Annotated in this window: 49 protein-coding genes (1 of these 49 running past the window's edge); 13 read left to right on the top strand and 36 right to left on the bottom strand. The window is 66.9% G+C overall.

Annotated features, from left to right (window positions below; genetic code table 11):
• Positions 1-76: 76 nt before the first annotated feature.
• The 16 genes from J0I99_RS06015 to J0I99_RS05940 form a co-directional block, all read right to left on the bottom strand.
• Complete coding sequence (locus J0I99_RS06015) at positions 77-1,135, bottom strand: LLM class flavin-dependent oxidoreductase (protein ID WP_291396546.1); 1,059 nt, start codon at positions 1,133-1,135, stop codon at positions 77-79.
• On the bottom strand, positions 1,132-2,205 hold the full coding sequence (locus tag J0I99_RS06010; RefSeq protein WP_291390910.1) for an NAD(P)-dependent oxidoreductase: 1,074 nt from the start codon (positions 2,203-2,205) through the stop codon (positions 1,132-1,134). Before J0I99_RS06010 ends, J0I99_RS06015 begins: the two co-directional genes overlap by 4 nt.
• The gene (locus tag J0I99_RS06005; protein WP_291390911.1) at positions 2,205-3,593 is read right to left on the bottom strand and encodes an NAD-dependent succinate-semialdehyde dehydrogenase; all 1,389 of its coding nucleotides are present in this window, start codon (positions 3,591-3,593) and stop codon (positions 2,205-2,207) included. Before J0I99_RS06005 ends, J0I99_RS06010 begins: the two co-directional genes overlap by 1 nt.
• Positions 3,593-4,447, bottom strand: a complete 855-nt coding sequence (locus J0I99_RS06000) for an amidohydrolase (RefSeq protein WP_291396545.1) — start codon at positions 4,445-4,447, stop codon at positions 3,593-3,595. Before J0I99_RS06000 ends, J0I99_RS06005 begins: the two co-directional genes overlap by 1 nt.
• A 1-nt stretch (position 4,448) precedes the next feature.
• Positions 4,449-5,573, bottom strand: a complete 1,125-nt coding sequence (locus J0I99_RS05995) for a mandelate racemase/muconate lactonizing enzyme family protein (RefSeq protein WP_291390914.1) — start codon at positions 5,571-5,573, stop codon at positions 4,449-4,451.
• Entirely contained in the window at positions 5,570-6,103 is a 534-nt protein-coding gene (locus tag J0I99_RS05990; RefSeq protein WP_291396543.1) for a VOC family protein, read from the bottom strand. The genes J0I99_RS05995 and J0I99_RS05990 overlap by 4 nt, the downstream gene beginning before the upstream one ends.
• A gap of 11 nt (positions 6,104-6,114) precedes the next feature.
• Positions 6,115-7,371, bottom strand: coding sequence for a Gfo/Idh/MocA family oxidoreductase (locus tag J0I99_RS05985; protein WP_291396541.1), 1,257 nt, complete (start codon positions 7,369-7,371; stop codon positions 6,115-6,117).
• Between the two features lie 10 nt (positions 7,372-7,381).
• Positions 7,382-8,215, bottom strand: coding sequence for a carbohydrate ABC transporter permease (locus tag J0I99_RS05980; RefSeq protein ID WP_291396539.1), 834 nt, complete (start codon positions 8,213-8,215; stop codon positions 7,382-7,384).
• Positions 8,212-9,159, bottom strand: a complete 948-nt coding sequence (locus tag J0I99_RS05975; protein ID WP_291396537.1) for a carbohydrate ABC transporter permease — start codon at positions 9,157-9,159, stop codon at positions 8,212-8,214. The genes J0I99_RS05980 and J0I99_RS05975 overlap by 4 nt, the downstream gene beginning before the upstream one ends.
• A 108-nt stretch (positions 9,160-9,267) precedes the next feature.
• Entirely contained in the window at positions 9,268-10,617 is a 1,350-nt protein-coding gene (locus J0I99_RS05970) for an extracellular solute-binding protein (RefSeq protein WP_291396535.1), read from the bottom strand.
• 395 nt (positions 10,618-11,012) lie between these two features.
• Positions 11,013-14,192 (bottom strand): TIM-barrel domain-containing protein, encoded by a 3,180-nt coding sequence (locus J0I99_RS05965; RefSeq protein WP_291396534.1) that lies wholly within the window; start codon positions 14,190-14,192, stop codon positions 11,013-11,015.
• A 294-nt stretch (positions 14,193-14,486) separates the two neighbouring features.
• Positions 14,487-15,719, bottom strand: a complete 1,233-nt coding sequence (locus J0I99_RS05960) for a sugar ABC transporter substrate-binding protein (RefSeq protein WP_291396533.1) — start codon at positions 15,717-15,719, stop codon at positions 14,487-14,489.
• A gap of 45 nt (positions 15,720-15,764) precedes the next feature.
• The gene (locus J0I99_RS05955) at positions 15,765-16,523 is read right to left on the bottom strand and encodes a carbohydrate ABC transporter permease (RefSeq protein WP_291396531.1); all 759 of its coding nucleotides are present in this window, start codon (positions 16,521-16,523) and stop codon (positions 15,765-15,767) included.
• A gap of 220 nt (positions 16,524-16,743) precedes the next feature.
• Complete coding sequence (locus J0I99_RS05950; protein WP_291394050.1) at positions 16,744-17,628, bottom strand: carbohydrate ABC transporter permease; 885 nt, start codon at positions 17,626-17,628, stop codon at positions 16,744-16,746.
• A 160-nt stretch (positions 17,629-17,788) separates the two neighbouring features.
• A complete protein-coding gene (locus J0I99_RS05945) occupies positions 17,789-18,811 on the bottom strand; it encodes a LacI family DNA-binding transcriptional regulator (RefSeq protein ID WP_291396529.1) in 1,023 nt (340 codons plus the stop codon).
• Positions 18,812-18,979: 168 nt separating this feature from the next.
• Positions 18,980-19,693 carry a cyclic nucleotide-binding domain-containing protein gene (locus J0I99_RS05940; protein WP_291389474.1) on the bottom strand — a complete coding sequence of 238 codons (714 nt, stop codon included), beginning with the start codon at positions 19,691-19,693 and terminating at the stop codon, positions 18,980-18,982.
• 216 nt (positions 19,694-19,909) lie between these two features.
• Between J0I99_RS05940 and J0I99_RS05935 the strand changes: the two genes are divergently transcribed.
• The 9 genes from J0I99_RS05935 to mog are packed head-to-tail and all read left to right on the top strand — an operon-like array spanning position 19,910 to position 32,454.
• On the top strand, positions 19,910-22,654 hold the full coding sequence (locus J0I99_RS05935) for an MFS transporter (RefSeq protein WP_291396527.1): 2,745 nt from the start codon (positions 19,910-19,912) through the stop codon (positions 22,652-22,654).
• The gene (locus J0I99_RS05930) at positions 22,654-26,394 is read left to right on the top strand and encodes a nitrate reductase subunit alpha (protein WP_291396525.1); all 3,741 of its coding nucleotides are present in this window, start codon (positions 22,654-22,656) and stop codon (positions 26,392-26,394) included. Before J0I99_RS05935 ends, J0I99_RS05930 begins: the two co-directional genes overlap by 1 nt.
• Positions 26,391-27,929: a nitrate reductase subunit beta gene (gene narH / locus J0I99_RS05925; protein WP_291396523.1), complete on the top strand. Its 1,539-nt coding sequence runs from the start codon at positions 26,391-26,393 to the stop codon at positions 27,927-27,929. Before J0I99_RS05930 ends, narH begins: the two co-directional genes overlap by 4 nt.
• Positions 27,929-28,642 (top strand): nitrate reductase molybdenum cofactor assembly chaperone, encoded by a 714-nt coding sequence (narJ, locus tag J0I99_RS05920; RefSeq protein ID WP_291396522.1) that lies wholly within the window; start codon positions 27,929-27,931, stop codon positions 28,640-28,642. The genes narH and narJ overlap by 1 nt, the downstream gene beginning before the upstream one ends.
• A gap of 1 nt (position 28,643) precedes the next feature.
• Positions 28,644-29,342, top strand: a complete 699-nt coding sequence (narI, locus tag J0I99_RS05915; protein ID WP_291396520.1) for a respiratory nitrate reductase subunit gamma — start codon at positions 28,644-28,646, stop codon at positions 29,340-29,342.
• Between the two features lie 7 nt (positions 29,343-29,349).
• Positions 29,350-30,255, top strand: a complete 906-nt coding sequence (locus J0I99_RS05910; RefSeq protein WP_291396518.1) for a peptidylprolyl isomerase — start codon at positions 29,350-29,352, stop codon at positions 30,253-30,255.
• A gap of 32 nt (positions 30,256-30,287) precedes the next feature.
• Positions 30,288-30,923, top strand: a complete 636-nt coding sequence (locus J0I99_RS05905) for a carbonic anhydrase (RefSeq protein WP_291396516.1) — start codon at positions 30,288-30,290, stop codon at positions 30,921-30,923.
• Positions 30,916-31,926 (top strand): GTP 3',8-cyclase MoaA, encoded by a 1,011-nt coding sequence (gene moaA / locus J0I99_RS05900; protein WP_291396515.1) that lies wholly within the window; start codon positions 30,916-30,918, stop codon positions 31,924-31,926. The genes J0I99_RS05905 and moaA overlap by 8 nt, the downstream gene beginning before the upstream one ends.
• 3 nt (positions 31,927-31,929) lie before the next feature.
• Positions 31,930-32,454 carry a molybdopterin adenylyltransferase gene (gene mog, locus J0I99_RS05895; protein WP_291396512.1) on the top strand — a complete coding sequence of 175 codons (525 nt, stop codon included), beginning with the start codon at positions 31,930-31,932 and terminating at the stop codon, positions 32,452-32,454.
• Between the two features lie 63 nt (positions 32,455-32,517).
• On the opposite strand, the gene J0I99_RS05890 is transcribed toward mog, so the two are convergent.
• The 3 genes from J0I99_RS05890 to J0I99_RS05880 all read right to left on the bottom strand — a co-directional run bounded on the left by J0I99_RS05890 (position 32,518) and on the right by J0I99_RS05880 (position 35,495).
• A complete protein-coding gene (locus tag J0I99_RS05890) occupies positions 32,518-32,871 on the bottom strand; it encodes a response regulator (protein WP_291396510.1) in 354 nt (117 codons plus the stop codon).
• A complete protein-coding gene (locus tag J0I99_RS05885) occupies positions 32,868-34,352 on the bottom strand; it encodes an HWE histidine kinase domain-containing protein (RefSeq protein ID WP_291396508.1) in 1,485 nt (494 codons plus the stop codon). The genes J0I99_RS05890 and J0I99_RS05885 overlap by 4 nt, the downstream gene beginning before the upstream one ends.
• Positions 34,353-34,589: 237 nt before the next feature.
• A complete protein-coding gene (locus tag J0I99_RS05880) occupies positions 34,590-35,495 on the bottom strand; it encodes a hypothetical protein (protein ID WP_291396506.1) in 906 nt (301 codons plus the stop codon).
• A gap of 238 nt (positions 35,496-35,733) precedes the next feature.
• On the opposite strand from J0I99_RS05880, the gene J0I99_RS05875 reads away from it, so the two are divergent.
• Positions 35,734-36,606 carry an aldo/keto reductase gene (locus J0I99_RS05875; protein ID WP_291396504.1) on the top strand — a complete coding sequence of 291 codons (873 nt, stop codon included), beginning with the start codon at positions 35,734-35,736 and terminating at the stop codon, positions 36,604-36,606.
• Positions 36,607-36,656: 50 nt separating this feature from the next.
• Here the strand turns inward: J0I99_RS05875 and J0I99_RS05870 are convergent, their stop codons facing one another.
• The 3 genes from J0I99_RS05870 to J0I99_RS05860 are packed head-to-tail and all read right to left on the bottom strand — an operon-like array spanning position 36,657 to position 40,885.
• Positions 36,657-37,853, bottom strand: coding sequence for an HlyD family efflux transporter periplasmic adaptor subunit (locus J0I99_RS05870; RefSeq protein WP_291396502.1), 1,197 nt, complete (start codon positions 37,851-37,853; stop codon positions 36,657-36,659).
• A 2-nt stretch (positions 37,854-37,855) separates the two neighbouring features.
• Positions 37,856-40,219, bottom strand: a complete 2,364-nt coding sequence (locus tag J0I99_RS05865; protein ID WP_291396500.1) for an FtsX-like permease family protein — start codon at positions 40,217-40,219, stop codon at positions 37,856-37,858.
• Between the two features lie 6 nt (positions 40,220-40,225).
• Positions 40,226-40,885 (bottom strand): ABC transporter ATP-binding protein, encoded by a 660-nt coding sequence (locus tag J0I99_RS05860; protein WP_291396649.1) that lies wholly within the window; start codon positions 40,883-40,885, stop codon positions 40,226-40,228.
• Between the two features lie 389 nt (positions 40,886-41,274).
• On the opposite strand from J0I99_RS05860, the gene J0I99_RS05855 reads away from it, so the two are divergent.
• Positions 41,275-43,053 (top strand): patatin-like phospholipase family protein, encoded by a 1,779-nt coding sequence (locus tag J0I99_RS05855; protein ID WP_291396498.1) that lies wholly within the window; start codon positions 41,275-41,277, stop codon positions 43,051-43,053.
• A 13-nt stretch (positions 43,054-43,066) separates the two neighbouring features.
• Here the strand turns inward: J0I99_RS05855 and J0I99_RS05850 are convergent, their stop codons facing one another.
• Both J0I99_RS05850 and hemN read right to left on the bottom strand, forming a co-directional pair.
• Positions 43,067-43,711: a helix-turn-helix domain-containing protein gene (locus tag J0I99_RS05850; RefSeq protein ID WP_291394093.1), complete on the bottom strand. Its 645-nt coding sequence runs from the start codon at positions 43,709-43,711 to the stop codon at positions 43,067-43,069.
• A 101-nt stretch (positions 43,712-43,812) separates the two neighbouring features.
• Positions 43,813-45,162, bottom strand: coding sequence for an oxygen-independent coproporphyrinogen III oxidase (hemN, locus tag J0I99_RS05845; RefSeq protein ID WP_291394094.1), 1,350 nt, complete (start codon positions 45,160-45,162; stop codon positions 43,813-43,815).
• A 112-nt stretch (positions 45,163-45,274) separates the two neighbouring features.
• Between hemN and J0I99_RS05840 the strand changes: the two genes are divergently transcribed.
• Entirely contained in the window at positions 45,275-45,991 is a 717-nt protein-coding gene (locus J0I99_RS05840) for a Crp/Fnr family transcriptional regulator (protein WP_291396496.1), read from the top strand.
• 10 nt (positions 45,992-46,001) lie between these two features.
• Here the strand turns inward: J0I99_RS05840 and ccoS are convergent, their stop codons facing one another.
• The 8 genes from ccoS to ccoN form a co-directional block, all read right to left on the bottom strand.
• The gene (ccoS, locus tag J0I99_RS05835) at positions 46,002-46,154 is read right to left on the bottom strand and encodes a cbb3-type cytochrome oxidase assembly protein CcoS (RefSeq protein WP_291393324.1); all 153 of its coding nucleotides are present in this window, start codon (positions 46,152-46,154) and stop codon (positions 46,002-46,004) included.
• Entirely contained in the window at positions 46,151-48,397 is a 2,247-nt protein-coding gene (locus tag J0I99_RS05830) for a heavy metal translocating P-type ATPase (RefSeq protein WP_291396494.1), read from the bottom strand. Before J0I99_RS05830 ends, ccoS begins: the two co-directional genes overlap by 4 nt.
• Positions 48,394-48,891 (bottom strand): FixH family protein, encoded by a 498-nt coding sequence (locus J0I99_RS05825; protein WP_291396492.1) that lies wholly within the window; start codon positions 48,889-48,891, stop codon positions 48,394-48,396. The genes J0I99_RS05830 and J0I99_RS05825 overlap by 4 nt, the downstream gene beginning before the upstream one ends.
• Positions 48,888-50,471 carry a cytochrome c oxidase accessory protein CcoG gene (gene ccoG, locus J0I99_RS05820; RefSeq protein ID WP_291396490.1) on the bottom strand — a complete coding sequence of 528 codons (1,584 nt, stop codon included), beginning with the start codon at positions 50,469-50,471 and terminating at the stop codon, positions 48,888-48,890. The genes J0I99_RS05825 and ccoG overlap by 4 nt, the downstream gene beginning before the upstream one ends.
• Before the next feature lie 119 nt (positions 50,472-50,590).
• Entirely contained in the window at positions 50,591-51,457 is an 867-nt protein-coding gene (gene ccoP, locus J0I99_RS05815; RefSeq protein ID WP_291396487.1) for a cytochrome-c oxidase, cbb3-type subunit III, read from the bottom strand.
• Positions 51,454-51,639: a cbb3-type cytochrome c oxidase subunit 3 gene (locus J0I99_RS05810; RefSeq protein WP_291393314.1), complete on the bottom strand. Its 186-nt coding sequence runs from the start codon at positions 51,637-51,639 to the stop codon at positions 51,454-51,456. Before J0I99_RS05810 ends, ccoP begins: the two co-directional genes overlap by 4 nt.
• An 11-nt stretch (positions 51,640-51,650) precedes the next feature.
• Complete coding sequence (ccoO, locus tag J0I99_RS05805; protein ID WP_291393312.1) at positions 51,651-52,382, bottom strand: cytochrome-c oxidase, cbb3-type subunit II; 732 nt, start codon at positions 52,380-52,382, stop codon at positions 51,651-51,653.
• Positions 52,383-52,396: 14 nt separating this feature from the next.
• Entirely contained in the window at positions 52,397-54,016 is a 1,620-nt protein-coding gene (gene ccoN, locus J0I99_RS05800) for a cytochrome-c oxidase, cbb3-type subunit I (protein WP_291396485.1), read from the bottom strand.
• Positions 54,017-54,156: 140 nt separating this feature from the next.
• Between ccoN and J0I99_RS05795 the strand changes: the two genes are divergently transcribed.
• Positions 54,157-54,597 (top strand): hemerythrin domain-containing protein, encoded by a 441-nt coding sequence (locus tag J0I99_RS05795; RefSeq protein WP_291396483.1) that lies wholly within the window; start codon positions 54,157-54,159, stop codon positions 54,595-54,597.
• On the opposite strand, the gene J0I99_RS05790 is transcribed toward J0I99_RS05795, so the two are convergent.
• The 4 genes from J0I99_RS05790 to rhmD form a co-directional block, all read right to left on the bottom strand.
• The gene (locus J0I99_RS05790) at positions 54,594-54,923 is read right to left on the bottom strand and encodes a hypothetical protein (protein WP_291396481.1); all 330 of its coding nucleotides are present in this window, start codon (positions 54,921-54,923) and stop codon (positions 54,594-54,596) included. The two genes, J0I99_RS05795 and J0I99_RS05790, sit on opposite strands and share 4 nt — an antisense overlap.
• A 76-nt stretch (positions 54,924-54,999) precedes the next feature.
• The gene (gene fixJ / locus J0I99_RS05785; RefSeq protein ID WP_291396479.1) at positions 55,000-55,620 is read right to left on the bottom strand and encodes a response regulator FixJ; all 621 of its coding nucleotides are present in this window, start codon (positions 55,618-55,620) and stop codon (positions 55,000-55,002) included.
• Positions 55,607-56,962: a sensor histidine kinase gene (locus J0I99_RS05780; protein WP_291396477.1), complete on the bottom strand. Its 1,356-nt coding sequence runs from the start codon at positions 56,960-56,962 to the stop codon at positions 55,607-55,609. Before J0I99_RS05780 ends, fixJ begins: the two co-directional genes overlap by 14 nt.
• 78 nt (positions 56,963-57,040) lie before the next feature.
• On the bottom strand, positions 57,041-57,671 hold the 3' portion of the coding sequence (gene rhmD / locus J0I99_RS05775; protein ID WP_291396475.1) for an L-rhamnonate dehydratase. Its footprint extends 551 nt past the window's final position; only the last 631 of its 1,182 coding nucleotides appear in the window; its start codon lies beyond the right edge, outside the window; it ends in the stop codon at positions 57,041-57,043.

Raw genomic sequence — 57,671 nt, 5'->3', positions numbered from 1 at the left:
CTTTCGCTGGCTGTGAACAAAGTACGGCTTTAAGCGCGTTGCCGCCTGCCTGCAAGGTCGCCCAACGGCCGCGGGATCACCGGAAGGCGGGGGCGATCTCCTCCATGAAGAAAGCCATGCCGTCGGTATCCGGCGCATCCATGAACCACAGCATCAGGTGGTCAACGCCGCGCGCCTTCAGGGCCTCGATGCGGGACCTGGCCTCAGCGGCAGTGCCGATGATCCACGGATCGGTCATCGACTCGGGCAGGGCGTCGGCGCGGCCGGCGGCGAAGTCCAGCACTGCCGCATCCGGTTCCGCCCCGGCCGCGCGAGCGCGCTCGATCAGCGCGGCAACCTTGCGGCGCAAGGTGGCCAGGTCGGGAGCGACGAGGATCTGCGTCTCGAAGCTGATTTCAAGATCTGCGCGCGAACGGCCTGCCGCTGTTAGCGCGGCGTCCAGCAGAGCGAGGCGGCGGTCGAGCTCCTCGAGCGACACCGGCGTGGTGTTCCAGCCGTCGGCCTTCCGTGCCGCAAGGTCGATGACCCAGGGGAAGGCCTCGCCGAGCCAGACGGGGACGTGCTTCTGCCTGGGCTTGGGGCTCAGCACGGCCTGCTTGAGGTGATAGAACGTTCCACTGAAGTCTGTCGGTGTTTCAGCGGCATAGAGAGCCTGGATCAGGTCCATCGCCTCTTCGAGGCGCTCGACGCGCTTGCCATGGTCGTCGTCCCAGTCGAGGCCGTAGGCGACCTGTTCGGGGCGGCCCATGCCGGCCTCGAAGAAGTGGATGAAGCGGCCGCCCGACAGGTGGTCCAGGGTCGACATCATCTTGGCGGCGATCTGCGGCAGGCGGAACAGATTGGCCTGGTGGATGAGGCCCAACTCGGCGCGAGTGGTGGCGCCGGCGATCATCGCCAGGGTCGTCCAGCCCTCGAGCACGGCACTCTCGCGGCCGAGGATCAGGTGGTCGCAGACCCACAGGGAGTCAAAGCCGAGACGTTCGGCTTCGCGGGCATTCCCGAGCACATCCATATCCTCAATGCGGGCAAGGTTGGGGACGCGGAACAGGCCGGCGCTCGGCATGGCGAAGGCGGGGACGCAGTAGCCCAGCTTCAGTGTGCCGGCCTTGCGGCGGTCGGCGAGGCTGGGGCTCATTTCTTCACCGCGGCGCGGGGGACGAGGTCGTGGCGAGTGCGGTGGCCGGCGAACTTGCGGGCGATCTCGTCGGCGGCAAGGGTCAGGAAGCGCGGACCGCAGGGAGCGGTGACGCCGGCAATGTGCGGCGTGAGGAAGACGTTGTGCATGTTGCGCAGTGGCGAATTGGGCTCGAGCGGCTCGGGGTCGAAGACGTCGAGCGAGGCGACGATGTCGTTGCGCTCGAGGCGCCTGATCAGGGCGGCCTGGTCGACGACGGCGCCGCGCGAGACATTGACGAAGACAGCGCCGGGGCGGAGCAGGTCGAGTTCCCGCGCCGTGATCATGCCCTGGGTTTCGGGAGTGAGCGGCACCAGCGAGATCACCACGTCGCAGCCCATCACCTGGTCGAGCGAGGTGAGGGTGATGTCGTAAATGTCGGCGAGAAGCCGTGGCACGTGCGGGTCGTAGGCATAGATGTCGCAGCGGAAGGGCGCGAGCAGTTCGAGCAGGCGGCGGCCGATATAGCCGCAGCCGATGAGGCCAACCTTCTTGCCGGTGAGCTCGCCGTTCCAGCTGAAGTCGGCGACGCGGTCGGCGTTGCTCCTGAACGGGGTCTCGCCGGCGATCATGCGGCGGTAGAGCGACCCGGCATTGCGGAGGCCGATCATGGCCATTGCTAGCGCCCACTCAGAGACAGGGTAGGACGAGCCGTTGGTGGTGTCGACGACGGTGATGTTGCGCTCGGCGGCGGCATTGACGTCGATGCGCTGGCTGAAGCGGTCGCCTTCGACTTCGGCGACGAGCTTGACCGTGGGCATGCGGTCGAGGATGGCCCCCGTGAGGCGGGGCGAGCCGTGGCAGACGAGCAGCGCGTCGACGTTGGCAGCAAATTCCACCAGTGCGTCGACGGCGGCCGGGTTCTCGGGCGGGGCGGTTTCCCAGGCGGAGGGCTCGTCGCAGACGTGGTGCGCGAAGGTGCCGAGGGCCGTGAAGGCGGCCATGGCGCCATCGTCCATCATGCGCTCGTAGGTTTCGGCATTGCAGGCGAAGCCGATGCGAACGGGGCGGTCGAGAGTGTAGTGGGTCATCAGCCGATCCAGACGGTCTTGGCGTTGGTGAATTCGTGGATGCCGAGCTGGCCGAGTTCGCGCCCGTAGCCGGAGGCCTTGATGCCGCCGAAGGAGATGTGGGCGTCGGAGCGGACCATGTCGTTGATGAACACCGCGCCGGCTTCGACAGCGATTTCCATGCGGCCGGCGCGGTCCTCGTCCCTGGTCCAGACGGCGGCGGCGAGGCCGAATTCGGTGCCGTTGGCGATGCGGACGGCATCGGCTTCATCGGCGAAGGGGATGACCGGGGCGACCGGGCCGAACAGCTCTTCGCGGGCGGCGGTGTTGTCGTCGGCGACATCGGTGAGGATGGTCGGCGCGAAGAAGTAGCCGGGGCCATCGACGGAGCCGCCGGCGAGGGCGGCTTTCGCGCCCCCGGCGATGGCGCGATCGAGCTGGGACTGGAGGCCCGAGCGGAGGTCAGCGCGGGCGAGGGGGCCGAGCTGGTTCTTCTCGTCGAGCGGGTCGCCGTAGCTCACCTTGCGCATGCCTTCGACGAAGGCTTCGGTGAAGCGCGGGGCGATCGATTTCTCGACGAGGAAGCGCTTGGCGCAGACGCAGCTCTGGCCGGAATTGTTGAGGCGGGCCGCGATGGCGGTCCTCACGGCGGCGTCGAAATCGGCGTCGGCGAAGACGATGAAAGGGTCGGAACCACCGAGCTCGAGTACGGCCTTCTTGCCGACGCTGCCGGCTGTGGCGGCGATGGTGCGGCCGGCGCGGACCGAGCCGGTGACGGTGACCGAACGGATGCGGTCGTCGGCGATGATTTTTGCCGCGGTGGGGTGGTCGACGCGCAGGTTGACGACGGTGCCGTCGGGCATGCCGGCTTCGCGGAATACGGCCTCGATGGCGTCGGCGCAGGCGGGGACGTTTTCGGCGTGCTTCACGACGGTGGTGTTGCCGGCAAGGAAGGCCGGCGCGAAGAAGCGGATGACCTGCCAGAACGGGAAGTTCCAGGGCATGACGGCGAAGATTGGACCGATGCCTTCATAGCGAACGCGGCTGGCGCGGGCGGGGCTCGGCACCTGCAACGGTTCGAGCCAGCCGGGGCCGAGGTCGGCGGTGGTGCGGCAAGTGGCGGCGCATTTCCTGATCTCGCCGCGTGCCTCGTTGATGGGCTTGCCCATCTCGAGCGTCATCAGGCGGGCATAGTCCTCGACATGGGCCTCGAGGCGGTCGGCGAGGGCGCGGAGCAGGCTGGCGCGGTCGGCGACGCTCATAGCGCGCAGCTTGCCCCAGGCGCTCCAACTGCGGGCAAGGCCAGCTTCGACCTGTGTCTCGGTGTGCAGTTCGAAGCGGCCGAACAGTTCGCCGGTGGCCGGGTTGAGCGAGCGGAACATAGACTCGGATCGCGCGGGCGCGTTCATCAGGTAATCCTCAGTGGAGCGGCGGCGTTGAGCAGCCGCTTGAGCGTGCCGCCGAGGATTTCTTCGAGATCCCCGGGTTTTATGAAGCGGCAATGGAGACGCACGATCTCCAGGGCCTGCCTGTAGGTCATGGCCCGGCTGAGCGCCGGGAAGTCGGAGCCCCAGCACAGCCGGTCAGGGCCAAAGGCGTCATAGAGACCTTCGGCGATCCACATGGCGGAGGGGTGCGGGTAATCCCAGCCGTTCTCGAGGCCCACGGCATAGTGGAAGCCGGAGAGCTTGATGTGGACGTTGGGATAGCGAGCGAGGCCGGCGATGGCGTCGAGGTCGGAGCGCGGGGCGGTCGAACGGATGCCGCCCATGTGGTGCAGCAGCACCACGAGATCCGGATTGGCGGCCACGACTTCGGCGAGGGCAGGGGCCCAGGCCGGGCCCATGGCGATCGACGCGATCAGCCGGAGCTCGGCGGCGAGGGAGAAGAACGCCTTGCCTTCGTCGGTGGTGAACCAGCCGTCGGGCTCGCCGACATAGTGGGTGAAGCCCTTGATCGGCAGGGTGTCGGCGGCCCGGCCCAGCCGATCGACCGCGCCTGGAGTGTGATACTCCGGCGACCAGACGCAGTCGACGTCGGCGAACTGGTGCAGGCGGTTGGGATAGCGGCGGACGGCCGCTGCCCCGTACTCGTTGTTGAGCGGGTTCTTCTCGATGCGCGCGGAGACGATGACAGCCTCGGCCACGCCGTTCTGGTCCATCTCGTGGATCAGGTGCTCGACCGAGCCCTTCGTGGCCTCGTCCGGCACCTCGGGGTCGTAGGGCCAGCGGGCCCAGGCGTGGGTGTGGCTGTCGACGATCATCTTAGCGGAACGCGACCGAGCCGTCGGTCTTCAGCGAGGTTTCACCGACCTTGGCGATCACGGGGATGCTCTTGAGACCCTCGTGATCGAGTTCGACGCCGAGGCCCGGGGTCTCGTTGGGCAGCCAGTGGCCGTTGATCACCGGCACGATGGCCTTCACCGCCTTCGTCCACGGAGCCCGGTCCTGCACCTGGTGCTCCGTCACTTCCCAGTTCGGCACGGCAAAGCCGAGCTGGACCTGCGCAGCGGTCGCCACCGGGCCCGACGGCACGGCGTGCGGGATGATGCCCTGGTGATGCGCCTCGGCCAGCGCGCAGATCTTGCGCGTGCCGGTGATGCCGCCGGCGATGCCGACGTCGGGGCGGATGTGGTGCACCCCACCATGCTCGACGTACTCGCGGAACTCCCAGATGGTGGTGTTGCGTTCGCCGGCGGCCATCGGCACGCGGGACTTCTGCGCGACTTCACCGAAGGACAGGACGCTATCGGGCGGAATGGGATCTTCGACGAAGAGCGGGCGGAACTGCTCGAACTCGCGGATGGCGGCAATCGACTCGCCGAGCGCCATGTTGCGATGCAGCTCGATGCCGACCTCGACATCCCAGCCGACGGTCTCGCGGATGAGCGCCATGCGTTCGACCATGTCCTTCACCTTGGCGCCGAACGCCATCAGGTGGTGCTCGGGCTGGTAGACCATTACCTTGAGCGCGGTGTAGCCCTCGTCGGCGGCCTTCTTGCAGCTGGCGGCGACTTCCTCGGGCGTGCCGTAAGGGATGACCAACATGGCGCGGACCTTGTCGCGCACGCGGCCGCCGAGCAGGTCCCACACCGGGGCCTGGTAGTGCTTGCCCTTGATGTCCCAGAGCGCCTGGTCGATGGCGCTTAGGGCGCCGCCGATGGCCATGCCGCGCATCGAGAAGGCGCGGTAGAGCGACAGGTAGTGATACTCGATGCGCAGCGGGTCTTCGCCGATCAGGCGGTCGCCGAAGGACTTGGCGACAAGGGCGGTGGCTTCGGGGAAACCGAAGAAGGTGGATTCGCCCACGCCCTTCAGTCCGGTGTCCGTCGTTACCTCGACGAACATCCAGTTGTGCGCGACGTAGGTATCGATACGCTCGATCTTCACTTTGCTTCCTCGGGGTAGACGAATAGCGGGGTGCGGCGGGTAGCCGGGGGAGAGATGAGCTCGAGGACGAGGCCCTTGAGCTTGGGTGAGGTGAAATAGACGAAGGCGCCGCTGCCATCGCCGCCGAAGCCCTTGGCGGACTGGAGGCGGGTGAAGCCGTTGGCTTCGAGCTCGGCGACGGCCTGCGCGTGGTTTTCGGTCACGTGGATGCCGATGTGGTTGAGGCCTTCACCGGAGCTCGCGAGCTGGTCGGCGAAGAAGGACGGGCCGGTGGTGGGCTCGACCAGCTCGAATTGGACGCCATCCTTCCAAGCGAGGGCGTGTTTCAGGCCGAACTGAGCCGAGGCGCCCTTGTAGGTCATGTCTTTCAGGATCTCGGGCGTGTATTCCCACGCCGTCCACGGGCCGATGCGGAGCACGTCCCACCATTGCTTGGTCGCCGCTTCGAGGTCGCGGACGACGAAGGCGATCTGCTTGGGGCCGAGCTTCTGGACGAGGAGCGGGACGGCATCGAAGGCAGCGTCGGTCATCACGTTCTCCCTTAGACGGCGTTGGATTTGGGTAGCAGGCCGAGGTCGGCGTCGATCTCGTCCTGATAGGTGGAGATGGCCGAAGCCATGACCTCGTCCATGGTGACGGCGCGTCCGGCGATGCCGCTCTCATAGGCGGCGAGCACCGAGGCGACGGCGGTGAGGCCACCCATGCCGTCGACCTCGGGCGGGCGGCCCTCGGCGATGGCTTGCGCGAAATCGTGGATCTCGATGGCGAGGAGGCCGGAGTCGGTTTCGGCCCAGGTCATCTCGTAGCTGACGCCGCCATAGAGTTTTTCGGTCAAGGCATCGAGCTTGAAGCCGATCTTGTCGGCGAGCGCCTGGCCGGTGAGGTCGCCCTCGGCGGTGTGCAGGATCGGGGCCTTGCCGGTGCGGTCGTTGAAGATTTCGAGCGAGCCGTGCCGGCCGTGGATGGTGCGCTGGTTCCAACCCTTGCCGGGGCCGGAGGCGATGTAGCTCATCTGCACCGGCATACCGGATTGCATGGTGTAGTGGGCGATGAAGGAATCTTCGCCGGTGGCGGTGATCTGCTCGGGGATTTCCAGGAAGCGCTTGATGTAGGCCTCGGTCTGCATCTCCGGCTTTTCCTGCCGCCGGCGGATCGGCTCGGCGATAAAGCCCTTGCCGAAGACCGTGGCGAAGTCGCCGAAATAGTACTGCACGATGTCGGTGAGGTGGGCGCCCATGTCGAGGCCGATGGCGCCCTTGTCCTTGAAGTGCCGCCACGGCGTGATGATGATGCGGTCATTGCCGCCGATCATCGTCTGCACCATCAGGTGGATCGGCCCGAGGAGGCCCGAATCGATCACCGCCTTGGCGAGGCGGTTGGTGGGGTCGCGGCGGTAGTTCTCGGCAGTGGCGAGTACTGCGCCGGACGCCTTCGCCGCATCGATCAGGGCGCGGCAGGAGCGGACGGTGAGCGCCAGCGGCTTCTCGCACAGCACGTGCTTGCCGGCTTCGAGGGCAGGACGCACGACTGCGAGATGGCTGAAGGCCTCGGTGACGACGTCGAAGGCCTCGACCTCGGGGTCGGCGATGGCGTCTTCGATGCGCAGGTGGATTTTCGGGCGATAGCCCAGCAACTGCTCGGCCTCGCCAGCGACGCGCTCGGCGTTGTCGGCGCGCACGTCGCAGACGGCGACGAGCCTGACATTTGACATGCCCGAGCGGAGCAGGCGGGCAAAGCCCTGCACGTGACGGCTTCCCATGCCGCCGCAGCCGACGAGGCAGATCGAAATCGTAGTCACGATGGTGGTCCTATTCCTTGATCGCCCCGCCCAGCCCATTGATGAAATAGCGCTGGCAGAGAATGAAGAAGATGATGATGGGCAACGTGGACAGTAGCACTGCCATCATCGCGATGTTCGGGGGCGTTTGCGAGAACGACTGGCCTAGGCCGGCAAGGGCCAGCGGTAGGGTGCGCATGTCCTTCTCGGTGGTCGAGATGAGGGGCCAGGCGTACATGTTCCAGGCAGTCAACACGGTCACGGCCGTGTAGGCGGCAATGGGCGGGCCCGAAAGGGGCAGGACGATGCTGAGGAAGACCTGGCCCCAGTTGGCGCCGTCGATCTTGGCGGCATCGAGGATTTCGTTCGGCATCGAAATATAGAACTGCCGGAAGATGAACACGCCGAAACTGGTCTGCGCGATGATGGGGATGCAGAGCCCCATGAAGGTGTCGATCCAGTTGAGGTTGCGGATCAGGATGAAGGTGGGGATCAGCGCCACCTGACCCGGCACGAACATTGTGAGGATGAAGAGGGTGAGCAGGGGCCCGCGGCCGAAGAAGCGCATCTTGGCGAGCGCGAAGCCGGTCATCACCACGAGCGTCAACTGCACGATGGTGATGACCGCGGTGAAGATGACCGAGTTGACGATGGCGCTCGGGTCGAGGAAGCCGAGCGCCGCCTCGATGTTCTCGAAGTGCCATTCCTTCGGCCACCAGGTCGGTGGGTAGGCGACCACCTCTCGGCTCGATTTGAAGGAGTTGATGATCATCCAGTAGAACGGCGCCGCCATCAGCAGGCCGAAGAAGATGACCGCCGAGACGTGCAGGCGGCGGCGCCAGGGATGTCCGACGCTGGTGCTCATACCGGGTCTCCGTTGGACGGCCGGCGCGGCGGATTGAAGATGAGCGCCAGGATGGTGACGATGACGAAGAGCACGGTCGAGAGCGCCGAGGCATAGCCGAGCCGCAGCTGGGCGAAGGCGAGATCGTAGATGTAGACCGCGAGGATGTCGGTGGAGTTGAGCGGGCCGCCCTTTGTCATGACGAAGGCGATGTCGAAGCTGTCGAAGATGATGCCGCGCAGGGTGAGGACGAGGATCAGCAGGGTCACCGGCATGACGTTGGGCCAGATGACATGGCGAAGCTTGGCCCAGGGGCCGGCACCGTCGATCTCGGCGGCTTCGAGGAGCTGCGGGTTAATCTGCTGCAGGGCGGCCAGGTAGAGGATGACGCCGAGCGGCAGTCGCAGCCAGACGATCACGAGTGACAAAGCCGGCATGGCCCAGGTGGTGTCCTGCAGCCAGTTCGGTCCGGAAACGCCGAAGAGGCTGAGCAACTGGGCTATGGGGCCGACACGCGGATCGTAGATGAATCGCCAGAGCACCGCCGAAGCGACCAGCGAGATGACGATGGGCAGCAGATACATCGTGCGGAACACGGTGTAGCCGGGAAAATTGGTGTTGATCAGCACCGCGATCAGGAACGACAGGATCACCGTCGGAACCACGCCGAGGAAGACGAGGTAGACGGTCTTCCACACCGAGTTGACGGCGCGTGCATCCTTGAGGATGTCGACATAGTTGGCGAAGCCGACGAAGCGCGGCTCGCCGATCAGGTTCCAGTCAAAGAGGCTCAGGCCGAGACCCCAGACAATGGGGATGATCATGAAGGTGGTAAACAGCACCAGGTTCGGCCCGACGAACAGGGCGGCCCAGAACGGGCTGTCGGTCCGGCGGTTGGTTCTGCGGCGCGGCGTGGCTCGTGGTGGCGCTGCCATGCCGGCCTCGGCGATATCGGTCTTGCTCAAGAGGATGGACCCCGTTTCCAGAAGGGGAGGGCCGGCTGCGGGAGAGACGCAGCCGGCTCAAGGTGGACCTGTCGTCTCGGGGGAAGCGAGAGGTCTTCCTGATCGGGATCAGCCGCCAGACGCGAGGACGCGGGCCATCGCTTCGTTGATGACGGCCTCAGCGGCCTTCAGCGCATCGGCCACGGGGACGTTGTTGAGCGTCACCGCTTCTTCGGCCTTTGCGAGCTCGGTATCGACCACCGCCTGTACGTCCGCTGGGATCGAGGTCGGGTTCATGGCGCCGTACTGGATCGACTCCGCGAAGACGCGGTTGTCGTACGGAGGTCCGGGGAGAGCGGTCCAGATCGGGCTCTCGTACAGGGCCTCGACCGGCGGCACCGTGCCGTAGCTGGCGGCGAGTATCTTCATGCCGCCGTCCTCGGAGTAGAACCAGTTGAGGTAGTCGTAGCAGAGGTCCTTGTTGTTGGCCTGGCCGGACGTCGTGATGGACTGGGCGATTGAGCCCATGCCGGTCTTGCGGACACCGTTGATGGTCGGGACGAGGGCAACGTCCCAGTCGTCGGTAGTGACGGAACGGACGAGGGGGGTCAAGGCGCGGACCGACTGCAACATCGACACGGTGCCGGCGCCGAAGGCCTGGAAGCCGCCGCCGAGCTGGGTCTGCTGCGGGGTGGAGGCGATGACGCCCGCCTTCACCTGGTCCCAGTACATGGTGAAGACCTTGATCGCCGCTTCGGTCTGCAGCTTGTACATGTTGTTTTCGTCGAGCAGCGTGTCGCCGAAGGCTTCGATGCCGGGGACGTAGGTAGCGTGCCACGGCACCGAGGCGGCGAGGCCGTAGCGCGTGGTGGTGTTGCCGTTCTTCTGGGTCAGCGCCGTTGCGACCTCGATCTGCTTCTCGAAGGTCCAGTCATCGGTCGGGTAGGGGATGCCGGCGTCGTCGAAGTGCTTCTTGTTGTAGTAAAGCACGACGGTGTCGGCGCCGATCGGCAGGCCGAAGATGCCGTCCTTGTTCGGGCCCGAGGTGACCAGATACTGGTCGAGGAAGGGCTTGGCCAGCGAGGTCATGCCGATGGGGCCACCCGACGTCAGGAAGGGCCGCATATCGGCGGTGACCTCCGCGTTGGCCAGCTGCGTCGCCAGGATATCCGCCAGATAGGTGATGTCGGGCAGCTTGTTGGCGAGACGGCGCGACAGCAAGGTCTGCCGGATGCCCTGGTAGTCGCCGGGCAGCAGCGAGTACTCGATCTTCACGCCGGGGCGGGCGGCCTCGTAGGCGGCGAAGACCGGCTTGATGCCCGTTTCGGCCCAATCGAGCACGGCGATGGATAGCGTGCCACTGGTCGGCTGGGCGAAGGCGAGGCGCGAGCCTGCGGCAAGCGCCAGCGGCGATGCCGCGAGGCCGGCCAGCACGGCGCGGCGGCTCGGGTTGAACGTGGATATAGTCTGTTTGGACACGATGTTTTTCCTCCCCAGGAAATCTGCGACAGCCACGCGCCCCGGTCATCCGGTGACGTCGCGGACAATGTCGACAGTGCCAAGCTCCCAACTGGCGTCGCCTTGCGGCGGCATTCTGGCGTTCAATATGATGAACGACAGTCTGTATGTTGAACGTTTTCACAGTTGGAAATACGTGTCAAGCAACTGGGAAGCCTACAAACGTCGTAGGAGGTGAGGAGGTCCCGGAGCGCGGAACGGGCTCGCCGGGTCGCTACCAAAGGGTTCGAGCCGACCAACAATGTGGCGGCAGGGCAGGTGGAGCCGGTGCCGCAGGATAGGTCTGGCTGGTGCCCGGCTGCCGGCGCACACGCTGATCCCGGCGCCGAAGCTCATGTCGTCGAACCGGGGGGCGACTATACATCCCGCGACGGCAACTCTACTGCGTACATGATCCCATTGTGAATCACGGTTTCAAGCACTGGTGCAGATACTCCGTTGATGATGACTGTATCTGGCCGATCCGAAAACAATATCATGCGCGTATTGCGAAGTTCTCCATCTATCAGGACTGCCGCGTCACGCATCGTCAGCGTAAGCCCGTCGTGGTCGATGGATTGTCCCTCGCAAAGGCCGGCAACCAGCAGGGCCTGGGTGCGGGGCGCTGCGATGTCGGAGGGCATTGCTGCACCGAGGCGAACCTCGCGGTCGAAGGCGATGGGAACGACGCCGCCGACGCGCACGAAGACGGGGATTTCCTCGAGCGACGCACGGACCTCATGCGTCCCTGCCTCGTACCAGCGGTTCTCGAACAAATGCCACCACCGGTGACCCGGCAGGGTGACGGTGCGGCTGGTCGCACCCTCCTGAATGATCGGGGCGACGAGCAGGTCACGGCCGAAGAGGTATTGGTCCCAAAGCCCGTGGACGTCTCTAACCTCCTGATAATCCAGTAGCATTGCGCGCAGCATGGGTTGCTTTGCGGCGACGCACCATGCCGCCTCGCGCCTGAGATAAGGCATCAGCTGCATGCGCAGGTTGGCGTAGAAGCGGTATCCGGTCAGGGCTCGCTCATCGCCTGAGCGCTCCGCGATGTTCCAGGGGGTGCGGTCCTGGTTGAACTCGGCCTTGCTCTCGGCGTGGTACTGCATGATCGGGCAGAAGCATGCCATCGCGGCCGAGCGGACATAGAGCTCGGCGCCCGGCACCTCTCCCGAGAAGCCGGCCATGTCCCAACCCCAGAAGATCACTCCCGACATGCCTGCCGACAGACCCGCGAGGATCGAGCGCTTGAACGCTTCCCAGGTCGATCGTTCGTCGCCGGCCCAATGGGCCGGGAAGGTCTGAGCGCCGGTGTAGCCCGCACGTGAAAAACAGATGCCTCCGTTCTGTTGCGCGAACCGATAATACGCCGAGACATAGTCGCGGGGATAAGCATTGCGGTTTTCGAGACCGGTGCGGCCGTCGGCGAAGAGCAGGTCGCGGCCCCACACCATCTCGCCACCATCGGTCTTGAAGCCGTCGACGCCGAGTTCATCGATCAGGTACTGGCGCTTACTGAACCACCAGTCGCGGCCTTCGGCATTGGTGAAGTCCATCAGCAGGCTGTCCTTGAACCAGCCTTCCGGCAGGCGCAGCGGCGTGCCGTCGGGATGCTTCACACCGTAGCCGCGCGCGAAGAAGTGCGCCTCGTCCTGCCGCTTCTGGGCGTGCTTGAGGCTGGGCGACTGCTTGATGATCGGGATCTGCCACAGGATCAACCTGAGGTTGTTGTCGTGCAGGTGCTCGGCGAGCCCCTTCGGATCGGGCCAGCGCCCCCATTCGGGAAAGGTGAAATCGGCGAGCGAGAAGGCCTGATCTCCGGGCTTTTCGGCGTACTGCGCGTCGTTGAAGATGTAGAACGTCGCCTCGTCCGACCAGGCCTCGATGACCAGCACGGTTGCCGGGATCTCGTGCTCGAGGGTGAGGGCGACCTGCTTGCGCACCTCGGCCTCGGAGTCCCAGTTGTTTGAGCTCATCCACGGGCCGAGGGCCCAGGCGGGGACGGGTTCGGGGGCGCCGGTGAGGGTCATGAACTGGCTGACCTGCTCGGCGATCGAGCCGTTGAGGAGGTCGAGTGACAGGCATTCGGCCTCGACGCCGAGGCGGATGCGGCCCGGCTGGGTGAGGTCGAACCAGGAATAGGAATCGGTCGCGATATGGAGCCCGAAACCGGCGTCGGAATAGCCGACCGGCATCGGCATGTAGGTCCTAAGGCCTTGCTCCTTATACTGATTGTAGACGAACTGATCGACGTAATTGCCGGTCTGGTCGAGCGCGTTGTAGCGCTCGCCGAAGCCGTACCAGCCGCAGGCCGCGGTTTCGATGGTGGCACAGATTTCGTGGATCTTGCCGGTGCGATCGACGAGCCAGGCGATGTCGGTGAGGGTGGCCTGGCCCAATCTGAGGGGCAGCGTTGCGCCGCCGCCCTGGCCCGGGGTGAGGACGATTCTCCCGGCCGACACATCGATATGCACGGGCGCGCTGCCACTGTGCCGCCGCTGGTTCACCTCATAGATGAACGGACCCTGAACAACCTCCAGATGCTTCTGGAAGCGGATTTCGTACGAAACGAGCGTTCCCGCCGGCATGCGCGGCAGGGTGAACTGCCAGTGGTCGGGGCTGAACGTGCCGGGGATGATGCGGTCCCCCATGACCAGCTCGAGGGGCTCGTCGGGAGTGAGCGGCGAGGCGAGGGCGCGGACGATGACCTCGTCGCTGTCGGTGACGAGCTTGGGGAAGCGCTCCTCGATCAGCGGCTCGTAACGATTGCCGTTGCCGTCCGGGCTGTGACGGATGAAGCGGGCGTCGAGCTGGCCGTGGCTGCGGAGGCGGCTGGCGACGATCGGAGAGGGAGTGTCGGCGAGGAGCTTGCGGCTCTTCGCATAGCTTCCCTGTTCGGCCCAGTACCAGGCCAGCAGCTGGCGATCGGCCGGGGTCGCGGCGGCGAGGCGCTCGGGGGTCGTGAGGGTGCGGACGGAGTCGACGAGCACCAGGTCCTCGACGTCGAACAGGCCGAACGGAACAGCGGCGAGCAGCACATCGAAATCGAGTGCCTGCCTGTCGGACGAGGACATCAGGCCGCCGGCGCGGACGTGGTGGGCATAGGCGTGGTTCTTCACCCGGCCGACGAGGCGAGTGTCGGCTTCGCGCCGGACCACGTGATTGACCTCGCGCAAGGCGGCGGCCCAGAGGGCGAGCACCCAGGTGTCGGTGACGTGGTTCTGATTGGGGGAGAGTTCGCGGGTGAGGCGGTTGGCGACGGTGTCGCGGAGGGATTCCGCTTGGGGACTTGAAAGCAAATCCGGTGCGGGGCGCGCCCCACCCTTGCTCTCTCCCCGCGAGGGGGAGGGAGACGATGGTTGGGCTTGCTGTGAAAGAGCCGCGAGATAGAGCGCGACGGCGGCTTCGACGGGGTCGGACGGATCGGCGGCGGCGAGGCGGCGGGTGATCGCGGGGCTGGCGGCGGCCGGGTCGGCGAGCAGCGCGGCGTAGAGATCGAAGAACCAGGGGTGGCGGAGGGCGAGCGGGGCTTCGCGGGTGGTGTCGGTGGTCATCTCTGGTTCCGGTTCGGGCTCCCCTCCTCGGGGGTGGTGAGGCGGGGTTGGTGGTGACTGCACGACCCCCCCCAACCCCTCCCCTCAAGGGGGAGGGGAGCAGTGGGCCCCACGACCTCTGCCCTTGGGAGACAATTGTCGCCGTGAGGCGGTTCTTGCGTCCCCTCTCCCTTGGGGGAGAGGGTCAGGGTGAGGGGGCCTTGCCGCAAGCGCCGGCTGTAGGGAAAGGCCCCCTCACCCGGCGCTTCGCGCCGACCTCTCCCCCGAAGGGAGAGGTGGTCGGGGCTCGCCGAGCTAAAGCAGCGCTTCGATCGCCACCTTGGCGTCCTTGAGGGCCTGTTCGGGCGTCTTCTGGCCGAGCTTGGCGGCTTCGAGTTCCTTGCCGACGGCGTCGGTCAACTGGTTCCAGTTGCCGATGACGGGCGGGACCACCGCCGTATCGAGGGCCTGGAACACGACTTCACGGCTCTCGGGGATCGGCTGGTCGAGATAGCCCTGGACCGCGGCGGCATCCGAGACGGCGGGAAGTTCCCAGCCGGCGGCGATGCGGAGGTCGACGGCGGCCCTGGACGAGGTGAGGAACTTGATCCACTGGTAGGCCTCGGCCGGGTGCGCCGAGGTGGCCGAGACCGCGACGCCGTTGGCGAAGAAGTGGTGCGCCTTCTGGGTCTTGCCCGGCTCGAGCGCGATGTCCCACTTGAACGGAGCATTGGCGGCGAAATCGCCGAGCAGCCAGATGCCGGTGCGGAGCATGGCGATCTTGCCGGCCTTGAACAGGTCCTCGGAGGACTGGCCGGCCATGTCGACGTCGGACGGGGTGACCTTGTACTTGTTTACCTTGTCGATCATCCACGTCAGCGTTTCGATGTTCTGCGGGCTGTCGATGGTGACGGTCTTCTTGTCGGGCGACAGGATCGAGCCGCCGTTCTGGGCGATGGTCTTGTAGAATTCCCAGAACTGGATCGGGGCGAAATCACCCCAGACGCCGTTGGCCGGATCGGTGAGCTTCTGGGCCGCTTCCAGTTCCTCGGTCCAGGTCCAGTCGGCGGTCGGATAGGCGACGCCGGCCTTGTCGAACAGGTCCTTGTTGTAGAACAGCACGACGTTGGAGAAGCTCTCGACGAGGCCGAACTGCTTACCGTCCTGCGCGAAGGCGGCGAGCGCCGTGGGGTTGTAGACATCGGTCGAGAAACCGGTGTCGGCAGCGATCAGCGGCGTCAGGTCGGCCAGCGCGCCCTTGTCGGCATAGGTAACGAAGTTCTCGTAGTTGAGCTCGAAGGCGTCGGGCGCCTGCCTGGCGGCAACGACGGTCTGCAGCTTGGTGAAATAGGCGTCCCAGCCGGCGGTCTCGTACTCGACCTTGATGCCCGGATGCTCGGCCTCGAAGGCGGCGATGGTCGCATCGAGCTCCTTCAAATAGTTCGGCGCGGCCGAGAAGGTGAAATACTTGATCGTCACGTCCTCGGCGAGCGCCGGGGTGACGAGGGCGGTGGCGAGCAACAGCCCGGTGAAAGTCCTACGCAGCATGGTCTTTTCTCCTCCTTGAGACCTGTTGGGTGTCCTTGGTCGTCGTTACTTGAGCCCGGTATGGGACAGGCCCTTGATGATGAAGCGCTGGGCGAAGACGTAGACGGCGATGATCGGGACGGTGGCGATGACGGTGCCCGCCATCAGCACGTTCCAGTCGGTGGTCCAGCGGCCCTGCAGGGCGCTGAGCCCGAGCGGCAGGGTCATCATCGAGGTGTCGGTGGTGATGATCAGCGGCCACAGGAAGCTGTTCCAGCTGGCCATGAAGGCGAACACGGCGAGGGTCGCGAGCGCCGGGCGCGCGAGATGGATGGCGATGGTGAAAACGATCCGGATGTAGCCGGCGCCGTCGATGAACGCGGCTTCCTCGATCTCCCTGGGCAGGCGCAGGAAGAACTGGCGCAGCAGGAACGTGCCGAAGGCGCCAAAGCTCGAGGGCAGGATCAGGGCCTGGTAGGTGTTGGTCCAGCCGAGCCAGTTCATGATGATGAAGAGCGGGGTGAGCGTCACCTGCTGCGGGATCATCAGGGTCGCGAGATAGGCGTAGAACAGCACCGTGCGGCCGCGGAATTCGATGCGCGCGAAGGCGTAGCCAGACATGGCGCAGAACAGGACCATCAGCGCGGTCGAGGTCAGCGAGACGAAGAGCGAGTTGAACAGGAACTGGCCGACAGGGGCCGAGTCGAAGACCTTGCCGTAGTTGTCGAACGTGACGGGATCCGGGATCCACTGCGGCGGGGTGACGAAGGTGGCGCCGCGCGTCTTGAGCGATGTCGACAGCATCCAGGCGAAGGGCAGCAGCATGATGCCGGCGCCGAGGATGAGGAGGGCATAGGTGGCGAGGTTGGGGAGGTTCAGCCGGGGCGAGCGGCGGAATGCCCCCTCACCCGGCGCTGCGCGCCGGCCTCTCCCCCCAGGGAGAGGTGGCGCCGAGGCGAGATCGAGCCCCCGGGCACCTCTCCCTTCGGGGGAGAGGTCGGTCCGAAGGACCGGGTGAGGGGGCCTTTGCGGATGCATCACGGTGTCAGCCATCGGACCGGTCCACCCGCTTCTGCAGCACGTGCTGGGCGATGGTGACGGCGAAGATGAGGGCGAAAAGGACCCAGGAGATCGCCGAGGCGTAGCCCATCCGGTAGTAGCTGAAGGCGTTCTTGTAGATGAGCTCGACCATCACCGAGGTGGCGCCGGCGGGGCCGCCCTGGGTCATCACCCAGACCTGGTCGAACACCTGGAAGGACGAGATCAGCGAGATGGTGGTGACGAAGAAGGTGGTCGGCACCAGCATCGGGAAGGTGATGTGCCAGAAGCGCTGCCAGCCGGTGACGCCATCGAGCGCGGCGGCCTCGTAGAGGTGCTCGGGGATATCCTGCAGGCCGGCGAGATAGATCACCGTGACGAAGCCGATGTCCTTCCAGATCGAGGTGAGGATCACGCCGGTCATCGCCCACTGAGGATCGAACAGCCAGCCCGGCCCCTTGATGCCGAACCAGCCGAGCGCGACGTTGACCAGCCCGTATTGCGGGTTGAGCAGCCACTTCCAGATCAGCGACACCGCCACCCACGAGGTGACGACCGGCACGAAGTAGATGGCACGGAAGACTACGCGCCCCCGGATGCGGCGGTTGAGCAGCAGCGCGAGGCCCAGCGCAATGCCGACTGTCGCCGGCAGGTAGCCGAGGATGTAGGTCAGCGTGTTGCGCAGCGCGCCGAGAACCACCGGGTCGCCGAGCGCCGCGACGTAGTTGTCGAGGCCAATCCACTGGATCTCGCCGATCAGGTCCCAGTTCGAGAAGCTGAGCACCAGGCTCGAGGCGACCGGCAGCATGAGGAACACGAACATGCCGGCCAGGCTGGGGCCGAGCAGCACGGCGAGCGCGAGGTATTTCTGGCGCGGGGCGGCGGGGCTCATGAGAGACACCCGAGGGCCAGAGCGGCGACTGCGGTTTCTGCCTCCATCCCCCCTGAGGGGAGGGATCGAGGGAGGGGGTGGGGCGGCTCGTCACTGATGGACCCCCACCCCCAACCCCTCCCCTCAGGGGGGAGGGGTGCGATCACCTTGTTGATTGAGCTCATCTGCCCCTCCGGTCGCTGACGCTGTCGCGCTCGATGATGCGGACGGGGAGGAGGGTTTCGCGCGGCGCCGCCTCCTTGCGCAGGATTTTCGCGATCAGGTTGCCGGCGAGCTTGCCCTTGTCGAGGATCGACTGGTCGACGGTGGTCAGGGCGGGATAGACCATGCGCGACACCGAAAGGTTGTCGAACCCCATGATCGAGTAGTCGTCGGGCACGCGCCGGCCCAGCCGATGCAGGCCGGCGAGGAGGCCGGCGGCAATCAGGTCGGCGGTGCAGAACGCCGCGCTGACGCCGGGCAGTCCCGGCAGCGCGTCGGCCGCCGCCGCGCCCCAGTCGAACGTGACGGAGCCCGAGAGTACGCGCGCCGGATCGTGCGGAATGCCCGCCTCGGCCAGCGCCCGCCGGTATCCCATGAGACGGCGCGCGATGACGCCATCGGCCCGGACCACGCCGGTGACGATGGCGATGCCGGTGTGGCCGCGGCCGATGAGATAGCGCGTCGCCTCGTAGGCCGCCGCTTCATCGTCGACGCGCAGGTGATGGTAGTGGGCGTCGTCGATGTAGCTGTCGATCAGCAGCGTCGGCAGGTCGAGCTCGCGCAGCTGCTCGTAGAGCCGCTCGCGATAGACGCCGAGCACGATCAGGCCGTCCATGTTCCAGTGCTGCAGCGTATCGAGCTGGGCGTCGGACGCGCCCACGCCGGTGAGCATCATGTAGTATCCGTTGGCGCGCAGGGCGCTCTCGATGCCGCTGATCATCTCGGCATAGAACGGGTTGTCGAGCAGCAGCTGGTTCTGCGTTTCGGTGAACGGGATGACCACGCCGACCATGCGCGATGCATTCGACACCAGGCTGCGCGCGCTCATGTTGGGGCGATAGCCGAGCGCCTTCACCGCCGCCATGATGCGTTCCACGGTCTGGTCCGAGGCCTTTGCCCGCCGGCCGTTGAGGACGTTCGACACCGTCATCGGCGACACGTTCGCGGCTGCGGCAATGTCCTTGATGGTGGCTCGCGCCAAGTCTGCCCCCCCGGCCTTTGCGGCACGAGCCGAACGCGGGCCCCTGCCACCAGACTAGTTTTACGTTAAACCGAGCCCTTCGTAGGATGTTTTCGAGCGCCGGTCAACTCACCACCAGTGAGGCCGAGATGCGCCGCGGTCGACGACGGCGTCGGGCAGACGCGGCGTTCAGCCGTCGCCGAGGGCGGCCGGATCGAGGTCGTCGATGAGCGCGGCCGGCTTGGCGAGGCGGGCCAGATCGTCGGGCGCGGCCAGGGTGATGGTGCTGCCGCTGACGATGACGCCATAGGGCCGCAACGTGGCGAACGCCCGCGAGAGGTTCTCAGCCGTCATGCCGAGCAGCGAGGCAAGGGTCCGCTTGTCGCAGGGCAGCTCGAACCCGGACGCTCCGGACCGGGTGCCGGTCTGCAGCAGGTAGGCCGCCAGCCGCTCCACCCCGGTCCTGAGCTTGAGGTTCTTCTGCGCCTTGACGGCTGCCCGATAGCATCCGGACAGCTCGTCGATCATGGCGATGGCGAAGGCATGATCGCTGGTCAGGGCCTGCCTGACGCTGGCGGCCGGCAGCATCAACAGCCGGCAACGGCCCAGGGTGCGGGCCGACATCAGGTAGCACGCATCGCGCACCACGGCCGCAAGGATGAATGTCCCGGTCGGCCGCACGGTGGTGATGGCCGCCTCGCGGTTGTTCCAGGCGGCATAGAGCTCGACCATTCCGTCCATCACCACATAGAGGAAGTCGGCCGCTTCGCCTTCCCGGAACAGTTCGACGTGCGGCGGAAAGGTCTGCAGGAACGCCCCGGTGGTCAGCGCATCGAAGACCTGTTCGGACATCCCGCTGAACAGGGGCGTCTCCCGAACCTGTGCCGCGTCCTCCATCCGCATCGGGCCATTTCCTCCTCAAGATTGATATTTATCAATTCGCTGACCTAACTACTTTATTTTGGGTCCGTCAATCGGCAATGCACGAATTGCTATACATGCTCGATGTTCTTGTTTTCGTTTCAGTATTGACGAACTTTGATCTGAATCAACACTATGCATCCCAGGCTCTGGACGATGGCGACGAAACAGGTCGCGAGCGATTGGGGACGTTAAATCATGGCGGCAGTTACTGGAGTCCAGGCGGGTCAGCAGTCGCGCGCGCTCTGGATGAGCACGTTTGCCTTCACCGTCTGCTTTGCAGTGTGGACGATCTTCTCGATCATTGGCGTGCGGATCCAGGTCGAGCTGGGGTTGTCGGACGCCCAGCTGGGGCTGCTGGTGGGCACGCCCATCCTCTCCGGCTCGCTGTCGCGCGTCCTGCTCGGTATCTGGACGGACCAGATCGGCGGCCGCATCGTCAACGTGCTGACCATGCTGTTCGCGGCGGTGGCGACGTACCTCCTGTCCTACGCCACGACCTACGAGATGATGCTGCTGGCGGCGCTGGGCCTCGGGCTTGCCGGCGGCTCGTTCTCGATCGGCGTCGCCTATGTCTCCAAGTGGTACTCGGCCGAAAAGCAGGGCCTTGCGCTGGGCATCTTCGGGGCCGGCAATGTCGGCGCGGCAGTCACCAAGCTGGCCGCGCCCTTCGTGATGGTGGCCTATGACTGGCAGGTCGTGGCCCAGGTCTGGGCCGCGGCGCTCGTCGTCACCGCGATCGTCTTCTGGTTCACCACCAATGACGATCCCGAGCTGGTCGAACGGCGCGCCAAGGGCATCAAGGCCAAGGGCACGCTGCTGCAGCTGGAGCCGCTGAAGAACGTCCAGGTCTGGCGCTTCTCGCTGTACTATTTCTTCGTGTTCGGCGCGTTCGTGGCGCTGTCGCTGTGGCTGCCGAAATACCTGATCGGGGTGTACGGGGTCGACATCAAGCTGGCCGGCATCCTCGCCGCCGCCTTCTCGATCCCGGCCAGCCTGTTCCGGGCCTATGGCGGGCATCTGTCCGATCGCTACGGCGCCCGGGCCGTGATGTATGTCACGTTCGGCGTCGCCGCCGTCTGCACCTTCATGCTGGCCTACCCGCAGACCGACTACGTCATCCACGGGGTGCACGGCCCGATCGCCTTCTCCACCCAGATGGGCCTCGTGCCGTTCGTCATGGTTGTGTTCGTGCTGGGGTTCTTCATGTCCCTGGGCAAGGCCGCGGTGTTCAAGCACATCCCGGTCTACTACCCGGGCAGCGTCGGCGCGGTCGGCGGGCTCGTCGGCATGATTGGCGGGCTCGGCGGATTTGTCCTGCCCATCGCTTTCGGCGTGCTGCTCGATGTCACCGGCCTGTGGACCAGCTGCTTCATGCTGATGTTCGGCATCGTCGTGGTCTCGCTGCTGTGGATGCACTTCGCCATCCGGGCGATGGAGAGCGCCGCGGTCGCCGAGACGCTGGAGAAGCTGCCGCAACTGCCCGAGATGAAGGCGCTGCACCGGCCGGGCATGGCGGGAACCGGGCCCAAGCTCATCGAGGACTGGCAGCCCGAGGACGCGGCCTTCTGGGCCGGCAAGGGCAAGGCCATCGCGACGCGGAACCTGTGGATCTCGATCCCGAACCTGCTGCTCGCCTTCGCGGTGTGGATGGTGTGGAGCGTGGTCATCGCCAAGCTGCCCAGCGTCGGCTTCAAGTTCACCACCGACGAGCTGTTCTGGCTCGCTGCCCTGCCCGGGCTGTCGGGCGCGACGCTGCGCATCTTCTACTCGTTCATGGTGCCGGTCTTCGGCGGACGGCTGTGGACGACGCTGTCGACCGCGTCGCTGATCATTCCCGCCATGGGGATCGGCTATGCGGTGCAGAACCCGGAGACGCCGTACCTGATCTTCCTCGTGCTGGCGCTGCTGTGCGGCCTGGGCGGCGGCAACTTCGCCTCCTCGATGGCGAACATCAGCTTCTTCTTTCCCAAGCGGGAGAAGGGCAATGCGCTGGCCCTCAATGCCGGGCTCGGCAACCTCGGCGTCAGCGTGATGCAGTTCCTCGTGCCGCTGGTGGTGACGATCGGCGTGTTCGGCGCGATCGGCGGCGATTCGCAGCCCGTCAACGAAACGACCCGGCTGTGGCTGCAGAACGCCGGCTTCATCTGGGTGCCGTTCCTGATCGTCGCCGCCATCGCGGCCTGGTTCGGCATGGATGACCTGGCGTCGGCCAAGGCTTCGTTCCGGGACCAGGCGGTGATCTTCGGGCGGCTGCACAACTGGCTGATGTGCTGGCTCTACACCGGCACGTTCGGCTCGTTCATCGGCTATTCGGCCGGCTTCCCGCTGCTCGCCAAGATCGCCTTCCCGCAGGTGGACTCGCTGCAATACGTGTTCCTCGGCCCGCTCGTCGGCGCCCTGGCGCGCGCCGGCACGGGCTGGGTGGCGGACCGGTGGGGCGGGGCGCGCGTCACGTTGTGGACGTTCGTGCTGATGATCGCGGCGGTCGGCGGAGTGCTCTACTTCATGGCCACCCGGGAGCAGCCCGGCGCGTTCTGGGGCTTCTTCGCGATGTTCATGGTGCTGTTCCTCGCGACGGGGATCGGCAACGCCTCGACCTTCCAGATGATCCCGGTGATCATGCGCAAGGAGATGGACCGGCTGATGCCGAACCTGACCCCTGCCGAGCGCACCCGCCAGGCCGACAAGGAATCGGCGGCGATCATCGGCTTCACCTCGGCCATCGCCGCCTACGGCATGTTCTTCATCCCGCGCGCCTACGGCACCTCGATCGAGATCACCGGCGATGCGTCGGGCGCGCTGTGGGCCTTCCTCATCTTCTACGTGACGTGCCTCGCGCTGACCTGGTTCGTCTACACCCGCCGCGGCGGCCTGCTCCATGACATCGAGCGCCGCGCCGGTACCGCCCAACCCACCAAAACTGCAAAGCGGAGCGCCTGATGAGCCTGCTTCTAGACCGGCTGAATTTCCTCAAGCGCAACGCGCCGTTCGCGGAAGGGCACGGGATTACCACGACCGAAAGCCGCGCCTGGGAGAAGGCGTACCGTGGGCGCTGGCAGCACGACAAGATCGTGCGCTCGACGCACGGGGTGAACTGCACCGGCTCGTGCTCGTGGAAGATCTACGTCAAGGGCGGCATCGTCACCTGGGAAACCCAGCAGACCGACTATCCGCGCACCCGGCCGGACCTGCCCAACCACGAGCCGCGCGGCTGCGCCCGCGGCGCCAGCTACTCGTGGTACATGTACTCGGCCAACCGGGTGAAGCACCCGCTGATCCGCTCCCGCCTGCTGCGCCTGTGGCGCGAGGCGCGCGCCGGCCTGCCGCCGGTCAAGGCCTGGGCCTCGATCGTCGAGAACCCGGCCAAGCGCCGTGACTACACCAAGGTGCGCGGCCATGGCGGGTTCGTGCGGGCCAACTGGGACGAGGTCAACGAGATCGTCGCGGCGGCCAATGCCTACACCGCGCGCAAACACGGGCCCGACCGGATCATCGGCTTCTCGCCCATCCCGGCCATGTCGATGATCTCGTATGCTGCCGGCTCGCGCTACCTGTCGCTGCTGGGCGGCGTGTGCATGTCGTTCTACGACTGGTACTGCGACCTGCCGCCCGCCTCGCCGATGACCTGGGGCGAGCAGACGGACGTTCCCGAATCGGCGGACTGGTACAACGCCGGCTTCCTGATGCTGTGGGGCTCGAACGTGCCCCAGACCCGCACCCCGGACGCGCATTTCTACACCGAGGCCCGCTACAAGGGCGCCAAGTCCGTGGTGGTGTCGCCCGACTATTCGGAGGCGGCCAAGTTCGCCGACCTGTGGCTGCATCCCAAGCAGGGCACCGATGCCGCCCTGGCCATGGCGATGGGGCACGTCATCCTGCGCGAGTACCACCTCGACCGGCAGGCGAAGTACTTCGAGGACTATTGCCGCCGCTACACAGACATGCCGATGCTGGTGCGGCTGGTCGAGCAGGACGGCAAGTTCGTTCCGGAGCGCCTGCTGCGCGCCTCGGAAGTGGCCGGCGCGCTGGCCGACGGCAAGAATGCCGAGTGGAAGACGGTCGCCATCGACGGCCAGTCCGGCAGGCTCGTGGCGCCGCAGGGCAGCGCCGGCTACCGCTGGGACGACAGCAGCCGGTGGAACCTCGAGGCCAAGGACGAAGCGGGCAACGGCACCGAGCTCAGGCTGTCGCTGATCGGCGAGGCGGATCGCGACGAGGTCGCGGCCGTCGCCTTCCCGTACTTCGGCAACCGGGAGCACGACCACTTCGCGGGCACCGACCACAAGAGCATCCTCGTCCGCAACGTGCCCGCCAAGCGGGTACGGCTCAAGGATGGCGACGCGCTGGTCGCGACGGTGTTCGACCTGCTCGCCGCCAACTACGGCATCGACCGTGGCCTCGGCGGCGGCAACGTCGCCAAGGGCTATGACGAGGACGTGCCCTATACCCCGGCCTGGGCGGAAAAGGTCACCGGCGTGCCGCGCGACCACATCGTCACGGTGGCGCGCGAGTTCGCGACCAATGCCGAAAAGACCGAAGGGCGATCGATGGTCATCGTCGGTGCCGGCCTCAACCACTGGTACCACATGGACATGAACTACCGCGGCATCATCAACCTGCTGGTGATGTGCGGTTGCGTCGGCAAGTCGGGCGGTGGCTGGAGCCACTATGTGGGCCAGGAGAAACTGCGCCCGCAGACCGGCTGGGTGCCGCTCGCCTTCGGGCTCGACTGGTCGCGGCCGCCGCGGCAGATGAACTCGACCTCGTTCTTCTACGCCCACACCGACCAGTGGCGCTACGAGACGCTGGACGTGTCCGAGATCCTGTCGCCGACAGCGCCGAAGGGTGACTGGGACGCCAGCCTCATGGACTACAACATCCGGGCCGAGCGCATGGGCTGGTTGCCGTCGGCGCCGCAGCTCAAGGCCAATCCGCTCGATATCGCCAAGGCGGCGGCCAAGGCCGGGCAGGAGCCGAAGGACTACGTCGCCGCGGCGCTGAAGTCCGGCCAGCTGCAGCTGAGCTGCGAGGATCCCGACGATCCGGCCAACTGGCCGCGCAACATGTTCGTGTGGCGCTCGAACCTGCTCGGCTCGTCGGGCAAGGGGCACGAGTATTTCCTCAAACACCTGCTCGGCACGACGCATGGCGTGATGGGCAAGGACCTGGGCGAAGAGGGCAAGCGCAAGTCGCGCGAGGCGGTGTGGCATGACGAGGCCCCGGAGGGGAAGCTCGACCTGCTGGTGACGCTCGACTTCCGCATGTCGACCACCTGCGTCTACTCCGACATCGTGCTGCCGACGGCGACCTGGTACGAGAAGAACGACCTCAATACCTCGGACATGCACCCGTTCATCCACCCGCTGTCCAGCGCCGCCGACCCGGCCTGGGAGGCGCGCAGCGACTGGGACATCTTCAAGGGCCTCGCCAAGGCGTTCTCGGCGGTGGCACCGGAAGTACTGGGGGTCGAGAAGGACACGGTGCTGGTGCCCATCCAGCACGACACCGCCGGCGAGATGGCCCAGCCCTTCGACGTCAAGGACTGGAAGACCGGCGCGATCGAGCCCATTCCCGGCAAGACCATGCCGGCGGTGGCCGTGGTGGAGCGGGACTATCCCAACCTCTACAAGCGCTTCACCGCGCTCGGGCCGCTGATGAACAAGCTCGGCAATGGCGGCAAGGGGATCGGCTGGAACACCGAGCACGAGGTCACGGCACTGGGCCAGCTCAACGGGACGGTGGCCGAGGACGGGCCGACCAAGGGCATGCCGCGCATCGATACCGATATCGATGCGACCGAAGTCATCCTGATGCTGGCGCCGGAAACCAACGGCGAGGTGGCGGTGAAGGCCTGGGAGGCGCTGTCGCACGCCACCGGGCGCGAGCATGCGCACCTGGCGCTGGCCAAGGAAGACGAGAAGATCCGCTTCCGCGACATCGTCGCGCAGCCGCGCAAGATCATCTCCTCGCCGACCTGGTCGGGCATCGAGAGCGAGAAGGTCTGCTACAATGCCGGCTATACCAACGTGCACGAGCTGATCCCGTGGCGGACGCTCACCGGCCGGCAACAGCTCTACCAGGACCACCTGTGGATGCGGGCCTTCGGCGAGGCGCTGTGCGTGTACCGGCCGCCGATCGACACCAAGTCGGTCAAGCCGGTGATCGACAGCAAGCCGAACGGCAATGGCCAGATCGTGCTCAACTTCATCACCCCGCACCAGAAGTGGGGCATCCACTCCACCTACACGGACAACCTGCTGATGCTGACGCTCAACCGCGGCGGGCCGGTGGTGTGGCTGTCGGAAGTCGACGCGGCCAAGGTCGGGATCGTCGATAACGACTGGATCGAGGCCTACAACAGCAACGGCGCGCTGGTGGCGCGGGCGGTGGTTTCGCAGCGGATCAAGGAGGGAACGGTCTTCATGTACCACGCGCAGGAGAAGATCGTGAACACGCCCGGCTCGGAGATGACCGGCAACCGCGGCGGCATCCACAATTCGGTGACCCGGGCCACGCTGAAGCCGACGCACATGATCGGCGGCTACGTACATCAGGCCTACGGCTTCAACTACTACGGCACGGTCGGCTCCAACCGCGACGAGTTCGTCATCGTGCGCAAGCTGGACAAGGTCGACTGGCTCGAACGTCCCTACAACGACAAGGTGGAGGCTGCAGAATGAAGATCCGCGCCCAGATCGGCATGGTGCTCAATCTCGACAAGTGCATCGGTTGCCACACCTGCTCGGTGACCTGCAAGAACGTCTGGACCAACCGCGAGGGCGTCGAATACGCCTGGTTCAACAATGTCGAGACCAAGCCCGGCATCGGTTATCCCAAGGAGTGGGAGAACCAGAAGAAGTGGAACGGCGGCTGGGTCCGCAAGGCCAACGGCAAGATCGAGCCCAGGATCGGCGCCAAGTGGCGCGTGCTGGCCAAGATCTTCGCCAACCCCGACCTGCCCGAGATCGACGACTACTACGAGCCGTTCGATTTCGACTACGGCCACCTGCAGAATGCAGGCGAGCTCGAGGCCTTCCCCACGGCGCGGCCGCGCTCCAAGGTGTCCGGCGAGCGCATGGAAAAGATCGAGTGGGGGCCGAACTGGGAGGAAATCCTCGGCGGCGAGTTCTCCAAGCGTTCCAAGGACGTGAACTTCGAGGGTGTCGAGGCCGAGATCTACGGCCAGTTCGAAAACACCTTCATGATGTACCTGCCGCGGCTGTGCGAGCACTGCCTCAACCCGACCTGCGTGGCGTCGTGCCCGTCCGGCGCGATCTACAAGCGCGAGGAAGACGGCATCGTCCTGATCGACCAGGAGAAGTGCCGCGGCTGGCGCATGTGCATCTCGGGCTGCCCGTACAAGAAGATCTACTACAACTGGTCGTCGGGCAAATCGGAGAAATGCACCTTCTGCTATCCGCGCATCGAGGCCGGGCAGCCGACGGTGTGCTCGGAGACCTGCGTCGGTCGCATCCGCTATCTCGGCGTGCTGCTCTATGACGCCGACCGGATCGCCGAGGCGGCCGCGACGCCCGACGAGCAGGACCTCTACGAGGCACAGCTCAAGGTGTTCCTCGATCCCAACGACCCGGAAGTCATCGCGCAGGCGCGCAAGGACGGCATCCCGGAAGCCTGGCTCGAGGGGGCCCGCAACTCGCCGGTCTACAAGATGGCGATGGAGTGGAAGGTCGCCTTCCCGCTGCACCCGGAATACCGCACGCTGCCGATGGTCTGGTACGTACCGCCGCTGTCGCCGCTGCAGCACGCCGCCGCGTCGGGCAAGATCGGGGTGGACAGCGACAACATGCCGGACGTGCGCTCGCTCCGCATCCCGGTGCGCTACCTCGCGAACCTGCTCACCGCCGGCAAGGAAGAGCCGGTCGCCCTGGCGCTCGAGCGCATGCTGGCGATGCGCGGCTACATGCGGGCCAAGACGGTCGAGGGGGTCATCGACGAGGCAATGGCGGGACGCGTCGGCCTCACGCCGCAGCAGGTCGAGGACATGTACCAGCTGATGGCGATCGCCAACTACGAGGACCGCTTCGTCATCCCGACCAGCCACCGCGAACTGGGCGAGGATGCCTATGACGAGCGCGGCTCGTGCGGCTTCAGCTTCGGCAATGGCTGCTCGGGCGGAACGTCGGCGCCGGACCTGTTCGGTTCCAAGCGCCAGAAGGTGCAGACCCCGGTGGACCTGATGAAGGCGGGTGCGTAATGGCCAATGCCCTGAAGATCATCTCGGTGCTGTTGTCGTACCCGAGCGCCGAGCTGCACGAGGCCCTCGGCGAGATCGAGGCGGCGATCGCGCGGGACAGCCGCCTCGACGCCGGGAACAAGAAAAGGATCGCCGCGCTGGTGGCGGACCTGGGCAGGCTCGACCTCTACGATGCGCAGGAGCGCTACGTGTCGCTGTTCGACCGCACGCGCACCCTGTCGCTGCATCTGTTCGAGCATGTGCATGGCGAGAGCCGCGACCGCGGCCAGGCCATGGTCGACCTCGCCCAGATGTACGAGCGGCAGGGCTTCGATATCGGGCCGGGCGAGATGCCCGACTTCCTGCCACTGTTCCTCGAGTACCTGTCGACCCAGTCGGACGAGGAGGTGCACGAGCTGCTGGGGCAGACGCTGCACATCGTCGCCAACCTGAGGACCCGCCTGCAGAAGCGCGGCAGCATCTATGCCAACGCCATGCTGGCGCTCGAGGCGATTGCGGGGACAGCGCCGAGGCAGGAGGCACTGGAGCAACTGCTCGAGGAGCCGGACCACGATCCGGACGACCTCGAGGCGCTCGATGCAGTCTGGGAGTCCGAGGCGGTGACCTTCGGGGGTGGCACCGGGGACCAGAATTGCGGGCCGGATCGGCTCAGGATGCAGGTGCGCGCCGCTCGCCGGCCGCCGCCTCAACCCGGTGTGGAGAGGAACTCGTGACATGGCCGAATTCGTGAACACGCTGCTGTTCGGCGTCTATCCGTATATCGCGCTGGTCGTCCTCGCGGTGGGCACGGTGATCCGCTACGACCGCGAGCCCTATACCTGGCGGAGCGGGTCGAGCCAGATGCTGCGCCGGCGGCAACTGATGTGGGGGTCGGTGCTGTTCCATGTCGGCGTGCTGCTGATCTTTGCCGGCCACCTCGTCGGCCTGCTTACGCCGCTCGCCATCTGGGAGATGCTCGGCGTCTCGCACGGCACCAAGCAACTGATCGCCATCGTGCTCGGCGGAGTCGCCGGCGCGATGGGGATCGTCGGGGCGACGCTGCTGGTGCACCGGCGCTTCTTCGATGCCCGGGTGCGACGCAACTCGAGCCTCGCCGACAGCCTGATCATCGTCATCCTCTGGCTGCAGCTGGCCCTGGGGCTGGCGACGATCCGGGTCTCGATGCAGCACCTCGACGGCGAGGAGATGGTCAAGTTCATGCGCTGGGCGCAGGGCATATTCACCTTCGATCCCAACGCGGCCAGCTATGTCGCGGATGCGGCACTAGTGTTCAAGCTGCACATCACGCTGGGGCTGACGATCTTCGTGCTGTTCCCGTTCTCGCGGCTTGTCCACATGCTGAGCGCGCCCGTCCGCTACCTGTGGCGGCCGGGCTACCAGGTGGTGCGCACGCGCCGCCCGACTGTCGAGTGAGGTAAAGATGACGGAGCCGTTGATCCAGTTCGGGACCCCCGCCGAGGGGCCGGCGAATGCCGCCATCCCGAATGCCCGCGTCAAGGTACCGGCGCCGCCGCGGCCGCCGTCGGCGCTCGTCTCGGTCGACGGGGTGGTGATCCCGCACGCCGCGATCAGCGCCGAGGCGCAGCAGCACCCGGCGGCCTCGCCGGCGGAGGCGTTCCGCCTTGCCGCCGAGGCCCTCGTGGTGCGCCAGCTGCTGCTCAACGAGGCGGGCCGGCTGGGCGTGGTCGCCGCCCCCGAACGCGACGAGCGCGGCCGGGTCGAGACCGAGGACGATGCGCTGATCCGGGCCCTGCTCGACAGCCAGGTCACCACGCCCGCCGCCGGCGAGCCCGAATGCCGGCGCTACTACGAGGCGCAGCCCGAGCGCTTTTCCACCTCGGACATGTGGGAGGCGCACCACATCCTGCTGGCGGTCCCCGCCGGCACTGACGAGGCGGTGAGCAAGCGGATCGGTGAGCTGGCACAAGGGCTGATCAGCGAGCTGGCCGAGGCGCCGGAGCGGTTCGCGGAACTTGCCCGCCTGCACTCGGCCTGCCCGTCGCGCGAGGTCGGAGGCTCGCTGGGCCAGCTCACGCCGGGCAGCACGGTTCCTGAATTCGAGGCCGCGCTGGCCAAGCTCGGCGAGGGCGAGGTGACGGCTGCGCCGGTGCGCTCGCGCTTCGGCTTCCACGTCATCCGGCTCGATCGCCGCATTGCCGGCACGCGCCTGCCGTTCGAGGCCGTGCGGGAGCGCATCGCGGTGCATCTGGAAGCTTCGAGCTGGAGCCGCGGCGTGGCCCAGCTCATCGGAGTGCTGTCCGAACGTGCCGAGATCGTCGGCCTTGCCCTGCGCGGCGCGCCGCACCTGTCGGGTGGGCGAGGCTAGTGGCCGGCGCCCAGGCCCACGGGGAATGAGCCTTGCTGTCTGACCTGTTGCGCAACAACCGCCGGTGGAGCGAAAACCGGCGGCGGGACGATCCGGACTACTTCAGCCGCCTGGCCGGCCTGCAGCGGCCGGAATACCTGTGGATCGGCTGTTCCGACAGCCGGGTGCCGGCCAACGTCATCACCGGTCTCGAGCCGGGCGAAGTGTTCGTGCACCGCAACATCGCCAACCTCGTTCATCGCGGCGACCTGAACCTGCTCTCGGTCCTCGAATTTGCGGTGGATGTGCTGGAGGTTCGCCACATCATCGTGTGCGGGCACTACGGATGCGGCGGCGTGCGGGCGGCGATGGAACCGCATCACCACGGCGTGGTCGACCACTGGCTGCAGCCGATCCGGGACGTCGCCGACGACGCGGACCAGGACCTGCGCGACCTTGCGACGCCCGACGCGCGCAACGACCGCATCTGCGAACTTTCGGTTCGGGCACAGGTGAGCAACCTGGCGCGCACCCCCATCATCCGGGATGCCTGGGGGCGCGGGGCCGACATCCGGTTGCACGGCTGGATCTACGGACTGACCGATGGCCTGTTGCACGACCTGCATTGCGACGTCGTGCCGGACGGTCGCCGGGCGACGTCCTCAATGCAGAAAGGGCCCAATGACTAGTCCCCTCCAGCCGCTGGTGGATGGCTTCGGCCGCCCCGTGACCTATCTGCGGCTGTCGGTCACCGATCGGTGCGACCTGCGCTGCACCTACTGCATGCCCGAGCACATGCGCTTCGCGCCCGGTCGCGATCGGCTGGACGTCGCCGGGCTCTACGGCATTGCCGGCGCGTTCATTGCCGGTGGCGTGCGCAAGATCCGGCTGACCGGCGGCGAGCCGCTGGTGCGCAAGGACCTGCCGGCGCTGCTGGAGCGTCTTTCCGACAACCTGTCGCGCGGCGAGCTCGACGAAGTGACGGTGTCCAGCAACGGCTCGCAACTTTCGCGCATTGCGCGCACGCTGGCCCGGCACGGCGTGCGCCGCGTCAACGTTTCGCTCGATACGCTCGATCCGGACCAGTACCGTGAGATCACGCGCGGCGGCGTCCTCGCCGATGTCCTCGAGGGGATCGAAACGGCGCTCGCCGAGGGACTGCGCATTCGCATCAACACGGTCGCACTGCGGGGCGTGGTCGAGGACCAGTTCGAGCCATTGCTGCGATACGCGCATGGTCGCGGCATGGCGCTGGCGTTGATCGAAACCATGCCGCTGGGCGACACGGGGGTCTCGAGGATCGGGCAGTACCTGTCGCTCACCGCGTTCCGGCGCGAGCTCGAGCAGCGCTGGACGCTAAGTGCATCGTCGGCAAAAAGCGGCGGTCCGGCCAGCTACGTGACCGTGGGCGAGACCGGTGGCCTGCTAGGCTTCATCACACCGCTGTCGTGCAACTTCTGTGCCTCCTGCAACCGGGTGCGGGTGGGAAGCGACGGACGGCTGTTCACCTGCATGGGCCACGAAGGATCGGTCGACCTCAGGCCGGCACTGGCTGCGGGCGCCGACGGTTCCGCGCTCGACGGCCTGATCCGCGAGGCCCTGCGCCGCAAGCCGGAGCGGCACGGCTTCGAGGTCGGGAAGGCCGCTCTTGCGGGCGGCATTGTGCGTCACATGTCGGTACTGGGCGGCTGAACGATGGTCACGATCGGCATCCTGACGATTTCGGACCGGGCCAGCCTCGGGCAGTACCCGGACGCCAGCGGGCCGGCCATCGAGGCGTGGCTGCAACGGGCGATCAGCAGTCCGTGGCAGGCGATCCGACGCACTGTTGCCGACGGCATCGAGCCCGTCGGCAATGCCCTGCGCGACTTCTGCGACCAGTTGCGGGCCGACCTGGTGCTCACCACGGGCGGGACCGGGCCGGCGCCGCGCGACCTCACGCCGGAGGCGATGCAGGCGGTGGTCGAAAAGGAGTTGCCGGGCTTCGGCGAGCTGATGCGCCGGATCAGCCTCGAGACGGTGCCGACGGCCATCCTGTCGCGCCAGACGGCCGGCATCCGGGGCCGGAGCCTGATCATCAACCTGCCGGGCAAGCCGCGCTCGATCGAGGTCTGCCTCAATGCGGTCTTCCCGGCCGTTCCGTACTGCCTGGACCTGATTGGTGCCGGCCGGATCGAGACGCATGAAGCGGTCGTGGCGAGCTTTCGGCCGTCTGCCTAGGCGGGACCTGTGCCCAAGGAATGGCCTGTCCCGCGCCGGGCAGGGCCGCCGGTCGCTCGCGGCTCAGGCGAGGACATGGCGGAGGGCGGCCACGATCTGGGCCTGCGAATACGGCTTGTCGATGACGACCGCATCTGGATCGACGCCGGCAAGCTGGCCATAGCCGGTGGCGAAGATGAAGGGGATGCCGCGGCTCTTCAGCGTATCCGCAATGCTCTCGCTGGTCCCCGTCCCCAGGTTGATGTCCAGCACCGCGGCATCCAGGGCCTCGGTCTTCGCAAACTGCAGCGCGGGAGCGGGGTGATAGGCCGGGCCGACCACCGTCGCGCCGACTTCCGCCAGCATGCTGGCAGCCTCGAGGGCCACCAGGAACTCGTCTTCGACAACGAGAATGCGTTTGCCGCTGAGATCGGTCATTGCCGTACTGTGTCCGCTAGTTGAGCGACAATAGTGCACACTAGGCCCGAGCGCTGGAAGTCCATCTCCACTTCCGCATTGAGGTCGGCGCCGAGCGCCTGCTCGATCATGGTCGAGCCGAAGCCTCGGCGGACTGGCGGGAGTATCGGTTGGGGGGAACGCTCCAGCCAGCGCACGACCAGCGAGCCGCGCGGCGCCTCCGCCGTCAGCCAGCTCAATTCCACCCGGCCTTCGCTGGAGCGCAGCGCGCCATGCTTGACCGCATTGGTGTAGAGCTCGTGCAGGGCCATGGCCGTGGTCACCGCCTGCTTGGGGCGCAGTTCGACGCGGGGCCCACGGATGGCGATGCGCACGTCGGCATCGCCGTTCAGCGAGCGGCGTGCGACTTCCTCGAGGGACGCACTTTGCCAGGCCTCGGCTGCCAGCAGGTTGTGCGCCTGCGCCAGCGCGGCGAGGCGACCCTGGAAGGCCTCGACCTCGAGGTCGCCGGTGCCGTCGCGGCGGAAGGTCTGACGCGCCACCGACTGCACCACGGCGAGCGTGTTCTTGACCCGGTGGTTGAGCTCGTTGATGAGCAGCTGCTTGTGGGCGTCGGCCTCCTCGCGCTCGGTGATGTCGACATTGACGCCGATCATGCCCATGAAGGCCCCGCTCGCCGAGAAGTTGGGACGCGCGGTCGTCTCGAGCACGCGCCATGCCCCATCGCTCCGGCGGTAGCGCCCCTTGACGGTAACGCTTTGCCGATCGCGCAATGCAGCGGCCATGGCTGCCCCCACCGCCGCTCGGTCGTCGTCATGAAGCGTGCTGGTGAAGTCGAAGTCGCCCACTTCGTCGGGCACGCCCCAGAAGTTGCGCAGCATGCGGTTGAGATGCAGGCACTTGCCCTGGCTGTCGGCGATCCAGATCATGATCGGCGCGTCCTCCGACATGAGCCGGAAGCGGTCGCCGCTCTCCTTGAGATCCCGCACCGCCTCCGAACGGGCCTTTTCCGCCGCGTGCCGCTCGAGGCTGAAGCCGACCTGCCGCGCGATCGCCACCGCGAGTTCGCGATGATGAGCCGAAAAGTCATGCGGGTCGCCGAAATAGGTCATGAACTTGCCGACGACGACGCCATTCGCCATCAGCGGGACAAAGCCGAGAGCGACGATGCCCTCGCGGGCCAAGGCCGCTTTCAGCCAGTCGGGCTCGCCGGTGTCGCGCACGTCCCTGACGAAGATCGGTTCCGCCTGGGTCTCGCCGCGCTGCCACGGGCTATGGCCGCTCACCTGCGACCGATACTCATCGGACAGGTTGCGCCAGGCGACAAAGCCCATGGCGCCCTGGTCGTCGAACAACAGGATGGAGGCGCGCGCACAGTCCAGCATCACGGCAATGGCATCAAGCGCGGCGGCATAGACGTCGTCCAGGCCCTGGGCCCGATAGAGCCTGTCGGTCAGTCCAAGTAGCGCACGCGTCTCGTCTTTTTGCGGCACGACAGCCATTCCTACGCCCCCCATGGCCGGTGATAACGACGCCGTGGCGGTTTCGTTCCCGACAGCACATATAATCGGCAGCGGCCTAGCACGCCGGCAAACGGCAGGCCCGACCACCAGGGCCGGGCCTTCGCGTCTGCAATCCGGGCCCGGGTCAGCGGTGCACGAACAGCAGGATGATGATGATCAACCAGATCGGCACGCCGAGCAGCCAAAGGCCAAGGGCTCTGAACATCTGCTTCTCCTCTAGCGATAGCGGCGGAACGCCGTTCCGAACGACACCCGCTCGTCACGATGGTTTCCGCCCTTCTGGGCGGCGAAATAGGCACCGGCAGCGCTGACCAGCAAGGATGCGGCCGTCAGGAACGCAGCCAGAACGCCGGTCTTGCGCGCCGTCTCGGCGGCCGCGGCGGCCTGCGCCTTGGCGTTGTCGACAGCCGAGAGCACATCCGAAACGCGGGTAGTAGCTTGTTCCGGGCTCAGGCCGGTGTTCTGCGCCACAAGGTCGGCGAGGTAGGTCCGGTCGGCGTCACCGACGCCGTTGCCGAGCTCACCCTGGGCCAGGATGCGTCCGGCCTCGGCGCGGACGGCCGTCGTATCGGCTGCCGGCGCCGTCGCGCCAGGGGACTGGCGGAACAGGCTGTCGACGAAATAGGCATTGGGGTCGACAGCGGTGCCGACGTCATCCGCCACGGTGGCCGCAGCGGTCGTCAGGGTCGAGGCAGCCGATCCGACGGCGCTTGCCGCGGCCGACAGGCCGCCGGCGGCGATCAGCCCACCAACCACCAGCGCTCCGGCCCAGACGAGCAGGCCGTGGACGCCGTCACGGATGTCGGATTCCTCCTCATCGCTGTCGAGGTGCCGCTTGCGCATGCGACCGGTGACGTAGGCCCCGGCCATGAAGCTGGAGATCTGGACCCAGAGCAGCCAGCTCGCGGCAGCGATGGCGATCCAGATCGCCGGCACGTCCGGTCCGGCGCGGAAGTTCACGAGGCTCAGGCCGATGGCCGAGCCGAAGCTCAACAGCACCAGAGCAATGGCGGAGGCAATGATGATCCCCGCGATGATCGCCGGCCAGTCCACATAGGAGCCGGGGGCTTCGGATCGGGACAGGGGGGCGACGACGACGTCGACTTCGGAAGCGGTGGTCATTGGCCTGTCCTCACCTGAGACCGAAGAAGGACAACACGGCCATGACCACGACGACGAGGCCGACCAGATAGATGATTGCGTTCATTTCTGTTCCTCCTTGACGCAGTACGACCACAATCTCCGAGGGGGGCATTTGGTTGCGCCCGCCTTCCGGCTGTCGATCGGCCGCACTATTCGCCGCCAAAGCGGAACCCGTTGCCCGTCCGGGGGTTCGAGTCGAACCAACAAGGAGGCGACGATGCTGCAGCACCAGGGCGAGAGCGCCAAAGGCAACCCCGGCTTCCCGGCGGTCGAGATCGCGGAGCATGTCGTCATCCCGCAGGTGGGCCTAGGCGTCTGGCAGATCGACGCACGGCAGGTGACCGAGGTGGTGTCGGCAGCGCTCGAGGCCGGGTACCGGCTCATCGATACGGCCCAGGGCTACGACAACGAGACCGGGGTCGGCCGGGCCATTGCACACTCGCCGGTGCCGCGCGAGGCGCTGTTCATCACCAGCAAGCTGCGGACGCGGGCGATGGGATTCGATGGCGCCCGCCGCGGCGTCGAGGCCTCGCTCGAGGCGCTCGGGCTCGACTATCTCGACCTGATGCTGATCCACTGGCCCACGCTTGACCGCGAGCGCTATGTCGGCGCCTGGAAGGGGCTGATCGAGGCCCGGGAGCAGGGACTGGTGCGCTCGATCGGCGTGTCCAATTTCCTCGAGCACCATATCGAGGCGGTGATGGAGGAGACCGGCGTGGTGCCCGCGATCGACCAGGTCGAGACCCATCCGTATTTCCAGCAGAACCGGCCGCACGCGTACCTCGCGGCGCGGGGCATCGCGCACCAGGCCTACTCGCCGCTGGGCCATGGGGAAGTGCTGGCGAATGAGGTGATCGCCGACATCGCCAGGAATCATGGCCGGACGCCGGCCCAGGTGGTCCTGAGCTGGCACCGGCAGCGCGGGTCGGTCGTCATACCCAAGTCTGTCCACCCCGATCGGCTGCGCGAGAACCTCGAGGCCGTCGACCTCACGTTGAGCGAGGCGGACATGGGACGGATCGCCGGGCTCGACCGCGGCGAGGACGGCCGGACCGGCAGCGATCCGGACCGGTTCAACGACCTCTACTGAAGGGGCCGCCGACTCGGTCATGCGCGACGGCCGGCCGAGGGAAGACCCGGTCACCCCGAGGGTGACAGACGAGCGACCGACGTGCCGTCGGAGATGGTATCGGCAGGATTGAGGATGACCACGTCGCCCGCCGCCAGCCCGGTGGTGACCTCGGCATAAGCGTCGCTGCGCTCGCCGATGCCGATGGTCCGCAGCTTGGCCTGGCCTGACTCAACGAGGAAGACCTCCCAGTCCTCGCCGCGCCGGAACAGCGCTCCGACGGGCACGAGAAGGCTGTCGACGCCCTCCCACACGACGATATGGGCGACGACGCGGAAGCCATGCCCCAGCCGGGTCCACTTCTGCGGCGGATCAAGCAGCCGCAGCACCACTTCGGTGCGCTGTTCCTCGATCCCGAGCGCGCTGACCTTGGTGATGGCCGTGGGACTGATGCGCTCGACTTCGGCGCGGAGCGGCTCCCCGCCCCAGCCCTCGATCGTTGCCGAGGCGTGCGGGACGATACGCACGGCGTCGGTCGAAAGCACGTCGACGACGATTTCGAGGTTCGTGGGATCGCCAAGATCCATCAATGGCGTGCCCGGCTGGACGACCAGTTCGCTCTCGTTGAGGACGTTGAGCACCTCACCGTCGATCGGGCTCGCCACGGTGACGCAGCAGGCCGCGGTGGAGGACGGTCCGCCGGAGCCCTCGATCAGCGCCGCCCGCGCGCCCTCGAGGTCCTGCCGCCGCATCGCTAGGGTTGCGGTCGCGACGTCGACGCTCTTCTGCGCCGTCGCGGCGGCGAGCGTCGCCTGCTGTTCGATCTGGCTCGAGACGAGGCCGCGGTCGGCGAGGGCGACCTTTCGCTTGAGGTCGGCCTGGGCGTAGGCATTCTGCGCCTCCGCCTGCGACAGTCCAGCTTCGGCGAGGGTCACCGCCGCCTCGGCCGCCTGGATGGCGGCCTCGGCAATTCTTCGGGTCCGTTCGTCGAGCAGGCCCGGTCCGGCCGGCTCGATGGTTGCCACGACCTGGTTGAGCGCAACCTTGTCGCCAGCGTGGACCGCTACCCGGGTGAGCTTTCCGGCGACGGGGGCCGAGACGCGAAACACCTCCCGGATGCGGGCGAGCCCCTCTTCCTCGACGGTCACCTTGAGGTCGCCCCGGCCGATGAGCGCGGTATCGACGCCGACCGGGCGCGGCCACAGGGCCCAGGCGGCACCGGCGAGGATGAGCAGGACGACGGCAATGCTGATGATGCGGCCGAGCATTTCTATTCTCTCGTCTTGAGTACGGCGATCATGTCCAGCCGGTCGATGCGGCGGCGCACGATGAGCGCGGAAAGGAGCGCCGCGGCGACAACCACGGCGCTGGAGTAGACATAAACATCGGGGCTGACGACCAGCGGCATGGTGAAGAGTTCGCTCGAGAAGCTCCGGACCATGCCGCGTGCCAGCTGGTAGCCGAGGAACCAGCCGATCGGCTGGGCCAGCAGGGTCACGACGGCGATCTCGGCCAGCAGCAGCATCGAGACCTCATGGCGGTAGAACCCGAGCACGCGCAGGCTGGCCATCTCGCGACCCTGCTCGGACAGCGAGATGCGCGCGAAATTGTAGACGACGCCGAAGGCGATGACTCCGGCCATCGCCACCAGGACCCCGATCATGACGAACAGGTTCTCGGCCATGGTCTCGCGGAACCGCTCGAGCGACACGGCGCGCAGGCTGATCAGACCCAGGGCGGGGGTCGCCTTGAGGGCCGCGAAAAGCTCGGCTTCCCGGCTGGTATCGATGGCGACGTTGGCACCCGAGATCAACGGGGCATGATCGAAGAGCGCGTTGAGTGCGCCCAGTTCCATGTAGGCACTGAGCCCGAGGTAGCTTTCGACGAGGCCAGTGACGGTCACCTGGCGCGTCGTCCGGTCGCCCTCGAGCGGAGTCACCTCGACAGTGTCGCCGGGGCGCACACCGAGCAGATCGGCGAGAGTCTTGCCCAGCACGATGCCGGTCGGGGGCAGGACCACGGGCACAAGACTGGCATCGAGCAGGCGGGTGAGGCGGCTGCCCGCGGCGTGTCCGCTGACGGCGACCCGCCGCTTGACATGACCGCTGCGGATTTCGACCCCGATGGTGCGCTGCGGCTCGGCCGCGAGCACCCCGGGCAGCCGCCCGATCTCGTAGAGCGCCCGCACCGGCTTGGCGCCGAGGAAATTGATGGTGGCGTCCTGCCGCTCGGTGCGGTTGAAGATATAGTCGATGGTGAAGTTCATCGACCCGATCGACCAGATCGATCCGACCAGGATGGCAACGGCGAAGGCCATTCCGAGAACACCGCCGATGGTGCGCCAGGGCCAGTGCAGAAGGTGGCGCGTGACCATGTTCCACGTCTGGGGCAGGGCCAGCCGCACCACGGTGCGGGCGCCGAGAACCTGTCGGTACTGCGGCGGCGCCGGCGGCAGCATGGCGACCGCGGGCGGCAGCCAGGCTGCCTTGCTGACGGCCCGCACGGCACCGATGACTGCCGCGGCCATGGTGATGCCGCCGGCCACGACATAGAGGATCGGGTCGCGGCTGAACACCAGCACCGGGAAGCTGTAGAAGCGGGCATAGAGCACCGTCAGCCCGTTGCCCGCCCATATCCCCAAGCCATAGCCGAGCGCGGTGCCCACGATGGCGATCAGCATCACGAACTCGACATAGTGCCAGGCCACGGCCCAGGACGAATAGCCGAGGGCCTTGAGCAGCCCGATCTGCTCGCGCTCGAGCGCAATAAGCCGGGTCAGGGTCATGTTCACGAGGAATGCGGCGACGAGCAGGAACACCGGCGGCAGCACCGAGCTCATGCCGCGCAACTGCGTCAGTTCGGAGTCGAGGAACGCATTGGAGGTCTGCTGCGCGCGGCCATAGGCGCCCTGGCCACCATAGGGGGCCAGCACCCGGTCGACGGCCGCGGTGACGGCCGGCAACGACGCCCCAGGCAGGAGCTTGACCGCGACGGCGTTGAAAGCCCCCTGCAGGTCGTAGGCCGCCGCCAGCGCCTTTTCCGGCATCCACAGGACGCCGAAGCGGCCCTCATTGGGCATCGTCTCGCCGGGAGCCATGGCGTAGATGTACTCGGGCGACAGTGCGATCCCGGTGATGGTGATGTCGCGCAGCGAGCCGTTCATGACGACGCGCAGGTGCGAGCCGGGCACGAAGCCGCGCGCCTTGGCGAAGATCTCGCTGACCACCGCCTCGGTTGCATGGCCGACTTCCGGCAGTCGCCCGCTCCTGAGGTAGAGCTGGTTGAGGGGCTCCCGGCCCCCGTCCGGCAGGGAGACGAGGAGCGTCGAAGCCGGCTCGGTCAATCCCTCGATGTCGGCGAGCGCCAGCTTGGCGATCCGCCCATCCACCGCCAGCACGCCGTCGATGGCGCCGATTTCGTCGAGCAGCGGGCGGGGCGCACGCGTCAGGCCGGCAAACAGGTCGGCGAAGTGGTTGGCCTCGTAGTAGAGGGCGCGCGTCCGCTCGAGCGACTGGTAGGTGCCGACCCCGATGATCAGCGTCGCCACACCGGCCGCCATGACAAGGGCGATGGCGAGTACCTGCGCCCAAAGCCGTCGCAGTTCGCGCAAGAGCTTGATGTGGAGCGCTCGCATCGGCGCCTACCAGCTTATCGCCGAGGCGGGGAGCCGATGGGCATTGGCCTCGATCGACGCGATGCGGCCGTTGGCGAAGTTGATGACGCGGTGCGCGATGCCCCGGATCGCGACATTGTGGGTGATCACCAGGGTGGTGGTGCCGAGTTCGGCGTTGACCTTGGTCAGCGCCTCGAGCACGACGACGCCGGTGGCGGAATCGAGCGCCCCGGTCGGCTCGTCGCAAAGCAGCAGATCGGGCCGCTTGGCGATGGCGCGCGCGATCGCCACCCGCTGCTGCTCGCCGCCAGAAAGCTGCGCCGGGAAGTGGTCCATGCGTTCCTTGAGTCCGACCAGTTCGAGCGCTTCCTCGGCCCGCATTGGCCGGTGCGCGATCTCGGTGACCAGCCTCACGTTCTCCCTGGCGGTGAGACTGGGCACGAGGTTGTAGAACTGGAAGACAAAGCCCACGTGCTCGCGCCGGTAACGCGTGAGCGCGCTCTCGCTGGCCGCGGTCAACCGGTGATCGAGGAACCATGCTTCGCCGGAGGTGGGCGTATCCAGGCCACCCACCAGGTTGAGGAAGGTAGACTTGCCCGATCCAGACGGGCCCAGGATCACGTCGAACTCGCCGGCCCCAGCGGAGAAGTCGACGGCATCGAGGGCCAGCACCTCGACATCGCCCATCCGGTAGATCTTGGTCAGCTTGCTGGTGCGCAGCAGCGGGGCGGCTGCCGTCGTGGGGGGTGCTGCCCCGGCGGTATCCGGGGCCGAACGGGCGACGTTGCTCTGGCTCATGTCTCCCAAGCTATGCGTGAACTCCCTGCGGCAGTTGATGCGAATCAAGCGCCCTCGCCAAGGCGGGGGCAGCAGAATCGTGCTGGGACGGCCTCGGCGGCGCACCGCAATCCCCGGTCGGCCAAACCTCGCGAGGGCTCATGCCGGCGTTGCCGCCTGAAATACTTATGTAAAACAAATCGATTTCCGGTCATATCCGGGTACGCATCAATACTGCGGTGCCTGTCGATTCCCCGATGTTGTCGCTAATATTGGGTGAGAATTCGGGAGGGTTGGTGATGCCGGATCCGGAGCAGCCTGCGCTGGAGTGTGACGTGGTGATGAAGGGCGGCATCACCTCGGGGATCGTCTATCCCAGGGCCATCCTGCGCATGAAGGACACCTACCGTTTCCGCAATGTCGGCGGCACGTCGGCGGGTGCGATCGCCGCCGCGGTGACCGCGGCAGCCGAGTTCGGACGCGCAACGGGCGGATTCGCACGCCTCGAGCGGGTCCCCGATGAGATCGCGCAGCACCTGTCCGAACTGTTTCAGCCGACACCGGCGTTGCGGCCGCTCTACCGCGTGTTTGCCGCACTGACCCAGCGTGGTCTTGCCAGCGGGCTGCTCGCCGCCATCCTCGCCTACCTGCCCTGGATGCTCGCCGCGCTGGGCCTGGCCGCGCTTGCCGCCGTCGCAGTCTGGTTGGGTGGAACGAGTCCCTTGGTGGCAGCGGCGCTCGGTGCCCTGGTGTTCCTCGTCCTCGATGTGCTCGTCCTGGCGTTCTGCCTCTACCGCGACCTGATGAAGCGGCTGCCCAAGTACGATTTCGGGCTCTGCCCCGGACCGACGCAAGCCGGCGCGCGCTTTCCCGGACTGTCCGACTGGCTGGCAGTACTGATCGAGCAGTGCGCTGGGCGCACCGGCGCGCTCCAGGGCAGCGATCCCCTGAGCTTCGGGGATCTCAAGGACGCGAAGCCGTCCATCACCCTGAGGATGATGACCTCCAACCTGTCGCTGGGCACGGCGCATGCGCTGCCCGACCTGCCGGACGGCAACTACTTCTGGAATGCCGACGAGTTGCGCCGGCTGCTGCCGGGCTGGGTCGTTGCCTCGATGGTACGCAAGGCGGGGCCGCCCGACCGGAATTCCGGGCTGTATCGGTTTCCGCCGCCGGAGCAGGTGCCGGTGATCCTGGGGGTCCGGATGAGCCTCAGCTTCCCGCTCCTCATTCCCGCCGTGCCGCTACACCGCATCGACTTCGCCGTGAAGGGTGCAGACGGCCGGCCGGTCATGCGCCGGGTGCTGTTCAGCGATGGCGGCATCACCAGCAACTTCCCGGTGCACTTCTTTGACAGACTGCTTCCGTCCCGTCCGACGTTCGGCGTTTCGCTCGACGACCTCGAGGCCGAGGGGCTGGGCCGGCGCGTCTACATGCCGATGAAGGCGATCAGCCAGCATCGGTTCCCGATCCAGGCACCGGACACGCTGCCGGCCTTCGCCCTGGCGATCGTCAATACGGCGCGCGAATGGCAGGACCGCCAGCTGTCGGCGCTGTCCGGGTTCCGCGAGCGCGTGTCGCATGTCTACCTCAGGAAGAACGAAGGCGGGCTGAACCTGAACATGCCCAGCCAAACCATCGATGACCTGATCGGCATGGGTGAGCGCGCGGGCCTGCTCATGGTCGGCCAGCCGGCCCCGGGCGACGAGACCGCGTTCGACTTTCCGGACCACCAGTGGCGCCGGTTCCTGATCGGCTATGCGCAACTCGAGCGGCTGCTCGAGGAACTGAGGCAGTCCTGGGGCGATCCGGACGATCCGCATTCGTTCGCAGCGACGATCCGGCGCACTGCCGAAGCGCCGGCCTCCTATGCGCAGTCGTCCAAGCACTGGCGGGCATCGGTGTGGCAGCGCATCGACGATCTGGTCGGGCTGTCACGCAACACATTCGGCACGCGACTGCGCGGCGACGGCAGGATTCCGCGCCACCGCGCGCGCCTGCGGCTAGTCCCGGAACTGGGGGATGACGAGGACCCGCAGGAGAGCGCGGCAGAAGACCTGCCGCGGGCGGAGGACTGAGGCCGGGGGCGCGTCAGTCGCACATGGCTTCGAGTGCGGCGAGATCGAGCAATTCGACCTCGTTGGTCGAGCGCAGGCGGATGAGGCCGAGGTCCTTGAGGGCGCGGAGGACGCGCGACACGGTCTCGAAGGTCATGCCGAGGTAGTCGGCGATGTCATAGCGCTGCATCGGCAGGTAGACGGAACTGTCGTCGCCCTGGCGCGCTGCGAGGTCGACGAGGAAGGCGGCCATGCGTTCATTGGCGTTGCGGCGACCGAGCAGCATGAGATGGGCCTGGGTCCGCGCAAGGCTGCGGAGCGCCAGCGTCAGGATGCTGCCGGTGGGTTGCTCGCCGCAATGGGGGCGCAGCACGCGGATGCCGGCGCCGTCGACGCTTTCGGCGAACGAGCCGTGGACGCCATCCGCCTCGAAGCCGAACACTTCCCCGGCCGTGTGGAAGGCGCTGATCAGCCGGCGACCGTCGGCGGTCAGCCGGCAGATGCGCACCATGCCGAACTCGACCAGGTAGAGGGGGCCGGCGGCATCACCTTCGGCGTAGATCACGGCGTCCGTGGGGAAGTACGTAACGGCGGCAGGCTGCATGGCCAGCAGCAGGTCGGACAGACCGGCATGCGTGTCGCGGCTCGGGTGGGCGCGGAAGCTCGGCTGGATCTGCATTTGGTCTTCCCTCGTTGTGGACGAGGGCAACCTAGCCGATCACCGTTCCGGGGAAATTCCGTTCGGAGTCTTAGGGCATCTACTTAGTGGCGTCACGAGGCCTAGACGGCAACGGAATGTCGGCCCGCGCCCGAGGACAGGTAGGTGTCGAAGGTTGCGGCGACCGAGCGCACGAACGGACGCCCCCGTTCGGTCACGGCAAAGGTCTGGCCGTCGAAATCGATGATGCCGTCGAGGTCGCCTTCGGCGGCGCAGGTCATCTCGCTGACGATCGGAGCAGCGACCTGACCGAAGCGATGCTGCAGCTCGGCGACCGAGACGCGGAAATCGCACATCAGCCGCTCGATCACCCAGCCGCGCATGCGATCCTGCGGGCTGAAGGCGATTCCCCTCGCGACCGCGAGGCCGCGCTCCCTGATGGTCCGGATATACTCGCCGGTGGCGGTGATGTTCTGCACGTAGCCCTGGGGCAGGTTGCCGATAGAAGAGGCTCCGAGGCCTATCAGGGCCGGGGCATCGTCGGTGGTGTAGCCCTGGAAGTTGCGGCGCAGGCGGCCCGAGCGGGTGGCGATCGCCAGCTTGTCGGAGGGGCGGGCGAAGTGGTCGATGCCGATGGCCACATAGCCGGCCGCCTCGATGCGGGCGGCGGCCACGGTGGACTGCACGAGACGCTCGGCGGCGTCGGGCAATGCGGTCTCGTCGATCAGCCGCTGGTGGGTCTTCATCCACGGTACGTGGGCATAGCCGAACAGGGCGATCCGGTCAGGGGCCATGGACAGGACCTGGTCGATCGTCGTCTCGAGGGTCGCGAGGGTCTGGTGCGGCAAGCCGTAGAGGACGTCGAGGTTCACCGAGGTCACGCCCCGCTCGCGCATGCCATCCACGACGGCGCGGGTCTGCTCGAAGGTCTGGATGCGGTTGATGGCCTGCTGCACCTGCGGGTCGAAATCCTGCACGCCGACACTGATGCGTGTGATTCCGGCTGCCGCGAAGGCGTCGTAACGCTCCGGCGTCATGTCGTTGGGATCGATCTCGATGCTGAACTCGAAGGTCGGTGCGAGGTTGAAGCGCCAGCGCACCCGGCCGGCCAGTTCGATCAGGTCACCGGGCATCAGCATCGATGGCGATCCTCCGCCGAGATGCAGGGCCGTCACCTGTCCGCGCCCGTCCAGCAGCCGTGCCACGGTATCCATCTCGGCATGCACGGCGGGCAGGTATGCGGCAATCGGGTCGTAGCGCAGCACCTGCTTGGTGTGGCATCCACAGAACCAGCACAACCGATCGCAGAAGGGCACATGCACGTACAGGGACAAGTCCGTTCCCGACGGCATCTCCGCCAGCCAGCGCGAATACTCGGCGTCACCTATTCCGGCGTGGAAGTGCGGCGCGGTGGGATAGCTGGTGTAGCGGGGGACTGGCTTGGCGTAGCGGGCAAGCAGGGCGTCTAGCATCGATTACTCCTTGCCGCGAACACTCTCAGGGCGCGAGCCACCCGTCCTTGACTTCGATCAAATCCGTTCGTCGCGACCATGCAACGGAAGGCGCGACAAGAGTGAGCAGGACATGGATACACTAGTGAAGCCGGAACCGACGGTGCCGATGGCGTGCCGGAGCTGCCGGGTGCGGCATGGCGGCATGTGCGAGGTCCTGGGCCCGGTCGAACTGGCGCGGCTGGCCGCGTGCTCCCGGCGCACGCGGCATGGCTCGGGCGAGGCGTTGGCGGTCGAAAGCGACGCGGTGCACGGCTATGCCAATGTCACCCGGGGGACGGTCAAGCTGTCGCGGGTCCTGCGCGACGGGCGCCAGCAACTGGTCGGGCTGCAGTTCGCGCCGGACCTGATGGGGCGGCTGTTCTCTTCGGAGAGCCCGCTGTCGGCAGAGGCCGCGACCGAGGTCGAGCTGTGCCGGATCCCGCGCGACGTGCTCGAGGGCCTCGTGGCCGACAGCGAGGGGCTGAAGCAGCGCCTGCTCGAGCAGGCGCTGCAGGATCTCGACGAGGCGCGGGAGTGGATGGTGACGCTGGGACGCAAGAGTGCGGTCGAGCGGGTGGCGAGCGTGCTGCTGCTGATCGCGACGCGCATGGGAGGTCGCGACGCGCACGGCAACATCACCCTCGACCTGCCGATCGGGCGCGCGGACATGGCCGATTTCCTGGGGCTGACGATCGAGACGGTCTCGCGGCAGATGAGCCGGCTGCGGCGCGAAGGGGTGATCTCGGTGCAGGGCCATCGCTGCGTCGTCATCCACGACATCGAGGCGCTCGGCGCCCGCAGCGGCTGACAGCCCGCGCTCACGGCGGCGGCGGCAGGTCTTCCTCGAAGATGCGCTGGCTGGCGCCTTCGAGGTCCTCGTACTGCCCCGAGCGCAGGGCCCACAGAAAGACGATGAGGGCCAGCAGCCCCATCATCACGGCGATCGGAATGAGAACGACGAGCCCGCTCATGCCGTGCGCTCCAGCGCTGCGGAGAGAGCGGCCTTAGCGTTCCGCCGCGGCCCCGCGGCGCGAAGGCGCAGGCGCAGGGCGTTGGCGACGACGACGATGGACGACGAGGACATTGCCACCGCCGCGATCATGGGCGTCACCAGGCCACAGACCGCGAGCGGGACGGCAATGGCGTTGTAGCCAATGGCGAGCACCAGGTTCTGGGCCACCAGGCGCCCCGCCTGGCGGGCCGTCGAGATGACGAAGGGGACCGCGACCAAGTCCTCGCCGGAATAGACGAAGTCAGCGGCGCTGCGTCCGATGTCGGCGGCCGATGTCGGCGCCATCGAAACATGCGCGGCCCTCAGGGCCGGTGCGTCGTTGATGCCGTCGCCGACCATCATTGTCGTGCCGTCCGAGACCGAAGCGAGCTTCTGTTCCGGCCGCAGCCCGCCGCGCGCCGACGCGATGCCGACGGCAGCGGCGATGGCCTCGACCGGACCCTGGCCGTCGCCGGAGATCAGCCGCGCGGGCAGGCCCATGCGGGCAAGCTCGGCGATGCTGGCGCGGGCGCTCGGGCGGGCGACATCGCTGAACCGGTACGTGGCGCGCAGGGCGCCGTCGGCGGCAAGGCAGACCTCGGTGAAGGCGGTGGCGGGGTCCGGGGGCAGTCCGCACCATTCGCGGTTGCCAAGCCGCCAGACGATGCCGTCGGCGATGCCCTCGACCCCGCCTCCCGCGACCTCGGTGATGGCGCCGGGAAAGGCGTCGGCCCGCCCCAGATGGGCCGCGAGTGCGCGCGAAAGGGGGTGGTTGCTTGCGCCAGCAAGGGCGGCGGCAACCGCAGTTGCCTCCATGTCCTCCGCATCACTCTCGACGACCTGCGGCTGGCCGAGCGTCAGGGTGCCGGTCTTGTCGAAGGCGACCGAGCGGACTTCGGCGGCGCGTTCCAGTGCCGCGCCGTCCTTCATCAGCACGCCGCGCTCGAACAGCCGGCTGGCGGCGACGACATGGACGATAGGGACGGCAAGGGCGAGCGCGCAGGGGCAGGTGATGATCAGCACGGCTACCGCGTTGAGCAGGGCCGCATGCCAGTCACCGCTCAGCAGGCCCCAGCCGAGGAAGGTCGCGATCGCGATCGTGTGCACCACCGGAGCGTAGATCGCGGCGGCCCGATCGGCGATGCGGCGGGGCCGGGTGCGCGCGTTCTCGGCGGCATCCATCATCGAGGCCATGCGCGCGAGGAACGAGTCGGTGGACGCCTTCAGCGACGTCAGCTGCACCGGGCCGCCCAGGTTGGCGGCCCCAGCCACCACCTCGCCGCCATTGGACACGGTGTGCGGGGCGGTTTCGCCGGTGACGATCGAATAGTCGAAGGTGGCGCTCGGCGAGGCGACGGCGGCATCGACGGGGACGCGTTCGCCGGCCTTGAGCTCGAGCAGCATGCCGGGCTGGATCTCGTCGAGGCGCAGGTACTCGCGGCGACCGTCGTCATGGATGCGCGTGGCGCCGCGTGGCTGCAGGCGGGCGAGGCCGGTGATGGCGCTGCGCGCCCGCTCGCGCATCAGGTGGTCGAGCGTCCGCCCGATGAGCAGGAAGAAAAGCAGGCTCGTCGAGGCATCGAAATAGGCGTGCCGGCCCGACTGCATGGTCTCGAACAGGCTCAATCCGGTGGCCAGCAGGATACCGATCGAGATCGGCACGTCCATGTTGGTGCGGCCGACGCGCAGGGCGCGCCAGGCCGAGCGGAAGAAGATGCGGCCCGAGTAGGCGATGGCCGGCAGCGCGATGATCGCCGAGAGCCAGTGGAAGAGATCGCGCGTGGCGTCGTTGGCGCCCGACCAGACCGAGACCGAGAACAGCATGATGTTGCCGGCGGCGAAGCCGGCGACGCCCAGGGCGCGGACCAACTCGGCGAGCACCGGATCGCCGTCGGTCTCCTGGGCAGGATCGAGCACGTAGGTGTGGTAGCCGCTGTTGCGGATGACGGGTGCGAGCTCCGCCGGATCGCCCAGCGCCGGGTCGAAGGCGATCCGGACGCGGCGGGCGGTGAGGTTGACGCGGGCCGTCGCTACCTGCGGCAGCGTGCGGAGGGCGGTCTCGATCGAGCGGATGCAGGCGGCGCAATGAGCGTCGGGGACGGCGAACTCGAGCTGGCGGCGCCCGTCGCCGAGCGGGCGGCTGAGCGCCATCAGCGCGGCATTGTCAGCTTCGACGGATCCGGCGTCGACGACCGAGAATTCGCCGGGAACGCAGCAGGTCATGGCGCGACGCCCTCGATGCGGAAGCGCTCGTGAATCTCGTACGGTCCGAGCGGGGTTTCGGCCACACTGACCAGCGCTTCCCAGACCCCGGGACTGAGCGCGACGGGGCCGACATAGGTTCCATCGGGCTGCCGGACGAGGGTGACCTGCTGGTCGTCGTGGCCACCGACCGGCCGGTTGATCCTGAGCACGGGCTGACCCAGGTCGATGGCGGCGCCGTTGCCGTCGGCGACGGACAGCAGGGCCTGGCCGCCCGCGTAGGAGAGGCTCGAGATCCAGCCGGCATCGAGCTGGGCCTGGTGGGCGAGGCGCTTTTCCTCGAATTCCTGGCTGGCAACGTAGGAGTTGTCGACGACCAACCCGGTCCAGCTGGTGGCGGAGATGACCGCCATGGTGATGTTGACGGTGATGACCACGCCGAAAAAGCCGATGGCCAGCATCCACATGTGGCGGCCGGTGAACTCGCCGCTGCCGGACTTGCTGGAGGTGCTCATCGACGTTGCTCCGGGACTTCGAAGGTGGATTCGACGCTGCGATCGAGGCCGGTGGCCGGATCCTCGACGACGATGCGGAACGGGACCGGTGACGACGGCAGGGCCTCGTGACCGACGCGGATGTAGAGCCGCAGGGGCAGGACCTTGTCGGGCTCGAGGGTGACCGGGATCGGACCGGCTGTCTCGCTGCCGCCGTCGGCAAACGACAGGGTCGCGCCCGGCAGGCCCTCGAGACGCAGCACGACCTGCCGTGGCTGCGGCGTCATGTTGAGCACCTTCACGTCGTAGCCGTTGCGGACGGCGCCATCGCGCAGCTCGACATAGAGCGGGTTGCGGTCATGCAGCACGTTGAGCGAGAGCGGCGAACGCAGCGCCAGTGCCGTCAGCATCCCGAGCCCGATCAAGACCAGGACCAGGAGGTAGACGAGGCTCCGGGGGCGGACGATCGAGCGCCAGTCGGTGCGCTTGACCGCGTCGACGAGCCGGCCGGTCAACTGGTCCCGGACCCGCGAGGGCTGGATGACCTTTCCCGTGCCCATGGCGAGCGCCATGTTGCGGTTGTAGTCGTTCAGCGTGGCGTAGGAGATGAGGCCGCGCTCCTTGCCGAGCCTGGTCATGACGTCGTCGCAGGCATCGATGCAGAGCGCGCAGGTGATGCACTCGAGCTGCTGGCCGTCGCGGATGTCGATGCCCATCGGACAGACGACGACGCAGGCGTTGCAGTCGACGCAGTCTCCGACCGGCTTGCCCTCGGCGATGGCCTTCTTGGCGTGGCGCGTGCGCGGTTCGCCGCGCCAGTCGTTGTAGGTGACGGTGAGCGAGTGCTCGTCGAGCATGGCGCCCTGGATGCGGGGCCAGGGGCACATGTAGGTGCAGACCTGCTCGCGCAGCAGGCCGCCGAAGGTGTAGGTCGTGGCCGTCAGCAGGGCGATGGTGGCGTAGGCGACGAACGGCGCATGCAGCGTCACAACGTCATGCAGCAGCGTAGGGGCGTCGGCGAAGTAGAAGATCCAGGCGCCGCCGGTCAGCACGCCGATGAGCAGCCAGATGCCGTGCTTGGCGACGCGCTTCATGAGCTTGTTGGCGGACCACGGCCCGGCGTCGAGCTTCATGCGCGCGTTGCGGTCGCCCTCGATGGCGCGCTCGACGACGAGGTAGAGATCGACCCAGACGGTCTGCGGGCAGGCATAGCCGCACCAGGCGCGGCCGACCGTCGAGGTGACGAGGAACAGCCCGATCCCGGCCATCACCAGCATGCCGGCGACGTAGTAGAACTCCTGCGGCCAGATCTCGATGAAGAAGAAGTAGAAGCGCTTGTTGGCGAGGTCGACCAGCACCGCCTGGTCGGGGGCGAACGGGCCACGATCCCAACGGATCCAGGGCGTGACGTAGTAGATGGTCAAGGTCACCAGCATGACCAGCCACTTGAAGCGGCGGAACTGGCCCGAGGCGCGCCGGGGGAAGATCTTCTTGCGGGGCGCATAGAGCGGCTGGCGCCGTGTTGCGGAGTTCACCGCCTCGACGTCATAGGTCTGCGCATCGGGGGTGTCGGCGAGGGTGTCGCTGTTCTGCGTCGTCATGGATCGGCTTGTCACACGGGCCGGCCGGTGCCCGCTTGATCTGTGTCAAAGTTGCGGCCTGCCGGGGGAAGAGGGGGGCGCTTGCGGCCGCCCCCCACCCCACATGCGGCGGCGGCCCGTTATTGGCCGCCGCCGAGTCCGTGCACGTAGACTGCAAGCTGCTTGACCGCCGTCTCGCCCAGGCGCGTGCCCCAGGCGGGCATAACGCCGTGCCGCGGCTGCTGGATCTGGCTGCGAATGGCGTCAAGCGTGCCCTGGTAGAGCCAGACCTGATCGTTGAGCGAGGGTCCGCCGAGCGCGATCATGCCTTCGCCATTCGTGCCGTGGCAGGATGCGCAGTTGTCGGCGAAAAGCTGCGCGCCTTCGGCCGTCGCCTCGCCTCCCTTGATCCCGGACAACGATGCGACCTGCCGGGCGACAACGTCGATCTGGGGAGTGGTGAGGATGCCGTCGGCACCGAAATTCGGCATCACGTTGAAGTGCGTGTCCGGATCGGTGGGCGAGCGGGCCCCATGGGAGATCGTCGCTTCGATCTGCTCGATGCTGCCGCCCCAGATCCATTCGTCGTCGTTGAGGTTGGGGTAGCCGACGCTGCCGGTGGCGCCGGTGCCGTGACACTGGCTGCAGTAGACCTTGAACAGCGACTTGCCGCCGGCGCGGGCGAAGCGGGCGAGGGCGTCGTCCTTGAGGATATCCGCTGCGGGGGTCTGCGCCACGCGGGTGAGGAGATCGCCCTGGGCGGCCTTGGCTGCCGCCAGATCGGTGTCGAGGTCAGCCCGGCTCGAGTAGCCGAGCACGCCGGTCGTGGCGGAACTGATCATCGGCCATGCCGGAAACGCGACGGTATAGCCGAGTGCGAAGACGATGCACCCGTAGAAGGTCCAGAGCCACCAGCGTGGCAGCGGGTTATTCAGCTCCTTGATGCCGTCCCATTCGTGGCCGGTGGTCTCGACGCCAGTGACCTGGTCGATATCCTTGCTGCTCATTGGCGCGGCTCCCGGTCCAGCGGTTCGTTGTCGTCGAGCGGAATGCGAGCCGCGGCCCTGGCGCTGCTGCCGGCTCCCGGCCGCACGAGGAAGAACACGACGGCAAGGAAGATCGCCATCATGTAGAGAAGGCCCCAGCTGTCGGCGAAGTGCCGGAGCATGTCGTAGTGTGCTGTTGGCATGGGTTGGCTCGCTACCGGTAGTTTGCCTTGGCGTCGTAGGTCGAGAAGTCGACCAGCGTGCCGAGCATCTGGAGATAGGCGACGAGAGCATCCATCTCGGTGATCCGAGTGGGATTGCCGTCGAAGTCCTCGGCCCGCACGCTGGTGTACCGCGCCATGAGGCCGGACGTGTCGGCATCAGGCGTGGCCTGGGCGACCAGGTCGCGCTGGGCGTTGGCGATGGCATCCTCGCTGTATGGCACGCCGACGATGGCATTGGCCTTGAGGCTGCCGGCGATATTGTTGATGTCGAGGTCGGTTTCGGCGAGGAAGCCGTATTTCGGCATGATCGACTCCGGCACCAGCGACTGCGGGTCGGTCAGGTGCTCGACGTGCCACTCGTCCGAGTAGCGGCCGCCGACGCGGGCGAGATCGGGGCCGGTGCGCTTGGATCCCCACTGGAACGGGTGGTCGTACATCGACTCCGCCGCCAGCGAGTAGTGACCGTAGCGTTCGGTCTCGTCGCGGAAGGGGCGGATCATCTGGCTGTGGCAGACGTAGCAGCCCTCGCGGACGTAGATGTCCCGTCCAGCCAGCTCGAGCGGAGTGTAGGGACGCATCCCCTCCACCTTCTCGATGGTGTTCTGGAAGTAGAACAGGGGGGCGACTTCGACGATGCCGCCGATGCAGACCACCACCAGCGAGAGGGTGAACAGCAGGGTGGCATTGCGTTCGATGACGCCGTGTTTGCCGAGAATATCCATGGCTCGGAAGGCTCCTATTCGGCCGGCTGCAGGGCAGCGGTTGCGATCGGACGCTCGTCGCGGACCCTGCCGCGGATGGTCATCCAGATGTTGAACGCCATCACCAGTCCGCCGGCGAGGTAGAGCAGGCCGCCGAAGGCACGGGCGATGTAGTAGGGGTGGAGGGCGGCCACGGTCTCGGCGAACGAGTAGACGAGGAAGCCCTGGTCATCGTATTCGCGCCACATCAGGCCCTGCATGATGCCCGAGACCCACATGACGGCGGCGTAGACGACGATGCCGGTGGTGGCGAGCCAGAAGTGCCAGTTGACCATGCGCATCGAGTACAGCTGCTTGCGGCCCCACAGGCGCGGCACCATGAAGTAGACTGCGGCGAACGAGATCATGCCGACCCAGCCGAGGGCACCCGAGTGCACGTGGCCGATGGTCCAGTCGGTGTAGTGGCTGAGCGCGTTGACCGACTTGATCGACATCACCGGGCCTTCGAAGGTCGACATGCCGTAGAAGGCGACGGCGATGACCATCATGCGGATGATCGGGTCGGTGCGCATCTTGTCCCAGGCGCCGCGCAGGGTCATGAGCCCGTTGATCATGCCGCCCCAGCTGGGCATCCACAGCATGATCGAGAACACCATGCCGAGGGTCTGGGCCCAATCGGGCAGGGCGGTGTAGTGCAGGTGGTGCGGGCCGGCCCAGATGTAGAGGAAGATCAGGGCCCAGAAGTGGATGATCGACAGCCGGTAGCTGTAGACCGGGCGCTCGGCCTGCTTGGGCATGTAGTAGTACATCATGCCGAGGAAGCCGGCGGTGAGGAAGAAGCCGACGGCGTTGTGGCCATACCACCACTGGGTCAGCGCATCCTGCACGCCCGAGAACAGCGAGTAGCTCTTCGAGCCGAGCAGGCTGGCGGGCACGCTGAGATTGTTGACCACATGCAGCATCGCGATGGTCAGGATGAAGGCAAGGTAGAACCAGTTCGCCACATAGATATGCGGCTCCTTGCGCTTGATGATCGTGCCCAGGAACAGCACCAGGTAGGCGACCCAGACGATGGTCAGCCACAGGTCGGTGTACCACTCGGGCTCGGCGTATTCGCGGGCCTCGGTGATGCCGAGCAGGTATCCGGTCGCCGCCATGACGATGAACAGCTGGTAGCCCCAGAAGACGAACCAGGCGAGGTTGTCGCTGAGCAGCCGGGCGCGCGAGGTGCGCTGCACGACGTAGAAGCTGGTGGTCATGAGCGCGGTGCCGCCGAAGGCGAAGACCACGGCCGACGTATGCAGCGGCCGCATGCGGCCGAAATTGAACCACGGTCCGAAATTGAGTTCCGGCCAGGCCAGTTGCAGGGCGATGACGACACCGACGAGGAAGCCGACGCAGCCCCAGAACACGGTCAGGATCGAGCCGATGCGGATCGGAGCATCGAAATAGCCGCCCGCCGCCTCCGTCGTGTCGGACGCAGGCGCTGCGCTGGCCGGCTGCCACCGCCACAGCAGCACGATGGCCCCCAGGCCCAGCACTGCGGCCATGATGCCCATGTGGGCGCTGAACGCCGCATCCTGTCCCAGCCCCGACAGCACGAGCGTAAAGAACGCCCCTGCTCCCAGGACGATTACCCAAGGCAAATTCTGCACCGCGGCCCCCATGGTCTGCCAGTCTGACGGGCCGCAACCTATGCGGGGGCAAAGGGATAAAACTTGATCCAGATCAACGCGACGGTTTGCTGCACGGCATTTGCTGCAGCTCGATGCCGCGTTCGGTCCGGAGACTTGCGATGGTCGACAAGAGGGGGTTCCTGGCCGAGGTCCGCAGATGCTTCGAACAGCAGATGGTGCTGTGCGACCTGCTGGAGACGATTGCGGATTCCTTGCCCCACCAGCTCGACTACGAGCACTGCCGGAGGGCCGCGCGCCTGATCGGGCCGCTGCTGCAGCGCGCCCACAGCGCCGAGGAGACGCTGCTGTTTCCGCGCATTGCGGCTACCCACCCGCAGGGCGAGGCCCTGGTCGGGCAACTGCGGCTCGAACATCTCGAGGACGAGTGCTTTGCAGAAGAAGTGCAATATGAACTGCACCGCCTGAGCTGCCGGCAGCCCGTGCTGGCCCCGGAAGCAACCGGCTACATGCTGCGGGGCTTCTTCGAATGCCTGCGCCGGCACGTGCGGCACGAACGTCGGCTGCTCGACAACCTGGCGCCCGCAGACGCGCCGAGCTAGGCGGGCACCTGCATGGCCCGGCGGACGGCCAGCGAGACGGCATTGCCGATCGCGGGGAGTTCCACGACCTCGGCCACAGCTCCAGCCATACCGGGGTGCAGGCGCGCAGCAAGAAGCACGACCGGGGCCGACGTCACGAGGTTGCTAGTCCGGCCATCGGCGCCGGCAATCGCCTTCTGGTCGACCACGACGGCATCGTATCCCGAGATGGGTCGGAGCAACGCCCCCACCGCGTCGACCTCGTATCCCTCGGCTTCGAGCACGAAGGCCAGCGAGCGGCGAAGATCGTGGTCGGGAGCGATGACGAGTAAGCGGCCCACGGCCATTTTGGCGCCGATCCTGATGCCTGTCCTTTGGTGCGACAGGCAATACGCGGGGTCGCGGCTGCCGTGTTGAGCTGGATCAAACCGGATCGATCCGCACGTCCATCACCATGCGCACCAGTTCGGGCAGGCTCCTGGCCTGCATCTTGCCCATCAGGCCGGCGCGATAGACCTCCACCGTTCGCGGGCTGATGCCCAGTTCCAGAGCGATGGTCTTGTTGGGGTGGCCGGCGACGACCCCGGCAAGCACCTGGCGCTCGCGTTCGCTCAGCGAGGCGACGCGCTGGCGCACGGCGTCCATGGCGGCCTGGCTCTGCACGCGCTCGGCGGCGCGGCTTGCGGCGCGCGTGATGGACTCGATCAGCACCGCCTCGCTGAACGGCTTCTCGATGAAATCGATGGCGCCGTTCTTCATGGCCTCGACCGCCATGTGCACGTCGCCGTGGCCGGTAATGACGATCGCCGGGAGCATGGCATCGGACGCGCGCAAGCGGCGCAGCAGTTCCACCCCATCCATGTCGGGCATGCGCAGGTCGGTGATCAGGCAGCCATTGGTGATCTCGCCCGCGAGGGCCAGAAACTGCGTCGCACTCTCGTGAACGCGGACGGCGAAGCCGGCCGTGGAGAGCAGGAAGGCCAGCGAATTGCGCACGGTTTCTTCGTCGTCGACGATGTGAACGACGGTGTCAGCTGTACTCAACCATGTCCTCCGTCATGACGGGAAGGGTGAAGGCGAAGGTGGCGCCTCCGGCCCGGTTCGTCTCAACCGTCAGCTCGCCGCCGTGCGACTCGATGATACGACGCGAGATCGACAGGCCAACCCCCATGCCGTTCGGCTTGGTGGTGACGAAGGGCTGGAACAACTGGGGGACGATCTCCTCGGCGATGCCCGGGCCGGTGTCCTCGACCTCGACCTGCAGAAGGTCGGGGCTCAGCTGCCGGGTGCGCACGACGAGCTGCTTTTCCGGCGAATCGCGCATCGCCTCGATGGCGTTGCGCATCAGGTTGATCAGCACCTGCTGAATCTGCACGCGATCGGCGACGACCAGCCTGCCGTCGGCGCCGAAATCGAAGATCGACTTTATGCCACGTTCCCTTGAACCGACGAGGGCGAGGGCGCCAGCCTCCTCGACCAGATGGTTGATGTCTTCGGGGCCCTTGTCGGTCTCGCCGCGCGTCACGAACTCGCGCAGGTGCCGGATGATGTCGCCGGCGCGCAGGGCCTGCCTGGCCGTCTCGTCGAGCGCGCCCCGCATGCGGCCGGCCGTGTCACCCTCGAGCCTGTCGAGCATGCGGCGGCACCCCTGCACGTAGTTGGCGATGGCCGACAGGGGCTGGTTGAGCTCGTGGGCAAGCGTCGAGGCCATCTCGCCGAGTTCGTTGAGCCGGGCCAGCCGGGCCAGCTCGCTGCGGGCCTGATCGAGCATTGCCTGGGATTCCTCGCGCTCGGTGAGGTCGCGGATGAAGCCGGTGAAGTACACCCGGTCGCCCTGCCGCATCTCGCCGACGGCGAGCTTCATCGGAAAGGTGGAGCCGTCCTTGCGCCGTCCGACCACGACGCGGTCGATGCCGATGATCCGCTTCTCTCCGGTCGTGAGGTAGCGCTGGAGATAGCCGTCGTGCTGCTCGCGATAGGGCGCGGGCATCAGCATGCTGATATTGCGGCCGATCACTTCATCCGGGCTGTAGCCGAACTGGCGCACGGCCGAGGCGTTGAACGACAGCATGATGCCGCCCGCGTCGATGACGACGGTGGCGTCAAGCACCGTGTCGAGGATCGACTGCAGGTGCATCTGCTTTTCCCCGAGTTCCCCGTCCAGCACATCGACGCGGTGGCGCAGCGCAAGCAGGGATCGCAGCAGCCAGTAGATGCCGCCAAGGCCAAGCAGGGCGAAGAGCGTGGAAAAAGCCGTGCGCAGGGCTTGCGGCAGCGCGGGCTCCGGGGCGAGGGCCATGCCGGCGGCGAGGAGCATGGCGCATGCCACGCCGGCGGCGATGGCCAGGTCATGACGATCGCCCTTGGTTGAGGAAAGCCTGTTCATGCTGGAAGTGTTTAGCCGTTGCGGGCATGGCTAACAATGCGCCGCGATGCAGTCGGCAACGCGACCGGACCGCCCGCCCTAGGCTGGCTCGAGCGCCGCGCGGTCGGCAAGGGTCATGCCGAAACCCGGGGCGTCTGAGAGCCTGAGCCTGCCGTTCTGGGGCACCTGCTCGCCCTCGAACAGGTCGCCGAAGACCGGGCTGATCGAGCGGCCGTCGGGACTGGCGGCGACGTATTCGCAGAAGGCCGGCCCGGTCTGGCTGGCGATGAAGTGGTACGAGTAGGGGCCGCTGCCATGCGGCACCACCGGGATGTCGTAGGTCGAGGCATGCGCGCCGATCTTCAGCAGTTCGGTCAGGCCGCCGACCCACATGACGTCGGGCTGCACGATATCGAGCGTGCGCTCCTCGATCAGGCGGCGGAAGCCGAAGCGGGTGTACTCGTGCTCCCCGGTTGTCCACCTGAGGGCGGGATGAGCGTGCTTGATGGCGCGGAAGCCCTCGACGTCGTCGGGGGACAGCACTTCCTCCCACCAGTGGATGTTCAGCGGCTTGCAGGCTTCGGCGAGGCGGATGGCGTAGTCGACGCTGAGCGACATGTAGCAGTCGACCATCAGCGGGAAATCCGGGCCGACGACGTTGCGGTGACGGGTTAGGAAATCGACGTTGGCCCGAAGGCCCTCTTCGCCGTCGAAATGGCTGTGCGGCAGC

Origin of the sequence: Devosia sp., assembly GCF_017307495.1 — a bacterium.
In the GTDB taxonomy this organism is placed as follows: Bacteria; Pseudomonadota; Alphaproteobacteria; order Rhizobiales; family Devosiaceae; genus Devosia_A.
This window is presented reverse-complemented; position numbering and strand designations above follow the sequence as displayed.

Excerpts from the sequence above, each read along its gene's own strand:
- J0I99_RS05965 (WP_291396534.1), bottom strand. The coding sequence starts at position 14,192 with ATGACCACCGACACCACCCGCGAAGCCCCGCTCGCCCTCCGCCACCCC.
- narJ (WP_291396522.1), top strand. The coding sequence starts at position 27,929 with ATGGCCAATGCCCTGAAGATCATCTCGGTGCTGTTGTCGTACCCGAGC.
- J0I99_RS05960 (WP_291396533.1), bottom strand. The coding sequence starts at position 15,719 with ATGCTGCGTAGGACTTTCACCGGGCTGTTGCTCGCCACCGCCCTCGTC.
- J0I99_RS05910 (WP_291396518.1), top strand. The coding sequence starts at position 29,350 with ATGACGGAGCCGTTGATCCAGTTCGGGACCCCCGCCGAGGGGCCGGCG.
- J0I99_RS06005 (WP_291390911.1), bottom strand. The coding sequence starts at position 3,593 with ATGAACGCGCCCGCGCGATCCGAGTCTATGTTCCGCTCGCTCAACCCG.
- J0I99_RS05850 (WP_291394093.1), bottom strand. The coding sequence starts at position 43,711 with ATGCAGATCCAGCCGAGCTTCCGCGCCCACCCGAGCCGCGACACGCAT.
- J0I99_RS05890 (WP_291396510.1), bottom strand. The coding sequence starts at position 32,871 with ATGACCGATCTCAGCGGCAAACGCATTCTCGTTGTCGAAGACGAGTTC.
- J0I99_RS06015 (WP_291396546.1), bottom strand. The coding sequence starts at position 1,135 with ATGAGCCCCAGCCTCGCCGACCGCCGCAAGGCCGGCACACTGAAGCTG.
- mog (WP_291396512.1), top strand. The coding sequence starts at position 31,930 with ATGGTCACGATCGGCATCCTGACGATTTCGGACCGGGCCAGCCTCGGG.
- J0I99_RS05980 (WP_291396539.1), bottom strand. The coding sequence starts at position 8,215 with ATGAGCACCAGCGTCGGACATCCCTGGCGCCGCCGCCTGCACGTCTCG.
- J0I99_RS05940 (WP_291389474.1), bottom strand. The coding sequence starts at position 19,693 with ATGCGGATGGAGGACGCGGCACAGGTTCGGGAGACGCCCCTGTTCAGC.
- ccoS (WP_291393324.1), bottom strand. The coding sequence starts at position 46,154 with ATGAGCGGGCTCGTCGTTCTCATTCCGATCGCCGTGATGATGGGGCTG.
- J0I99_RS05930 (WP_291396525.1), top strand. The coding sequence starts at position 22,654 with ATGAGCCTGCTTCTAGACCGGCTGAATTTCCTCAAGCGCAACGCGCCG.
- J0I99_RS05780 (WP_291396477.1), bottom strand. The coding sequence starts at position 56,962 with ATGAACAGGCTTTCCTCAACCAAGGGCGATCGTCATGACCTGGCCATC.
- J0I99_RS05885 (WP_291396508.1), bottom strand. The coding sequence starts at position 34,352 with ATGGCTGTCGTGCCGCAAAAAGACGAGACGCGTGCGCTACTTGGACTG.
- narH (WP_291396523.1), top strand. The coding sequence starts at position 26,391 with ATGAAGATCCGCGCCCAGATCGGCATGGTGCTCAATCTCGACAAGTGC.
- J0I99_RS05955 (WP_291396531.1), bottom strand. The coding sequence starts at position 16,523 with ATGCTGCTGCCCTTCGCCTGGATGCTGTCGACATCGCTCAAGACGCGC.
- J0I99_RS05840 (WP_291396496.1), top strand. The coding sequence starts at position 45,275 with ATGGATACACTAGTGAAGCCGGAACCGACGGTGCCGATGGCGTGCCGG.
- J0I99_RS05875 (WP_291396504.1), top strand. The coding sequence starts at position 35,734 with ATGCTGCAGCACCAGGGCGAGAGCGCCAAAGGCAACCCCGGCTTCCCG.
- J0I99_RS05990 (WP_291396543.1), bottom strand. The coding sequence starts at position 6,103 with ATGACCGACGCTGCCTTCGATGCCGTCCCGCTCCTCGTCCAGAAGCTC.
- J0I99_RS05855 (WP_291396498.1), top strand. The coding sequence starts at position 41,275 with ATGCCGGATCCGGAGCAGCCTGCGCTGGAGTGTGACGTGGTGATGAAG.
- ccoP (WP_291396487.1), bottom strand. The coding sequence starts at position 51,457 with ATGAGCAGCAAGGATATCGACCAGGTCACTGGCGTCGAGACCACCGGC.
- J0I99_RS05950 (WP_291394050.1), bottom strand. The coding sequence starts at position 17,628 with ATGAGCCCCGCCGCCCCGCGCCAGAAATACCTCGCGCTCGCCGTGCTG.
- hemN (WP_291394094.1), bottom strand. The coding sequence starts at position 45,162 with ATGCTAGACGCCCTGCTTGCCCGCTACGCCAAGCCAGTCCCCCGCTAC.
- ccoG (WP_291396490.1), bottom strand. The coding sequence starts at position 50,471 with ATGACGACGCAGAACAGCGACACCCTCGCCGACACCCCCGATGCGCAG.
- J0I99_RS05810 (WP_291393314.1), bottom strand. The coding sequence starts at position 51,639 with ATGCCAACAGCACACTACGACATGCTCCGGCACTTCGCCGACAGCTGG.
- J0I99_RS05870 (WP_291396502.1), bottom strand. The coding sequence starts at position 37,853 with ATGCTCGGCCGCATCATCAGCATTGCCGTCGTCCTGCTCATCCTCGCC.
- J0I99_RS05795 (WP_291396483.1), top strand. The coding sequence starts at position 54,157 with ATGGTCGACAAGAGGGGGTTCCTGGCCGAGGTCCGCAGATGCTTCGAA.
- J0I99_RS05935 (WP_291396527.1), top strand. The coding sequence starts at position 19,910 with ATGGCGGCAGTTACTGGAGTCCAGGCGGGTCAGCAGTCGCGCGCGCTC.
- ccoO (WP_291393312.1), bottom strand. The coding sequence starts at position 52,382 with ATGGATATTCTCGGCAAACACGGCGTCATCGAACGCAATGCCACCCTG.
- J0I99_RS05825 (WP_291396492.1), bottom strand. The coding sequence starts at position 48,891 with ATGAGCACCTCCAGCAAGTCCGGCAGCGGCGAGTTCACCGGCCGCCAC.
- narI (WP_291396520.1), top strand. The coding sequence starts at position 28,644 with ATGGCCGAATTCGTGAACACGCTGCTGTTCGGCGTCTATCCGTATATC.
- J0I99_RS05790 (WP_291396481.1), bottom strand. The coding sequence starts at position 54,923 with ATGGCCGTGGGCCGCTTACTCGTCATCGCTCCCGACCACGATCTTCGC.
- J0I99_RS06000 (WP_291396545.1), bottom strand. The coding sequence starts at position 4,447 with ATGATCGTCGACAGCCACACCCACGCCTGGGCCCGCTGGCCCTACGAC.
- moaA (WP_291396515.1), top strand. The coding sequence starts at position 30,916 with ATGACTAGTCCCCTCCAGCCGCTGGTGGATGGCTTCGGCCGCCCCGTG.
- J0I99_RS05865 (WP_291396500.1), bottom strand. The coding sequence starts at position 40,219 with ATGCGAGCGCTCCACATCAAGCTCTTGCGCGAACTGCGACGGCTTTGG.
- J0I99_RS05830 (WP_291396494.1), bottom strand. The coding sequence starts at position 48,397 with ATGACCTGCTGCGTTCCCGGCGAATTCTCGGTCGTCGACGCCGGATCC.
- J0I99_RS06010 (WP_291390910.1), bottom strand. The coding sequence starts at position 2,205 with ATGACCCACTACACTCTCGACCGCCCCGTTCGCATCGGCTTCGCCTGC.
- J0I99_RS05860 (WP_291396649.1), bottom strand. The coding sequence starts at position 40,885 with ATGGGCGATGTCGAGGTGCTGGCCCTCGATGCCGTCGACTTCTCCGCT.
- J0I99_RS05880 (WP_291396506.1), bottom strand. The coding sequence starts at position 35,495 with ATGACCACCGCTTCCGAAGTCGACGTCGTCGTCGCCCCCCTGTCCCGA.